This window comes from Cronobacter malonaticus LMG 23826 (assembly GCF_001277215.2).
GTDB lineage: Bacteria > Pseudomonadota > Gammaproteobacteria > Enterobacterales > Enterobacteriaceae > Cronobacter > Cronobacter malonaticus.
On sequence record NZ_CP013940.1, the window covers coordinates 2220893 to 2278563 of the forward strand.

The 57671-nt window shown below is 58.4% G+C and carries 49 protein-coding genes, 2 tRNA genes and 2 pseudogenes (2 of these 53 running past the window's edge); 21 read left to right on the forward strand and 32 right to left on the reverse strand.

Annotated elements, in window-relative coordinates; translation table 11 throughout:
- The 4 genes from cfa to AFK66_RS10535 all read left to right on the forward strand — a co-directional run.
- Positions 1-193 carry the 3' end of a cyclopropane fatty acyl phospholipid synthase gene (cfa, locus tag AFK66_RS10520; protein WP_023898853.1) on the forward strand. 956 nt of this gene lie to the left of the window's left edge, so only the last 193 of its 1149 coding nucleotides appear in the window; the start codon falls outside the window, past its left edge; its stop codon occupies positions 191-193.
- A gap of 194 nt (positions 194-387) precedes the next feature.
- On the forward strand, positions 388-1707 hold the full coding sequence (locus tag AFK66_RS10525; RefSeq protein WP_032972541.1) for a PTS sugar transporter subunit IIC: 1320 nt from the start codon (positions 388-390) through the stop codon (positions 1705-1707).
- Between the two features lie 53 nt (positions 1708-1760).
- Positions 1761-3146: a glycoside hydrolase family 1 protein gene (locus tag AFK66_RS10530; RefSeq protein ID WP_007774550.1), complete on the forward strand. Its 1386-nt coding sequence runs from the start codon at positions 1761-1763 to the stop codon at positions 3144-3146.
- 44 nt (positions 3147-3190) lie between these two features.
- The gene (locus tag AFK66_RS10535; protein ID WP_032983311.1) at positions 3191-4111 is read left to right on the forward strand and encodes a LacI family DNA-binding transcriptional regulator; all 921 of its coding nucleotides are present in this window, start codon (positions 3191-3193) and stop codon (positions 4109-4111) included.
- A gap of 16 nt (positions 4112-4127) precedes the next feature.
- On the opposite strand, the gene AFK66_RS10540 is transcribed toward AFK66_RS10535, so the two are convergent.
- On the reverse strand, positions 4128-4778 hold the full coding sequence (locus AFK66_RS10540) for a riboflavin synthase (RefSeq protein WP_007774549.1): 651 nt from the start codon (positions 4776-4778) through the stop codon (positions 4128-4130).
- 236 nt (positions 4779-5014) lie between these two features.
- Here AFK66_RS10540 and mdtK point away from each other — a divergent pair, with 236 nt between their 5' ends.
- The 3 genes from mdtK (at position 5015) to AFK66_RS10555 (ending at position 6739) form a co-directional block, all read left to right on the forward strand.
- Positions 5015-6388, forward strand: coding sequence for an MdtK family multidrug efflux MATE transporter (gene mdtK / locus AFK66_RS10545; protein ID WP_023898859.1), 1374 nt, complete (start codon positions 5015-5017; stop codon positions 6386-6388).
- Between the two features lie 188 nt (positions 6389-6576).
- Positions 6577-6653 (forward strand) — tRNA-Val (locus tag AFK66_RS10550).
- Between the two features lie 9 nt (positions 6654-6662).
- Positions 6663-6739 (forward strand) — tRNA-Val (locus AFK66_RS10555).
- Positions 6740-7071: 332 nt separating this feature from the next.
- Here the strand turns inward: AFK66_RS10555 and AFK66_RS10560 are convergent.
- The 8 genes and pseudogenes from AFK66_RS10560 to AFK66_RS10595 form a co-directional block, all read right to left on the reverse strand.
- Positions 7072-8289: a T6SS immunity protein Tli4 family protein gene (locus tag AFK66_RS10560; protein ID WP_023898860.1), complete on the reverse strand. Its 1218-nt coding sequence runs from the start codon at positions 8287-8289 to the stop codon at positions 7072-7074.
- A 21-nt stretch (positions 8290-8310) separates the two neighbouring features.
- Positions 8311-8985, reverse strand: coding sequence for a phospholipase D-like domain-containing protein (locus AFK66_RS10565; protein WP_158407256.1), 675 nt, complete (start codon positions 8983-8985; stop codon positions 8311-8313).
- A 147-nt stretch (positions 8986-9132) separates the two neighbouring features.
- Positions 9133-10698 carry a phospholipase gene (locus tag AFK66_RS10570; RefSeq protein WP_007774470.1) on the reverse strand — a complete coding sequence of 522 codons (1566 nt, stop codon included), beginning with the start codon at positions 10696-10698 and terminating at the stop codon, positions 9133-9135.
- A 2-nt stretch (positions 10699-10700) separates the two neighbouring features.
- Positions 10701-12029 (reverse strand): annotated as a pseudogene (locus AFK66_RS10575) (DUF2345 domain-containing protein); the annotation flags it as partial.
- Positions 12028-12378 (reverse strand): annotated as a pseudogene (tssK, locus tag AFK66_RS10580) (type VI secretion system baseplate subunit TssK); the annotation flags it as partial. The pseudogenes AFK66_RS10575 and tssK, both read right to left, overlap by 2 nt.
- A gap of 14 nt (positions 12379-12392) precedes the next feature.
- Positions 12393-13937, reverse strand: coding sequence for a type VI secretion system contractile sheath large subunit (tssC, locus tag AFK66_RS10585; RefSeq protein WP_007774462.1), 1545 nt, complete (start codon positions 13935-13937; stop codon positions 12393-12395).
- Between the two features lie 34 nt (positions 13938-13971).
- Positions 13972-14469, reverse strand: coding sequence for a type VI secretion system contractile sheath small subunit (tssB, locus tag AFK66_RS10590; RefSeq protein ID WP_007774460.1), 498 nt, complete (start codon positions 14467-14469; stop codon positions 13972-13974).
- Between the two features lie 554 nt (positions 14470-15023).
- Positions 15024-15317: a hypothetical protein gene (locus AFK66_RS10595; protein WP_032968807.1), complete on the reverse strand. Its 294-nt coding sequence runs from the start codon at positions 15315-15317 to the stop codon at positions 15024-15026.
- Between the two features lie 87 nt (positions 15318-15404).
- Here AFK66_RS10595 and AFK66_RS10600 point away from each other — a divergent pair, with 87 nt between their 5' ends.
- Positions 15405-15965 carry an AAA family ATPase gene (locus AFK66_RS10600; RefSeq protein ID WP_007774457.1) on the forward strand — a complete coding sequence of 187 codons (561 nt, stop codon included), beginning with the start codon at positions 15405-15407 and terminating at the stop codon, positions 15963-15965.
- Positions 15966-15994: 29 nt separating this feature from the next.
- Here the strand turns inward: AFK66_RS10600 and AFK66_RS10605 are convergent, their stop codons facing one another.
- Positions 15995-16669 (reverse strand): Fic family protein, encoded by a 675-nt coding sequence (locus AFK66_RS10605; RefSeq protein ID WP_007774456.1) that lies wholly within the window; start codon positions 16667-16669, stop codon positions 15995-15997.
- A gap of 299 nt (positions 16670-16968) precedes the next feature.
- Positions 16969-18999, reverse strand: a complete 2031-nt coding sequence (locus tag AFK66_RS10610) for a choline transporter (RefSeq protein ID WP_023898863.1) — start codon at positions 18997-18999, stop codon at positions 16969-16971.
- A 252-nt stretch (positions 19000-19251) separates the two neighbouring features.
- Between AFK66_RS10610 and betI the strand changes: the two genes are divergently transcribed.
- Genes betI through betA form a run of 3 tightly spaced genes read left to right on the forward strand, consistent with a single transcriptional unit; the run spans position 19252 to position 23038 of the window.
- Positions 19252-19860 carry a transcriptional regulator BetI gene (gene betI, locus AFK66_RS10615; protein ID WP_004387948.1) on the forward strand — a complete coding sequence of 203 codons (609 nt, stop codon included), beginning with the start codon at positions 19252-19254 and terminating at the stop codon, positions 19858-19860.
- On the forward strand, positions 19860-21332 hold the full coding sequence (betB, locus tag AFK66_RS10620; protein WP_032983313.1) for a betaine-aldehyde dehydrogenase: 1473 nt from the start codon (positions 19860-19862) through the stop codon (positions 21330-21332). Before betI ends, betB begins: the two co-directional genes overlap by 1 nt.
- Before the next feature lie 26 nt (positions 21333-21358).
- A complete protein-coding gene (gene betA / locus AFK66_RS10625; RefSeq protein WP_023898867.1) occupies positions 21359-23038 on the forward strand; it encodes a choline dehydrogenase in 1680 nt (559 codons plus the stop codon).
- A 76-nt stretch (positions 23039-23114) separates the two neighbouring features.
- Here the strand turns inward: betA and AFK66_RS10630 are convergent, their stop codons facing one another.
- Positions 23115-24002, reverse strand: a complete 888-nt coding sequence (locus tag AFK66_RS10630) for a LysR substrate-binding domain-containing protein (protein ID WP_007783891.1) — start codon at positions 24000-24002, stop codon at positions 23115-23117.
- 134 nt (positions 24003-24136) lie between these two features.
- Here AFK66_RS10630 and AFK66_RS10635 point away from each other — a divergent pair, with 134 nt between their 5' ends.
- Positions 24137-24973, forward strand: a complete 837-nt coding sequence (locus tag AFK66_RS10635) for an MBL fold metallo-hydrolase (RefSeq protein ID WP_007783887.1) — start codon at positions 24137-24139, stop codon at positions 24971-24973.
- A gap of 28 nt (positions 24974-25001) precedes the next feature.
- Here the strand turns inward: AFK66_RS10635 and AFK66_RS10640 are convergent, their stop codons facing one another.
- Positions 25002-25403 carry a GFA family protein gene (locus AFK66_RS10640; RefSeq protein ID WP_197344821.1) on the reverse strand — a complete coding sequence of 134 codons (402 nt, stop codon included), beginning with the start codon at positions 25401-25403 and terminating at the stop codon, positions 25002-25004.
- A 324-nt stretch (positions 25404-25727) separates the two neighbouring features.
- Between AFK66_RS10640 and iraP the strand changes: the two genes are divergently transcribed.
- Positions 25728-26072, forward strand: a complete 345-nt coding sequence (gene iraP / locus AFK66_RS10645) for an anti-adapter protein IraP (RefSeq protein WP_007783882.1) — start codon at positions 25728-25730, stop codon at positions 26070-26072.
- 43 nt (positions 26073-26115) lie between these two features.
- On the opposite strand, the gene AFK66_RS10650 is transcribed toward iraP, so the two are convergent.
- Together AFK66_RS10650 and AFK66_RS10655 are read right to left on the reverse strand one after the other, a co-directional pair.
- On the reverse strand, positions 26116-26334 hold the full coding sequence (locus AFK66_RS10650) for a hypothetical protein (RefSeq protein ID WP_007783879.1): 219 nt from the start codon (positions 26332-26334) through the stop codon (positions 26116-26118).
- A gap of 128 nt (positions 26335-26462) precedes the next feature.
- Positions 26463-27845 carry an MFS transporter gene (locus AFK66_RS10655; RefSeq protein WP_032986236.1) on the reverse strand — a complete coding sequence of 461 codons (1383 nt, stop codon included), beginning with the start codon at positions 27843-27845 and terminating at the stop codon, positions 26463-26465.
- A gap of 125 nt (positions 27846-27970) precedes the next feature.
- Between AFK66_RS10655 and AFK66_RS10660 the strand changes: the two genes are divergently transcribed.
- Positions 27971-28882, forward strand: coding sequence for a LysR family transcriptional regulator (locus tag AFK66_RS10660; protein WP_023898871.1), 912 nt, complete (start codon positions 27971-27973; stop codon positions 28880-28882).
- Positions 28883-28922: 40 nt separating this feature from the next.
- On the opposite strand, the gene fdhF (AFK66_RS10665) is transcribed toward AFK66_RS10660, so the two are convergent.
- From fdhF (AFK66_RS10665) to hycA, 15 genes are all read right to left on the reverse strand, one after another.
- Complete coding sequence (gene fdhF, locus AFK66_RS10665) at positions 28923-31070, reverse strand: formate dehydrogenase subunit alpha (RefSeq protein ID WP_080645147.1); 2148 nt, start codon at positions 31068-31070, stop codon at positions 28923-28925.
- Between the two features lie 157 nt (positions 31071-31227).
- The gene (locus tag AFK66_RS10675; protein ID WP_023898874.1) at positions 31228-32250 is read right to left on the reverse strand and encodes a HoxN/HupN/NixA family nickel/cobalt transporter; all 1023 of its coding nucleotides are present in this window, start codon (positions 32248-32250) and stop codon (positions 31228-31230) included.
- On the reverse strand, positions 32244-34490 hold the full coding sequence (hypF, locus tag AFK66_RS10680; protein ID WP_023898875.1) for a carbamoyltransferase HypF: 2247 nt from the start codon (positions 34488-34490) through the stop codon (positions 32244-32246). Before hypF ends, AFK66_RS10675 begins: the two co-directional genes overlap by 7 nt.
- A gap of 44 nt (positions 34491-34534) precedes the next feature.
- Complete coding sequence (fdhF, locus tag AFK66_RS10685; RefSeq protein ID WP_032983632.1) at positions 34535-36685, reverse strand: formate dehydrogenase subunit alpha; 2151 nt, start codon at positions 36683-36685, stop codon at positions 34535-34537.
- Between the two features lie 34 nt (positions 36686-36719).
- Positions 36720-37265, reverse strand: coding sequence for an electron transport protein HydN (hydN, locus tag AFK66_RS10690; RefSeq protein WP_032968139.1), 546 nt, complete (start codon positions 37263-37265; stop codon positions 36720-36722).
- A gap of 202 nt (positions 37266-37467) precedes the next feature.
- Entirely contained in the window at positions 37468-37689 is a 222-nt protein-coding gene (gene glgS / locus AFK66_RS10695; protein WP_007783841.1) for a cell surface composition regulator GlgS, read from the reverse strand.
- 654 nt (positions 37690-38343) lie between these two features.
- Positions 38344-38817, reverse strand: coding sequence for a hydrogenase maturation peptidase HycI (gene hycI, locus AFK66_RS10700; RefSeq protein ID WP_071603044.1), 474 nt, complete (start codon positions 38815-38817; stop codon positions 38344-38346).
- The gene (locus AFK66_RS10705; RefSeq protein WP_007783836.1) at positions 38810-39217 is read right to left on the reverse strand and encodes a formate hydrogenlyase maturation HycH family protein; all 408 of its coding nucleotides are present in this window, start codon (positions 39215-39217) and stop codon (positions 38810-38812) included. Before AFK66_RS10705 ends, hycI begins: the two co-directional genes overlap by 8 nt.
- On the reverse strand, positions 39214-39981 hold the full coding sequence (locus tag AFK66_RS10710; RefSeq protein WP_029038959.1) for an NADH-quinone oxidoreductase subunit B family protein: 768 nt from the start codon (positions 39979-39981) through the stop codon (positions 39214-39216). Before AFK66_RS10710 ends, AFK66_RS10705 begins: the two co-directional genes overlap by 4 nt.
- Positions 39978-40520, reverse strand: a complete 543-nt coding sequence (locus AFK66_RS10715) for a formate hydrogenlyase complex iron-sulfur subunit (protein ID WP_032968138.1) — start codon at positions 40518-40520, stop codon at positions 39978-39980. The genes AFK66_RS10710 and AFK66_RS10715 overlap by 4 nt, the downstream gene beginning before the upstream one ends.
- A 175-nt stretch (positions 40521-40695) precedes the next feature.
- Complete coding sequence (hycE, locus tag AFK66_RS10720) at positions 40696-42405, reverse strand: formate hydrogenlyase subunit HycE (protein ID WP_007783826.1); 1710 nt, start codon at positions 42403-42405, stop codon at positions 40696-40698.
- Between the two features lie 15 nt (positions 42406-42420).
- The gene (locus AFK66_RS10725; protein ID WP_023898882.1) at positions 42421-43347 is read right to left on the reverse strand and encodes a respiratory chain complex I subunit 1 family protein; all 927 of its coding nucleotides are present in this window, start codon (positions 43345-43347) and stop codon (positions 42421-42423) included.
- A gap of 1 nt (position 43348) precedes the next feature.
- On the reverse strand, positions 43349-45175 hold the full coding sequence (gene hycC / locus AFK66_RS10730; RefSeq protein ID WP_032983106.1) for a formate hydrogenlyase subunit 3: 1827 nt from the start codon (positions 45173-45175) through the stop codon (positions 43349-43351).
- Positions 45175-45780 (reverse strand): 4Fe-4S dicluster domain-containing protein, encoded by a 606-nt coding sequence (locus tag AFK66_RS10735; RefSeq protein ID WP_004385377.1) that lies wholly within the window; start codon positions 45778-45780, stop codon positions 45175-45177. The genes hycC and AFK66_RS10735 overlap by 1 nt, the downstream gene beginning before the upstream one ends.
- A gap of 82 nt (positions 45781-45862) precedes the next feature.
- Positions 45863-46327 (reverse strand): formate hydrogenlyase regulator HycA, encoded by a 465-nt coding sequence (hycA, locus tag AFK66_RS10740; RefSeq protein WP_023898884.1) that lies wholly within the window; start codon positions 46325-46327, stop codon positions 45863-45865.
- 233 nt (positions 46328-46560) lie between these two features.
- Here hycA and hypA point away from each other — a divergent pair, with 233 nt between their 5' ends.
- The 6 genes from hypA (at position 46561) to flhA (ending at position 52355) form a co-directional block, all read left to right on the forward strand.
- The gene (hypA, locus tag AFK66_RS10745; RefSeq protein ID WP_032968135.1) at positions 46561-46911 is read left to right on the forward strand and encodes a hydrogenase maturation nickel metallochaperone HypA; all 351 of its coding nucleotides are present in this window, start codon (positions 46561-46563) and stop codon (positions 46909-46911) included.
- A gap of 3 nt (positions 46912-46914) precedes the next feature.
- Positions 46915-47787 carry a hydrogenase nickel incorporation protein HypB gene (gene hypB / locus AFK66_RS10750; protein WP_023898885.1) on the forward strand — a complete coding sequence of 291 codons (873 nt, stop codon included), beginning with the start codon at positions 46915-46917 and terminating at the stop codon, positions 47785-47787.
- The gene (locus AFK66_RS10755) at positions 47778-48056 is read left to right on the forward strand and encodes a HypC/HybG/HupF family hydrogenase formation chaperone (RefSeq protein ID WP_023898886.1); all 279 of its coding nucleotides are present in this window, start codon (positions 47778-47780) and stop codon (positions 48054-48056) included. The genes hypB and AFK66_RS10755 overlap by 10 nt, the downstream gene beginning before the upstream one ends.
- Positions 48056-49177 carry a hydrogenase formation protein HypD gene (gene hypD, locus AFK66_RS10760; RefSeq protein ID WP_007783772.1) on the forward strand — a complete coding sequence of 374 codons (1122 nt, stop codon included), beginning with the start codon at positions 48056-48058 and terminating at the stop codon, positions 49175-49177. Before AFK66_RS10755 ends, hypD begins: the two co-directional genes overlap by 1 nt.
- On the forward strand, positions 49174-50184 hold the full coding sequence (hypE, locus tag AFK66_RS10765; RefSeq protein ID WP_023898887.1) for a hydrogenase expression/formation protein HypE: 1011 nt from the start codon (positions 49174-49176) through the stop codon (positions 50182-50184). The genes hypD and hypE overlap by 4 nt, the downstream gene beginning before the upstream one ends.
- Before the next feature lie 92 nt (positions 50185-50276).
- Positions 50277-52355 carry a formate hydrogenlyase transcriptional activator FlhA gene (flhA, locus tag AFK66_RS10770; RefSeq protein WP_032986234.1) on the forward strand — a complete coding sequence of 693 codons (2079 nt, stop codon included), beginning with the start codon at positions 50277-50279 and terminating at the stop codon, positions 52353-52355.
- A gap of 1195 nt (positions 52356-53550) precedes the next feature.
- Here the strand turns inward: flhA and AFK66_RS10775 are convergent.
- Both AFK66_RS10775 and AFK66_RS10780 read right to left on the reverse strand, forming a co-directional pair.
- A complete protein-coding gene (locus AFK66_RS10775; RefSeq protein WP_004386883.1) occupies positions 53551-54912 on the reverse strand; it encodes an APC family permease in 1362 nt (453 codons plus the stop codon).
- A gap of 392 nt (positions 54913-55304) precedes the next feature.
- The gene (locus AFK66_RS10780) at positions 55305-56723 is read right to left on the reverse strand and encodes a glutamine synthetase family protein (protein ID WP_007783763.1); all 1419 of its coding nucleotides are present in this window, start codon (positions 56721-56723) and stop codon (positions 55305-55307) included.
- Between the two features lie 211 nt (positions 56724-56934).
- Between AFK66_RS10780 and puuD the strand changes: the two genes are divergently transcribed.
- On the forward strand, positions 56935-57671 hold the 5' portion of the coding sequence (gene puuD / locus AFK66_RS10785; RefSeq protein ID WP_007783761.1) for a gamma-glutamyl-gamma-aminobutyrate hydrolase. 31 nt of this gene lie beyond the right edge of the window; only the first 737 of its 768 coding nucleotides appear in the window; the start codon lies at positions 56935-56937; its stop codon lies beyond the right edge, outside the window.

Consider the following 57671-nt stretch of genomic DNA (forward strand, 5'->3'; position numbering starts at 1 on the left):
AACGTTGATGGCCTGGTATGCGCGTTTCCTGGCCGCCTGGCCGGAGATTGCGGATAACTACTCCGAGCGGTTTAAACGTATGTTTACCTATTATCTCAACGCCTGCGCGGGCGCCTTCCGCGCGCGGGATATCCAGCTGTGGCAGGTACTCTTTAGCCGCGGCGTGGAAAACGGCCTTCGCGTCGCCCGTTAAGCGTTCACCCCGGCGCACGCCGGGGGCTTTTTGCCACTCGCACTTCCCCGCTTTGTGACACTTCTCACGCTTTCGCGACGTTTCCTTTAATAAAAGTGATCCCGGCGACAATCAGGCGACAGACTCATGGAAACCGGTTTCCATTATGTTTCAAACTGAGCGCCATTCCCCCTGCCTGATAAAGGAAACGTGTCATGAGTCTGTACCAGAGTATGGTCCATGTTATTGAAAACAAAATCACGCCGCTGGCGGGCGCGATGGGTTCGCAGCGTCATGTGGTGGCTATCAGGGACGGTTTCCTCGCCGCCCTGCCGTTTATGATTATCGGTTCGTTTCTGCTGGTGTTTATCTTTCCGCCCTTCTCGCCGGATACGCAAATCGGCTTTTGCCGCGCGTGGCTTGATATCTCGCTGAAATATCGCGAGCAACTGATGCTGCCGTTTAACCTCAGCATGGGCGTGATGACGTTTTTTATCTCGGTCGGCATCGGCGCGAGCCTTGGCAAACACTACAAGCTTGACCCTATCATGACCGGCCTGCTGGCGTTTATGGCGTTTCTGCTGGTGGCAGCACCCTATAAAGATGGGCAGATCTCGACGCAGTATTTCTCAGGCCAGGGCATCTTTACCGCGCTTATTACCGCGATTTATGCGAGCGAAATGTACGCTTTCCTGAAGCGCCACAACATTACTATCCGCCTGCCGAAAGAGGTGCCGACCGGCGTCGCGCGCTCCTTTGAAATTTTGATCCCGGTGGTGGTGATTGTCTTTACGCTTCACCCGCTCAACCTGCTGATTGAATCCACTACCGGCATGATCCTGCCGGAAGCGATTATGCATTTGCTCTCGCCGCTGGTGGCCGCGTCTGACTCTCTGCCGGCGATTCTCATCTCCGTTTTAATCTGCCAGATCCTGTGGTTTGCGGGCATTCATGGCGCGTTGATTGTCACCGGCATCATGAACCCGTTCTGGATGGCGAACCTCTCCGCCAACCAGGCCGCGCTGGCGGCCGGCCAGGCGCTGCCGCATATCTATCTGCAAGGGTTCTGGGATCACTACCTGCTGATTGGCGGCGTCGGCTCCACGCTTCCGCTGGCGTTCCTGCTGCTGCGCAGCCGCGCGGTGCATCTGCGTACCATCGGTAAAATGGGCGTCGTGCCGAGCATGTTTAACATCAACGAACCGATTCTGTTTGGCGCGCCGGTCATCATGAACCCGGTCTTTTTCCTGCCGTTTATCCTGGTGCCGATGGTGAATGCCGTTCTTGCCTGGACCGCGACCAAACTGGGCTGGCTGGCGCAGGTGGTCTCGCTAACGCCGTGGACCACGCCTGCGCCCATCGGTGCCTCGTGGGCTGCGAACTGGGCCTTCAGCCCGGTCATCATGTGTCTTATCTGTATGGTGATGTCGGCGCTGATGTACTACCCGTTTGTGAAGGCCTATGAGCGCACGCTGCAAAAGCAGGAAGAGGCACAGGAAAGCACCGAAAGTGACACTGTCACGAGCAATGTCTGATTTTACCGCGCCTGCCCTGTCGGCAGGCGTCTGACTACGTTATGAGGATGGATATGCACTACTCATTTCCTGAAGGATTCTGGTGGGGCAGCGCCAGCTCGGCGCCGCAAACCGAAGGTGAAAGCCTGAGCCACGGCAAAACGCCCACCACCTGGGACCACTGGTTCCGCCTGCAGCCGGAGCGTTTTCACCACGGCGTTGGCCCGGCGCAGACCTCCACGTTTTATCAGCACTGGAAAGAAGATATCGCGCTGCTGAAAGCGCTTAATCACAACACCTTCCGCACCTCTATTTCCTGGGCGCGCCTGATCCCGGATGGCACCGGCGCGGTGAATCAGGAGGCGGTCGCCTTCTACAACCAGGTGATTGATGAACTTCTGCACCAGGGCATTACGCCGTTTATTAACCTGTTCCATTTCGATATGCCGTTAGCGCTGCAGGAACAGGGCGGCTTCGAGAACCGCAAAGTCATCGACGCGTTTGAAGCTTACGCCCGCACCTGTTTTGAACTGTTTGGCGACAGAGTGACGCACTGGTTTACCTTCAACGAGCCGATTGTGCCGGTGGAAGGCGGTTACCTGTATGACTTCCACTATCCGAACGTCGTTGATTTCCGCCGCGCGGCAACGGTCGCCTACCATACAATGCTGGCCCACGCCCGCGCGGTGAAGACCTATCACGAGCGCAACGACGGCGGCGAAATCGGTATTATCCTGAACCTCACCCCTTCTTACCCGCGCTCGCAAAACCCGGCGGACGTGAAAGCGGCGCATATCGCCGATCTGATGTTTAACCGCAGCTTCCTTGACCCGGCGCTGCGCGGCAGCTACCCGGAAGATTTAGTCGCACTGCTGGCGCAGTACGATCAACTGCCAGCGTGCCAGCCTGGCGATAAAGAGCTGCTGGCGGCGGGTGTGGTGGATCTGCTCGGCATCAACTACTATCAGCCGCGTCGTATTCAGTGCCGCGACTCGCAGGTCAACCCGGACAGCCCGTTTATGCCCGAGTGGTTCTTCAGCGCTTATGAAATGCCGGGCCGCAAAATGAACCCCTACCGCGGCTGGGAGATTTATGAGAAAGGCGTCTACGACATCCTCACCCGCCTGCGTGTAGAGTATGGCAACCCGCGCTGCTATATCTCAGAAAACGGCATGGGCGTTGAGAATGAGCAGCGCTTCGAGCGCGACGGGCAGATTCAGGATGATTACCGCATCGAGTTTGTGCGCGATCACCTTAAATGGCTGCATAAGGGCATCAGCGAAGGCAGCCGCTGTCTTGGCTACCACATGTGGACCTTTATTGATAACTGGTCCTGGTGCAACGCTTACAAGAACCGCTACGGCTTTGTATCGCTCGATCTGGAAAGCCAGAAACGCACGATCAAAAAGAGCGGTGAATGGTACCGCCAGGTGGCGGCCAGGAACGGGTTTGATGAGTAACCGAGTGGCGGCCTTCGCGCCGCCACGCTTTGCAGGAAAACACGATGTCCACCATTAATGATGTCGCGCGCCTGGCGCGCGTCTCAAAAGCCACCGTTTCCCGCGTACTCAGCGGCAATCGCGGCGTGAAGGAAGAAAGCCGTCTCGCAGTGCTGCGCGCCGCCGAGATGCTGAACTATCAGCCAAACGCCATAGCGCAGTCACTCTCCAGCCAGATGACCCACTGTATAGGCGTGATTTGCGCCAGCGAACATATTCAGCAGGCCACCTGCTGGTTACAGGCGCTGGAAAAAGAGCTCAGCCGACACGGCAAACATCTGCTGCTGCGTTTTGCGAGTACGCCGCAGGAGGTGACACGCGCCCGCGCCGAGCTGGATTCCGGCCTCTGCGACGCGCTGATGATTGTCGGTGCCCGCTTTCCTCTGCCCCCGCTTGATAACGACGTAATTCTGGTGGACTGTCTGAGCGCCGACACGGCACAGGGTATTCTTTTCGACTGGTTGTTCGCAGCGCAAACGGCGGTGCAGTATTTATGCAGCCACCAGCGGCGCGACATCGCGCTGATTAACTTCCCGGCGGGCGATGCGGCGGCGGAGATTTTACAAGGGTATCGTCAGGCGGCAGAAAATCACCTGATCCCGTTTCATCGCCAGCGCGTCATTGAAGATGAGCCGGTGTTGCGTATCGCCCTGCAAAAGCTCATAAACAGCGGCGTGAAATTTAATGCGCTGCTGGTGACCGATGACAGCCAGGCGCGCGAAGCGGTGGCGATGCTACGTGAATACCGTTTCGCGATGCCGGAGCAGATTCTGGTGTTCAGCCTTGAGAGTTCAGGGCGCGGAATGGGGCTTGAGAGCGTTCCGGCGATCGGGTATTCGCTGGAGAGTATCGCCCGGCAGGCGGTGGCGCTGCTTTCCGGCGGCGCGCCGGGCGAACGGGTACGTGGAACGCTGGTCAGCGCCTGAACGTACCCGCGATAGATTATTCGGCGGGGTGAAGCTGGGCGGTAATGGCTGCTGCGGCTTCGCGAGACGCCAGCACGCGCTCGACCGTATCCACCACGGCCTGGGTCTGCGGATCGATTTCAATATTCACCCGCTGACCCAGTTTTTTGGTGCCAAGCGTGGTGCGCTGGAGCGTTTCCGGGATCAGGAAAACGCAGAAGCGCGTCGCCGTCACTTCTCCCACCGTCAGGCTGATACCGTCGATGCCGATATAGCCTTTGTGCAGGATATACTTCATCAGCGTCGGGTCCTGAATTTTAAACCAGATCTGCCGGTTATTTTCCGACGTCAGAATCTTCGCAACCTCTGCCGTGGTCATAATATGCCCGGACATTAAATGCCCGCCAATTTCATCGCTGAATTTCGCGGCGCGTTCAATGTTCACCACATCGCCCGGCTGTAAATCCCCGAGATTGGTGATCCGCAGCGTTTCTTTCATTAAATCGAAGCTGACGCGATTGCCGTTAATTTCCGTTACCGTCAGGCAGCAGCCGTTGTGCGCCACCGATGCGCCCGTCTCTAGCCCCGGCAGAAGCTCATCTGGCAGCTCCACCACATGGGTGCGGAAATTCGGTTTTTCATCGATAGCCACGACTTTCGCGGTGCCCTGAACAATACCGGTAAACATATTTTGCCACTCCTGGATTCGCTAACATGGCGGCGCTCAGCCGCGAGATTCATAACCAGAACAATAACAGGTGGAATATGCCCTTGCCAGCCTGAGCGGCTTTAAGCGCATTATTTCACTGGCTTAATAGTGAACTCTCGCTACAATAGTCTGACTAATTCCCCTGCATTTTCTTCTTGCTGCCCGTTGCGGCGGCTTTTTTGTCTCTCAAATAACAACAATATACAGGTGTTCACGTGCAGAAGTATTTTGTCGAAGCGCGTCAGTTATTAGCTCTGGCAATCCCGGTGATTTTCGCGCAAATCGCCCAGACCTCAATGGGGGTTGTCGATACCATCATGGCCGGCGGCTACAGCGCCACCGATATGGCGGCGGTCGCCATCGGGACCTCGATCTGGTTGCCTGCTATCCTCTTTGGTCACGGCCTGCTGCTGGCGCTCACGCCAGTCATCGCTCAGCTTAACGGCTCAGGCCGCCGCGACCGCATCGCGCATCAGGTACAGCAAGGCTTTGTACTGGCCGGGCTTGTGTCGGTGCTTATCATGATTGTGTTGTGGAACGCCGGTCATATCATCCGCGCGATGCATAACATCGATCCTGTACTCGCCGATACCGCGGTGAATTATCTGCGTGCGCTGCTGTGGGGCGTGCCGGGTTATCTCTTCTTCCAGGTCATGCGTAACCAGTGCGAAGGGCTGGCCAAAACCACGCCGGGCATGGCGATGGGCTTTATCGGCCTGCTGGTGAATATTCCGGTGAACTATATCTTCATCTACGGTCATTTCGGCATGCCGGAACTGGGCGGCGTCGGCTGCGGCGTGGCGACTGCCTCGGTGTACTGGGTGATGTTTTTCTGTATGCGTCTGTGGGTGAAACGCGCGCGCTCGATGCGTGATATTCGCCTGCTGCCGGGCAGCAGGCGCTTTGACTGGCCGGTTATCCGTCGTCTGGCGCAGATTGGTATGCCGGTGGCGCTGGCGCTGTTTTTCGAGGTCACGCTGTTTGCGGTCGTGGCGCTGTTAGTGTCGCCGCTCGGGATTGTCGATGTGGCAGGCCATCAGATTGCACTCAACTTTAGCTCGCTGATGTTCGTGCTGCCGATGTCGATGAGCGCCGCAGTGACCATTCGCGTTGGTTTCCGTCTCGGGCAGGGATCGACGCTCGAAGCGCAGACCTCTGCTCGCACCGGCATCGTGGTGGGCATCTGCCTTGCAGTGGGGACAGCGCTCTTTACCGTTGTGTTCCGCGAGCCTATCGCCCTGCTCTATAACGACAACCCGGAAGTGGTTACCCTCGCCTCGCACCTGATGCTGCTGGCGGCAATTTATCAGATTTCCGATTCGATTCAGGTGATCGGCAGCGGCGTGCTGCGCGGCTATAAAGATACGCGCTCGATATTCTTTATCACCTTTATCGCTTATTGGGTTCTCGGCCTGCCGAGCGGCTACATTCTGGGGCTGACCGACTGGGTGGTGGAACCGATGGGCCCGGCGGGTTTCTGGTTCGGCTTTATCCTCGGCCTGACCTCGGCCGCCATCATGATGATGTGGCGCATGCGTTACCTGCAACGCCTGCCGTCGGAAACCATCCTGGCGCGTGCCGCGCGCTAATCCAGACGCCGCCTGAGGGCGGCGTTTTTTTATCCGCCTGATGCCTACCCGCCCGCCACGCCGATCACTTTGTCAGCATTCTGCGCAAATACGCGGCAATCGCGTGAAATATGAAAGAAAATTGACGTTTGCCCCTTGCCAGGTGACGGGGCTGCCGTTAATATTCGTCCCCGCTGTCACACAGCAATGCGTTCATAGCTCAGTTGGTTAGAGCACCACCTTGACATGGTGGGGGTCGTTGGTTCGAGTCCAATTGAACGCACCATCCTAATGTGCGTCCGTAGCTCAGTTGGTTAGAGCACCACCTTGACATGGTGGGGGTCGGTGGTTCGAGTCCACTCGGACGCACCATTCAGTAGTCTTCAGGTTTCCTCTTTCTGTTCTTCTTAAATCTTCTGATGCAATGCATGTCAGTCAGTCTTTCCGACAGTGTCTTATCATTATTATGTATTCTGCGGATGCGGTGAAGTTGCGTGGTCATCATTCTGGTGAAGGTCATCATTGCGCGGCCTGAGCTTGAATTATCTCATTCAGCGGTTACAGCCGCTCGCTGAACACGCGCTGGCAGGCAATTTTGCCCTGCCAGGTAAACGATAACAGTGTGTTCGCTCCCACACCAGCATGCGCGAGTCGCGAAAGGTGGTAAGCGTGAGAGAGAAATAATCATACCGGGCACAGGCGAGTTATCGCCGTCTGACAGTGCTGATAATATGCTCTGCCATCTGTTCAATCTCCTGCGCATTCATGGGGGGATTATTTTTGGCCTGTCGACTGTCCTGCATCACATATAGCAATAGATCTGGCTGCACATTTCTGGCTTTGTGATCCCCGCGGACATAAGCAACATAACCATAATTAATATAATTAATGTGGTTAATTACATGTCCTTCAGAATCATAGACTGGGACATCTTTGTATATCGCCTTAACAAAGGTTCCAAGTCCGGTACGGCCATCCATTTTAATGGTTCGCCATTTCGGCTTGATCAACTCTTTTGACACCGCAGACCACTGATATTGCCAGTTCCATAGCCACGAAACATAATCTTTATCATTCAGGTCATCCTCTTTACCCGCTTTGGGTTTCATCCCAAGATCCTGAAAAAATATCGTCACATCCGGATGAGCTTTTAGACGATACATGACAGCCATATTACGGGGCTCGTGCCCGGAATCGCCTGCAATAAATCCGTAAGGTAAGCAAAAGCCTTTTTCTGATGGAATCTCAAAGAGATCGCGTGATCTGAAGCGTTTCAGAAGTGAAATCACTTCTGGTTCAGAATTACGCAACTGCGCTTCAGCCGTCTGCGACTTATTACCTGTATCTTTAGAGTTTACGCTCCAGAAATGATAAAGGCGATCCTGACTATTTATATAAATTGTATATCCGCTATAATCATAATTTACAAAAGCGTTAATGTAATCCTTTATAATGTATTGGTGTTTCCTTTTAAACTCAGCATTCACAGTGATTGGCTTATCAATGAGATCGAGTTCTTCTTTATTTTTTTGTGTTTCTATATTAAAGTTAAAACTGTCTATCCTTTTTTTCTTATATAAATTAAAGTCTATATCGCCACTGCTTTTGCTCGATATACCCAATCTATATTTTCCATAATAAAAAGATGAAAACTGTGCCTGAGCAGTATCTATTTTTGAAATATCATACTCCCTTCCAAATGTTATTCCATTAGCTGCATATCGACTAACAATAAAAAAACCATTAGTTTCTACCTTGGGTTTTGGAGCAAGAAACCCCTTTAAAGGATATAATGCAACGTCCGCACCATTCGGTAATGAAAATGTATAATATCCAACGCACTCATTCCTCCAGATTGAATTTGGCATTGTATTTGAATAACCAATGGTCGTATAAAAAAAAAGTAAAATCATTTTTTTCATTTAAATCAACCCATCTGAATTTTATTCTTCGTTTTTGGCAATTAGGGTTTGTTCTTTACCATTGCGTTCATTCTCGGCAATAAGTTTCATATTACATTGTATTAGATTGTTTTCACCCTCTGTCCAATGCACAGGAAATTGATGAATAAATCCTTTAGTATTAACCAAGCCAGAATTTTTATAGCCTCTCCAAAACATTATCGAAAACGGCATTTTTTCTTCTTTAGCTATATTATTAACTGTTACTATAGGCCAAATCGATGCCCTTTTAACTGAGCTTTGAACTGTAGTTTCTGAACCATTATCTTCGTGGTAACTTTCATTATCTAAATCGTTCTCTTGACACGTGTTTCTGGGTATGAAATCAAATATATCTTCATAAATTTTTGCATTATACTTTGCAATCATCTGTATCTTTTTCCAGCTATTGGGGGAAGCTGGCTTATTCATTACTTCTGCACATTCACCTGACGCGCTCCCAAGCCACTTACGCCACGCCTTTTGCCGCAGTTGTCGGGCAAAGTTACGATACGGCACAGAATTACCACTTCCGTCAAGGTCGGTATAACCGTGTTCTGTATCTGATATTAGCACTGCAAGTTCAGAATCCCTGTCGCCATCCAGACTAAGGTCATTAATATTCGCGCTTCCTATCAGAACATATCTATCGTCCACAATGGTCAGTTTGCTGTGCACATATATCTGCTCCGTCACTACCATTCCGTTTATTTGCGCATGGTCACGCAGATTTAACAATGTAACATATTGATTACACGCATCCATTGGAATATCGGTATAATAATTTTCACTTAGCCGCTCGAGTTCTTTTATTTTTTTGGCCCATTATTTACGGGGTGCCGCCTGTAATTCAAGTTGCTGTCTGACCCACAGGCTACGTCGAACAAGATTTAAAAGGCTGCGAGAACCGAATACCAGTGACTGGCGTGTCAGATGTATCTGTGCAACTATTGACGGATCATCAAGCCTACCTTCGGGATGAACCGGCAATACAATGTAAACATGAAATGGCTGTACCATGTGGCTCAATATTGCACGCTTTATGCGTTCACCAAGCCATTCGGCCACCGGATTTTTGGGCATATCTTCATCCGGAAAGAGGCGGGTAGCCCATGCACTTATTGACGGATTAATATTCCTGGCTACCGGACTCAGAGGGGTATTTTGTTCAATTGACGAGTTACCGAATGCCGATACAAAAAATTGATTTTCAATATAAATATAATGTTCTGCTTTACTGATGAGCAGAAGAAGGCTGCGTAAGATATCATCTTGTTTGAGTTTCGGCTCAGCCATAACTCCAGGGTTATTTTTATATTCGTCGCGCCGCATATTCAGCGAAGCACTGCGCAATACCTGTACCTGACAGGATCCTTTTTTTTCTGACGATATATTTGGTATTTCGAGTTCTGGAATAGCAGTTTGTAACGGATTAACCGGGCAGCGATGAGAGTAACTGTTCCAGCGTAATACAAAATTCTTGACTAAATCATTCACGGCCGGGCCTTCTATTTGCACCTGATAATCCTGCCAGGGCATGCGGGGTTGAATTTTCGGATCCAGATAGACACTATCCTTCGAACTTCCCTGGGACTGCCATAGTTGATGCTTCAATACAGTATCAATAATATGCTGAACGCTGTGCGACTGCCGTTTTTCCAGGCGCTGCAGCTCATCCGGCTGGTGCATATGTGAGTATTTATCTACTGTTATAATATATTCATCCAAAGGATTGTAGCCCGTACTGTGAAGCATGGGTGGAATACAGGAATTATACATGTTCATCCCCTGCCGCCCTTCCGCATCGGCCAGCAAACCATAATGTCCATCATAACGTCCGTACGCAAGATCAATGCCTCCGACAAAAGCTATTCTGTTATCAATGATTACACACTTCTGGTGATGAGAAAAGAATGGACCTGATTTTGAGCCTGCACACTGGATATAAAAAGCCTGCTTTCCCAGGAATGTATTCATTGCAGCAAACACTCTTTCCGTTGCAGCCGAATAGGTTTCTAGCAGCGCCGAGTTTTTCCACGGCATAATATAAACTTTTAAGTCGTGATTTTTTTTAACAGCCTCTAACAGTGCATCAACCAGCCGTATTCCCTGTGCCAATTGGGCATCCCAGTTAACCTGCCATCCTGTAATGTAAATACTTTTTTTTGCCTGCTTGAAAATTTCAATCAAAGCAAAAAAGTATTCTTTTCCGCCAAGAAATGCTTGTATAGCATTGCCCTCAGTATATTCAGCGAAGTTCTCTGATTGACATTCGGCACCACTGGTATAATGCACCCAATGACTGTGAGTGGCTGTTGCAAGATAGCTTTCTTGACCTTTATCATCAAAATAGATACTGCACTGATTCATTCCATTGTCTAACTTGAGCATCGTCAGTTCCTCATCCTGAGAGATTCCAGCATTGTTCCGCTTAATTGCTGCTCTGCTTTTATACACTGTGTAAGTTTTTCACCTAGTCGTGTATTGCCTGCAATAGAGTTAAAGAGGGGATGAAATCCCATTGCATCCAGAGCACAGAGATCTTTTATATTCTCCTGACTAACGTCAGGAATTATATTAAAATAAAGTTGATGAGCCCGATGCCCGATAACTAACCATAACTGGCCGTAATATTGTTTTGCCAGTTGCGCCAGTTGATTCTGCTCATATTCTGAGTGTAGTACTTTGCCCTCTGCATCTGTTTTCCCCTTCATCAGCACCTCATCTGTCGTAACAGCCTGAATATAAGACTCCGCCAAAACCACCTGCCATTTGCAGCCAGACTGAGCAAGACCATTGATTCCCGGAGCATCTGCAATACGAAGAACTGGCTTAATTTCTTCTACTGGATTCTGCGAACCAAACAAATCAACAAGTGGCATAACTGGCAAATTTAAAGGCATATTTGATGCACCTGCCAGCATCGTCCTCTCCACCTTCCTCAGATATACCTGCAGTGTCCCGTACTCTATTTTCCCGGCTTCCAGCTTCAGGTAACTTCCGCCGCCGATTAAGGTGATGCGCTTTTTGCCTGCAAAGGAGATATCACTCACCGACGTCAGGGTGAGTTTCTTCTCTGCCGCCAGCTGCATGCCGCCGTTCTGCGCCTGCACTTCCACCGGGCCTTCGCCCGATTTCAGGCTCAGCGGCCCGCTGCGGGCGAACAGCCCCAGCTTCTCACCCGCCAGCGCTGTCATGTTGCCCATCACGCCCACGCTGATGTCGCCGCCGGCATTCACCGCCACGTTTTTTGTGGCCGTAAGCTGCATATGCTCGCCGCTGGTGAACGCCATCCCTTCCGGGGCGGACACGTGTATCATTTCGTTCAGCGGTTTCAGCCGCTCGCTGAACATCGCGCTCTGGCTGGCGATGTCCGCCTGCAGCGCGTTCGCCGCCTCTGCCGCAGCGGAGAGCTGCGCTATCTGCTGCAGGCACAGGTCGATTTCCTTCAGCGCCGTCTCCCGGTCCAGTACCTCGCCTGCCGCCTTCTGCTGGCCGTCAGCGCTGATAAACAGCCCCTTTGCCACGCGAATAACACCATATTCGTCGGTGCGCAGTTCAAAGCCCGCCCCGCGCGGTTTGTCCTGCCCGTCCACCAGCCGGCCTTCACCGAGCTGCGTTTTGCCGTATTCGGTGGTCAGGTAAATGTGCTCTTCACCCCGTTTATCTTCCATAAGCAGTTCGTTCTGCGCGGGCGTGCGCAGGATATTGCGGCTGCGGTTTCTGGACATTAATAATGCCCGGCTGCATCAGCGGCAGCGCAAGTAGCAAGGTAACGCTATCCTGACCTGCCAGCTCACCCGGGTTAAGTTCGCGCGGTGGCGGCGGGATATCGCTGTTAAGCGTATCTACCAGCGTGCCATCCGGTAGCCATAAGCGCAGCGCCCGTACCTGAATCCGTCCGGATGACAGCAGTTCATCATCCAGTTCAACGCTCTCGACGCCCCACGGAAAAGGCGTTGAGAACGCCGACACACCGGCATTCGTGAACGCTTCCCATGCAGACTGTTGCTGGAACTGCTGAGGGGACAGCAGCGCCCCCTCGTTCCACAATGGTCGATATATCTTCATTCCATCTCCGACCGTCACGCTTTCGCTTTCGGCATCTGCGACACCAGTGACAGGCTGACGTCCATACCCTCCACCTGGAAATGCGGTACGGCATACAGCCTGACGCGGAAGAAGCCCGGGTTGTCCTCGATATCTTCCACCACCACTTTCGCGTCACGCAGCGGGTGCGACGCCTGCAGCTCGTCGCCCGGATCGGTCATCTCCGTCACCAACCCGCGCACCCAGTTATTCAGTTCCAGCTCCAACAGGCGGCGGTCTTTGGTGGTGCCGATGTTCTCGCGCTGAATAAGCTTCAGGTAATGCGCGATGCGCGACAGCAGGAAGATGTACGGCAGGCGCGCGTTGATGCGGCTGTTGGCGGTGGCGTCCGGCGTGTCATACAGCGCCGGTTTCTGCGCGGAGTTCGCGGAGAAGAAGCAGGCGTAATCGCGGTTTTTGTAGTAGGAGAGCGGGATAAAACCGAGGTTCGCGAACTCGAATTCGCGGGTTTCCGGGATCATCACTTCCGACGGGATTTTCACCTGATTGCCGGTGCCCAGATCGTAAAGATGGATCGGCAGGTCCTGCACCGCCCCGCCCGCCTGCGGGCCGCGGATCTGCACGCACCAGCCGTTTTTAATGAAGCTGCGTACCATATTGGCAGCGAAGGCGAATGAAGCGTTGGTCCACAGATATTTTTCGTGATCCGGGCCTTTCACCTCTTCCACATAGTTAAAGCTGCGCACCGGCACGGTGTCCGGACCGTACGGCAGGCGGCCCAGCACGCGCGGCATGGTGAGACCGATATAGCGGGCATCGTCGGTGTCGCGGAAGGATTTCCACTTGATGTATTCCGCGCGGTCAAAGTAGTTGCCGATATCCTTGATGGCCGCCACCTCTTCCATTGAATCTTTCAGGAAGAATTTCGGGCCGACGGCGCCGATAAACGGCATGTGCGCCGCGGCGGAGACTTTAGAGATGTTGCGCAGCAGCGCCATATCCTGCGCGCTGGCGTCAAACTCATACGAGGAAATCACCGCGCCCACCGGCTCGCCGCCGGGCGTGTCATATTCCGCCGTGTAGGTGTGCCAGTAGAGGCCGCTCTGGACAATTTCCGGCGCGTCCTCGAAGTCCTGACGCAGATCCTCTTTGGAGATATCGAGAATTTCAGTGCGCACGTTCTGGCGGTAATCGGTGCGATCCACCAGATGCTTCAGGCCACGCCACAGGGATTCCACTTTCTGGAAGTCGCTGTGGTGCATCACAGCATCCAGTTGCCGGCTGATTTGCCAGTCCAGCTCGGCGATATGATGGTCGAGCAGGGTTTTGTCGAGCTTTTCAACCTTCTGGCCGGACTGTTTCAAGCGCTCAAGGAAAACCTGAACCGCCGCGGTCACGCGCTCATCGGCGGAGGCATCGGCCAGGCTCTGGCTGTCCTGCCAGGTATCGATATCGCCAAGCGCGGCGACCGGGTGAAGGTTAATTTTTTCAAACAGCGAGGCGTAGACGCCGCCGGTGGTTTCCAGCACCTGCGTGTCGCCAGCAGAAGAAGAAGGGGTGTTCTGAACAGACATCAGCATTTCTCTCAGTGATCCGTAATAAACCCGGTGCGCCTCAGGCGTTTTTCGGGGCCAGCGAAGCCAGTTCCGCGCGCAGGCCATCGCTCAGCGCCGGATCTTTTAAGATGGTTTCCAGCTCCTTGCGGAAGGTGGCGTTATCAAGGAGATTGGATTTCAGGTCGCGCAGTAAATTACGCATCGCGAGCATGGCTTTCAGCTGGGGAATTTGCCGCGCCACATGCTCCGGCTCGAAATCTTTCATCTGACGGAATGTCAGGCGCACGTTTTCCTCGCGCCCGTCGCCTGCCAGCGTATTTTCCACGGCGAGATTCACCGCCGGTGAAAATTCAGCAAGCACGCTGTCAAAATTATTTTTATTAACATCGATTTTATTACGTTCAGAAAGCGGGCGGTGCTCCTGACCGTTACTGAAATCACCGGTAACCAGTAATTTCAGCGGCAGCTCGACTTTTTTCTGCGCACCACCGGTATGCAGATTTAACTTCAGGTTAATACGGGCTTTAGGAATTTCTTCCTGAAATGAACCAGACATGACGTGTTCCTTCATTAAGGCAATTTGACGTTGACGGAAAGAACAGGGAGCGTCAGCGACAATCCCTGCCGCATTCTCTGCCGCATCCTTTACGACAGATAAAATCAATGACTTTAAATATGTTACGCCAGGAGAAAGGTTTAACAAGAGGCTCAATTCTTATATCTGTTACACTGCATTTCAGAATTAAATAAAATTCACAGACCCCATCCTATATAACGTTAAAACCAATCAGATAAGTGTATTTATACACAAAAAGAGTGACGCACAGATGTAAATTACATCCGGTTCTGGACGATAAACAAACGGTAAAAATATTCAGTACGGAACAAAGACAAATTCACCTCATAAATAAACGCCGCCTTGATAATAAAAACCATCACCAAAATAGATTTCAGAGATTAATTCCTATGCCTATGCAATTCATATGCAAAATACATTCAACATCCGAATAATACTTGAAGCGCTAATTCGTTGGTGGCGATTTATAAACTGGAACTATATACCGCCGCTACGCAATTTCAGCGCGGATTAAACGTAGCGGCGTCCCACCCTCACCACTCATATTCACTGACAAACGCCTTCTTTTTCACTTTATCATAGAGGCATATCAGGCTAACCTTGTGCTTCATCTTCGGCATTTTGCTTTTCATTAGTAACCCTGCCATATCCGTTTCATCCGGGAATAAAACCGGTTTCGACGTTTGCACATCCTTTCCCCCGGCAGCACTTACGCACGCCTTATTCATCTCTGAAAACAGCGCCTGCCAGCTTTCATCGCTTGAGGCAAACACAGGGATACTGCACGTAACACACCCCAATAACACCATCGATGGGATCAGTTTCATCATTGTGCTCCAGATAAGCATTGCGCCATGCGTACACAAGAGAGCATAGCGCGTGAATAGTCGTCTGACAGAAAAGAGAAAAACATCATGACCTCAACAGCACGTAAAATCGTTATTACAGGCGGCCCTGGCGGCGGCAAAAGTACCCTGCTGCATATCCTTGCCCGCGCAGGATGGAACACATCGCCTGAAACCGGCAGAGCAATCATTCAGGAACAGATGCGCACCGGTGGCGTTGCTCTCCCCTGGGAGGATAAAGCAGCGTTCGCGGCGCTGATGTTCAGCAGAGAAAAGCATGCGTGGCATGCGGCCGACGCGATCGATAACGTGGTTTTCTTCGACAGAGGCATTCCCGATATCGTGGGTTATCTGACACTGTGCGAATTGTCGGTGCCGGAAGCGCTGCACCAGGCTGCGATGCGGCTGCGCTACGCCAGCACCGTTTTTATCGCGCCGCCGTGGGAAGCTATCTTCACGCAGGATGCCGAGCGCAGGCAGACTTTCGACGAGGCGGTACGCACCTTTGAAGTTATGAAGCGCGTTTATACCCGCTATGGCTATCAACTGGCGGAACTTCCTTTCACCACGCCGCAGGCGCGAGCCGACTGGATTCTGGCGCAAACGGCGCTTATACGGCCCCGCCAGTGATGCTGACGGAGCGTATTTTTATTGCGCGGTTACAACCCACTCAGGCGATCTTCATCCGATTTGGTGAGCGGCCGCCAGGTGCGGTTTCTGATGGACGTAATAGCATACGCGGCGCGTGCCGTTCTGCCGTTACCATCGGGGAACGGGTGCCAGCCGGTTATCCAGGCGAAGAGACATTGCGGATAGTGCGGCGAACCGGCAGAGACAGAACTCATCCCAAGCTGGTGGCTGAATAACTCTCGTCCGGCAAACGAAGACGGCACCGGCGTGTCATTCGGCACAATACCGCGGGGCGTGGCACTGGTGCCAGGTGCGACCCGGCGGTGCAGCTCTTCGACATCGGAAATCGACGAGATCGAAAATCCAAAGTTCAGGTAATGTGAGAGATAGCTTTTAATCAGCGGCGCGGTGCCCGCCGTTGAAGTGGATGCCCCGGCAATCCACTGCGCGGCTTCTTCCAGCGCCTCATCTTCCGTTATCTGCATCGGCGTTCCAGGATGCGCTGGGCTGAGCCGCGCGAAATGCCCTGCCAGCCGGGCCAGTTTTTTGCACTCAATCGTCAGTAACACGCCCAGCATCTCTTTGTCCTCGACACTCAGCGCGCGGACCGTATGCGTGATGAGATTATTGGCGGGCACAGTGCCAATGGCGCGAACAAGCTCGTTGTAACCCTCGGCTTTGGCGTAGTCGCTGGGTTTCAGCATCAGATATCCCTCATCTGTTTTATTTATCAGCAGCCCATCCCGCTGACAAACAGGATAAAAAGAGTTTCAGTATTGCCTCTATCGCGGTTTTCTGCCCGGACGAGCGCCGCATAGTATTTTAACGATGCGGCATTTTAGCGGTTTCAGAAAATCCTTATGATGGGTGACGTTGTTTTACCGGCCCGCGCGGATAACGTTATGGCACCTGCGTGCCGGAAGGCGAAAAGCCCGCCTCCCATAACGCTTTCGCCTCTCCCGCGTCAGTATCAAAAAAGGCCACTCGCGTGGCCTCACTCCTTTTACACCTCCGGGAACACCAGATTATTGCCCGGCGCTTCGCGATGAAGATGAATAAAGTTCAGGTGACGCTCGTACTGGTCGAGGATATCGATAATCACCTGCTCTTTGTTGTAATCCATCAGATCATTGCCCTGGCTGCCCTCCAGCAGGAAGGTTTCCAGGCGGAAATAGTGCGATTTCCCGCGGCGGGCGCGGTAGGTAAAGCCCGGCACCGAATATTGCTGCGGCCACACCTGATAAATAAAATCCTGCTCCTCGCCAAGATGCACGCGCAGATCCAGATACCCCAGCGGCGTCTCGTCTTCCGGCGCCACTTTTCTCAGCGTCACGCGGCCACCGCGCAGTTCCAGCTCTTTCGCCACATCTTCCATCGCCGGAAAAATCACGGTTTCCATCATCTGCTGGGTATAGCGCGTTCCCGGATAATTCATCAGGCGTGACAGGCGTTTTTTCCAGCTCAGGCGGTCGTTGCCCGACGGAATATACGGCGCCGTATCGCGGCTGGCGCTGGCGCGACGGTGGTCTTCCACCTTCAGCGATTTATACAGCCCGGCCATGATGAAGAAAATGACGAAGCTGAACGGCAGCCCCATGATAACCGTCGTGTTCTGCAGCGCCGAGATGCCGTTGGTCATCAGCATCCCCATCGTCAGCACCCCGATGGCGACCGACCAGAAAATACGCAGCCAGTTCGAGGCGTCGCTGTTAATGTCTTTCAGCTTCGACGTGAAGTTCGCGAGCACCAGCGAGCCGGAATCGGCGGACGTCACATAAAACAGCATGCCGGTGATGGTCGCAACCGACGCGCTCAGTTTAAACGCCGGATACTCCGCCAGCAGGCTGTAGAAGCCGCGTTCGGCGTGAGCGATAACTTCCTGCGCAAAGCCTGCGTCGCCGTGAATGATCTCATACAGCGCCGCGTTGCCGAACACCGAGAGCCACAGCAGCGTAAAGGTAAACGGAATAATCAGCGTGCCGAGCACGAACTGGCGAATGGTGCGTCCGCGCGAAATACGCGCCAGGAATAGCCCGACAAACGGCGACCACGCCACCCACCAGGCCCAGAAAAAGAGCGTCCAGCTGTTCATCCACTGGCGCGGCATATCAAAGGCGAAGGTATTGAGCGTCATCCCCATAAAACGGTTGATGTAATCGCCAATATTGAGCACCAGCGCGTTCAGCAGAAAATCCGTTTTGCCCATGAAGAGCACAAACAGGATAAGCCCCAGCGCCAGGATAACGTTCAGCTCCGAAAGAAAACGAATACCTTTATCGACGCCCGACGTCACCGAAATGGTGGCGATAATCACCGACAGCACAATCAACGCCATCTGCGCCGTCAGCCCTTCCGGGATATCGAACAGCACTTTCAGGCCGTAGTTAAGCTGCACCACCCCGATGCCAAGCGTCGTCGCGATGCCGAAAATGGTGCCGATCACCGCCGCGATATCGACGGTGTGGCCGATAGGTCCGTTAATGCGCTTGCCGAAAATCGGGTACAGCGCGGAGCGGATAGTCAGCGGCAGGTTATAGCGATAACTAAAGTAGCCGAGCGCAATGCCCATCAGCGCGTACATTGACCAGCCCGTCAGACCATAGTGAAACAGCGTCCAGACCATCGCCTGGCGCGCGGCTTCGATGGTTTCCCCTGCCCCTGTCGGCGGCTGCATATACTGCGTGACCGGCTCGGCCACCGAGAAAAACATCAGGTCGATACCGATGCCTGCGGCAAACAGCATCGCCGACCAGCTCAGCAGGCTGAATTCGGGTTTTGACTGTTCAGGCCCGAGTTTAATATCGCCATAGCGCGAGCAGGCCATGAAAATAACGAAAACGATGTAGAGCGTGGCGGCCAGCATGTAATACCAGCCAAACGTCGCCGAGACCCAGTTAACCGCCGTCTGGATCCATGCCGCAGACAGCTCACTGAAGAAGATAGTGACCAGTGAAAAAGTCAGAATCAGCGCGGCTGAGGTGTAAAACACCACGGGGTTGATTCTGTTTTTTTCACTGGCAGGTGGATTAGTCATCGGTTACCTCTGGTTAATATCCTGTCAAAAATGAAAGTGTTAGCGTGTTTCTTATTCTTCGCCCCGCAAGGCGCGTCTCTTCTCCTTTCCAATAGTTCATAGCGGTGATTAATCGCCTTTTAGCGTAGCGTACCGCTCCGCTTTTGCGACAAATCAATCACAGTATCTTAACAATTTCTTTTTTTATATTGAACGTCCAATCAAAAAAAGTTCTAATAGATATTAACAACGTGGTGAAGCGGAGTCCGGGTTATGCCCAAAGTAGGAATGCAGCCGATACGGCGCAGGCAATTAATCGATGCAACGTTAAGCACCATCAATGACGTTGGAATCAACGACGCCACCATTGCGCAGATTGCGCGCCGGGCAGGCGTGTCAGCGGGCATTATCAGCCACTACTTTAAGGACAAAAACGGCCTGCTCGAAGCGACGATGCGCGACATCACTCGCCAGCTTCGCGATGCCGTCGCCGCCCGTCTCAGACCGCTCGCCCAGGCCAGCACCGAGGCGCGCCTGCTGGCAATTGTTGAAGGCAACTTCGATGACACCCAGGTGCACAGCGCGGCGATGAAAGCGTGGCTCGATTTCTGGGCCAGCAGCATGCATCAGCCGCAGCTCGGGCGGCTTGAGCGCGTCAGCAGCCGCCGCCTGTTTTCAACGCTCGCCGCGGAGTTTCGCCGCGAGCTGCCGCGCGAACAGGCGCGGCTGGCGGCGCATGGGCTGGCGTCGCTCATTGATGGCCTGTGGCTGCGCGCAGCACTCAGCGGCCAGCCGTTCAATCTGGAGACCGCCCGCACGCTTACCACCCAATTCATCCGCCAGCAACTGGCTGGCGCAGCACCCCATGAGAAGGAGGAATGATGTCCCGATTCGCAGAACAGCCGCTTTATATTGACGGCAAATATGTACCCTCCGCCGCGGGTAACACCTTCCGGACCATTAACCCGGCAAACGGCGACGTGCTCGCCGAGGTGCATGAAGCAGGCAAGGCCGATGTCGACAGCGCTGTGGAAGCGGCCCGCAAAGGCCAGAAAATCTGGGCGACCATGACCGCGATGGAGCGCTCGCGCATCCTGCGTCGTGCGGTCGATATCCTGCGCGAGCGCAATGACGAACTGGCCGCGCTGGAAACGCTCGACACCGGTAAACCGCTGAGCGAAACCCAGGCGGTCGATATCGTCACCGGCGCCGACGTGCTGGAGTACTACGCCGGGCTTATCCCCTCGCTCGAAGGGCAGCAGATCCCGCTGCGCGAAACCTCTTTCGTCTATACCCGCCGCGAGCCGCTTGGCGTGGTGGCGGGCATCGGCGCGTGGAATTACCCGATCCAGATTGCGCTGTGGAAATCCGCCCCGGCGCTCGCCGCCGGCAACGCCATGATTTTCAAGCCGAGCGAAGTGACGCCGCTTACCGCGCTTAAGCTTGCGGAAATTTACACCGAAGCGGGCGTGCCGGACGGCGTCTTTAACGTGCTTAACGGCAGCGGCGCGGTCACCGGGCAACTGCTGACCGAACATCCGGGCATCGATAAAGTCTCGTTCACCGGCGGCGTCGCCAGCGGCAAAAAAGTGATGGCGAACGCGGCGGGCTCGACGCTGAAAGACGTGACGATGGAGCTGGGCGGTAAATCGCCGCTCATCATTTTTGACGATGCGGATCTCGATCTCGCCGCCGATATCGCCATGATGGCCAACTTCTACAGTTCAGGCCAGGTCTGCACCAACGGCACGCGCGTGTTTATCCCGGCGAAATGGCAGGCGGCGTTTGAAGAGAAAATCGCCGCGCGCGTGGCGCGTATCAAAGCGGGCGACGTGAACGATCCCGCCACCAACTTCGGCCCGCTGGTGAGCTTCGCGCACCGCGATAACGTCATGCGCTACATCGACAACGGGATTCGTGAAGGCGCGCGCGTGCTGTGCGGCGGTAAACGTATGACCGGTGCCGGGTTCGATAACGGCGCGTGGGTTGAGCCGACCGTCTTTACCGACTGCCGCGATGACATGACCATCGTGCGCGAAGAGATCTTCGGGCCGGTGATGTCGATTCTGACTTACGAGCGCGAAGACGAAGTGATTCGCCGCGCCAACGCCACCGATTACGGCCTCGCCGCAGGCGTCGTCACGCAGGATCTCAACCGCGCGCACCGCGTGATTCATCAGATTGAAGCCGGGATTTGCTGGATCAACACCTGGGGCGAATCCGCAGCCGAGATGCCGGTCGGCGGCTACAAACACTCCGGCGTTGGCCGTGAGAACGGGCTGATGACCCTGCAAAACTACACGCAGGTGAAATCCGTGCAGGTCGAAATGACCCGCTTTCAGTCCGTATTTTGATCCCCTTTTAACCTGAGGAACGACTAATGGAATTTGATTACATCATTATCGGAGCCGGATCCGCAGGGAATGTTTTGGCAACAAGACTGACCGAAGACAGCGATGTCACTGTATTACTGCTGGAGGCGGGTGGTCCTGACTATCGTTTTGATTTCCGCACGCAGATGCCGGCGGCGCTGGCGTACCCGTTACAGGGCAAACGCTATAACTGGGCCTATGAAACCGAGCCTGAGCCGTATATGAACAACCGCCGCATGGAGTGCGGGCGCGGCAAGGGCCTCGGCGGCTCGTCGCTGATTAACGGTATGTGTTATATCCGCGGCAACGCGATGGATCTCGACAACTGGGCGCAGCAGCCTGGCCTTGAGCGCTGGACCTATCTCGACTGCCTGCCCTACTACCGTAAGTCGGAGACGCGCGATATCGGCGCGAACGACTACCACGGCGGCGACGGCCCGGTCAGCATCACCACCTGCAAACCGGGTAACAATCCGCTGTTCGCGGCGATGATTGAAGCAGGCGTGCAGGCGGGCTATCCGCGTACCGACGATCTGAACGGCTATCAGCAGGAAGGCTTCGGCCCGATGGATCGCTTCGTCACGCCGAAGGGACGCCGCTCCAGCACCGCGCGCGGCTATCTGGATACCGCGAAGCAGCGTCCGAACCTGAAAATCATCACCCATGCCACAACCGACCGCATTCTTTTTGAGAACAAACGCGCGGTGGGCGTGGAGTATCTTCACGGTGCCAGCAACACGCCGCAGGAAGTTCATGCGCGCCGCGAAGTGCTGCTCTGCGCGGGTGCTATCGCCTCGCCGCAGATCCTCCAGCGCTCCGGCGTCGGCAATGCGGAACTGCTGAAACAGTTTGATATTCCGGTGGTGCATGATCTACCGGGCGTCGGCGAAAATCTGCAGGACCACCTGGAGATGTATCTGCAGTACGAATGTAAAGAGCCGGTCTCGCTCTACCCGGCACTGAAATGGTGGAATCAGCCGAAAATCGGCGCGGAGTGGCTATTTAATGGCACTGGTATCGGTGCCAGCAACCACTTTGAAGGCGGCGGGTTTATCCGCAGCCGTGAAGAGTTCGCCTGGCCAAACATTCAGTACCACTTCCTGCCGGTGGCGATAAACTACAACGGCTCGAACGCCGTCGAAGCGCACGGTTTCCAGTGTCACGTCGGTTCTATGCGCTCGCCGAGCCGCGGCCACGTACGCATTAAATCGCGCGATCCGCGCCAGCATCCGGCGATCCTGTTTAACTACATGTCGCACGAGCAGGACTGGCAGGAGTTTCGCGACGCCATTCGCATCACGCGCCAGATAATCAACCAGCCCGCGCTGGATAAATTCCGCGGCCGGGAAATCAGCCCGGGCATCGACTGCCAGACTGACGAACAGCTTGATGAATTTGTCCGCAACCACGCCGAGACCGCCTATCACCCGTGCGGCACCTGCAAAATGGGCAGCGATGAGATGGCCGTTGTGGATGGCGAAGGCCGCGTGCACGGACTGGAAGGCCTGCGTGTGGTGGATGCGTCCATCATGCCGCTGATTATCACCGGCAACCTGAACGCCACCACCATCATGATCGGCGAAAAAATCGCGGATAACATCCGTGGCCGCACGCCGCTGCCGCGCAGCACCGCCCGCTATTTTGTGGCGGGCGACCGCCCGGTGCGCGGCGAACCGCTGCGTTCGTAACCCTTCCCTTGCCGGTAAGCTCGCCGCTTACCGGCTTTTCGCCCTCCAGCGTCTTTCCACCCATTCCCGTATCACGTCACGGATGCGTTTCCTGCTCTGCCATCACGTCCAGTAGCCACTGTTCGAACGCCGCCAGCGCCGGATCGTTCATACCCGATTCCGCCGGTTTTATCAGACAGAACGTTTTGCTGAGGCTCACCGCTTCCGGCCACGGTGCCACCAGCGCGCCGCGCGCCAGTTCATCTTCCACATACCTGCGCGGCACCAGCGCCACGCCCTGTCCCGCCAGCGCGGCGGCGATCGCCATCTCGTGTAAGTCGTAACGCACGCCCTGCGCCGGGTTTTCCAGCGCGGTACTGGTTTCATTCGCCCACTCCTGCCACGCCTGCGGGTTCTGCCGCCGGTGAATGCGCGGCAGCGTATTGAGGTTCCCGGTGGTCAGCAGCGCCGGGTGACACACCGGCAGTAGCCGTTCTTCAAACAGCCGCGTGACGCGCATTCCGGCCCAGGCCGGATGGTCAAAATGCAGCGCGGCGTCAAAGCCGCTGCCGCTCAGAATAAACGGCTCAGTCCGGGCGGCGATGTTAAGCGTGATGTCCGGGTGACGCTCACGGAACCCGCCGAGGCGCGGGATCAGCCAGCGGCTGGTGAAGGTCGGCAGCGCCGCCAGCTCCAGATGCTGTCCGCCCTCCGGGATGCCGCGGATGTACTGCGCGTCCATATCGAGCCGCGCCAGCGTTTCCCGCACGCGCACGGCGTAGCGCGCGCCCGTCGGGTTAAGCCTGACGCGACTCCCCGTGCGGTCAAACAGCTTGCAGTCGAGCAGTGCTTCCAGCCGCGCAATCTGGCGGCTGATGGCGCTTTCGGTGAGCGCGAGTTCTTCGGCGGCTCTCGCGAAATTACCGTGACGAGCGGCCGCCTCGAACGCCTGCAGCGACGCGCTGCCGGGGATTTTTCTGCGCATGAATACGCGCTCCTTATGCGCCAGTCCGTGACGAAAAGTCATCAAAGCGTGACATAGTATCGCTTCAGAAGGCGATGTGCAGCCGTTAGCATGATGAAAAATCAACAGATTGCGCGTATTTACCGGAGGTTCACATGGAAGGTCATACATTTTCGTCACGACAGGTTGGCGATTATCAGGTTACGGCGCTTTTCGACGGCGCGATGGCCGTGGGGTTTGAGTTGCTTGGGGGCATCGATGCGGCTGCCGCCGGCGAAATACAGAGCAGCCACGGCGTTACGCCGCCCGCTACGATAGACATCAGCGGTTATCTTATCCGTGGGCACGGCCGCGTCATGCTGGTTGACGCCGGAACCGGCGGCAAGAATAACGCCGGGGGAGGATTATCGGCTGCCCTGCGCGCCTCCGGCGTCGTGCCTGAGGATATCGACACCGTGTTCCTGACGCACGGCCACCCGGATCATCTTGGCGGCCTGCTGCGTGAAGACGGCGAGCCAGCTTATCCGCACGCCACACTTTGCCTGCACCCTGCGGAGTCGGCCTTCTGGCACGACGAGGCGCGCTTACTGACGGCAAACGAGCGCACGCAGCGCAATATCCTGCTGGCGCGCCGCACGCTTGAGCGTTACGCGCCGCGCCTGCGTTTTACGGATGACGCTGATATCGCGCCGGGCGTGCGCCCTGTCCCGCTGCCGGGTCATACGCCGGGCCATACCGGTTTGCGGATCGATTCACGCGCAGAGAGTCTGCTTATCTGGGGCGATATCGTGCACTACCCGTTTATCCAGACGGCGCATCCCTCGGTCACTATCGCGTTTGATAACGATCCGGCGCAGGCTGAAATCACGCGCCAGGCGCTGCTGGCGCAGGCCGCCCGCGAAAGGTTGCTGATTGCAGGAATGCATTTAGGCCGCCAGGGTTTCGCGTATGTGCAGCAGACAGGCGACGGTTATCGCCTGATACCGGCCTGACGGCACCGCTGTTTTCAGGCGCAGGCCGTCACTTTTCAACAGGCGTGTAGCGTAAATAACCAGCCACGCCACCACCACCGTCGTTCGGGTGATGGATGCCTTCCGTGACGGTGATTTCTGGAAAATCAAAGGGCGAAACGCCTTCGAGGCACGCCACATTCACGCCATATTGATCCGGGTTTGAACGCCGCTGGTGAAAAGTATAAATGCCGCACACCGAACAGAAATAGTGCGCGGCCTGGCGGGTATTAAAACGATACTCTGTCAGTTTTTCCTTACCTTCCAGCACCGTAATACCATTGAGCGGTGCCGACACCGTAATGGCGCCGCGCATACGGCAATAAGAGCAGTTGCAGCGGCGGGCGGTATTCAGCCCGTCCGTGAGTTCCACAGTAAATTTCACCGTACCGCAGTGACACTGGCCATTCATTTTTTTCACGCTGTATATCTCCTTGCCAAAAACAGATATTTTCAGAGGCGCGGCCCGTACGACGTAACGCGCTATTTATTGTGCGATTACGCCCGCGCTTTTACGTGTGAATATGCAGACAGACGAGCCTGTTATCGTATATATAATAGGTACCCTTTCTCTTTTAATGACATCTTTTAACGACTTTCTCTGAACCACACCTGCGCGCAAGGCACAGGCCGTTGCGTTCAGCATTCTTGCGGCGCGCTGCGCTGATTTAAGACTACACAACATTGCCCGTGCCCGTCCCGCTGATATGCTGGACAGGCAAAAGGAGGAAGTGCCATGAATAATGTGATTTACAGCATGATTGCTAAAATCTCGAAAATGGATGCAGAAGCGAAAATTCTGACGGCTCAGGTAGAAGCGCAGGCATTGCTGTTAAGCGCCATGCTAATGACCATCGGGAAAAACGGTGGGATGGAAGAGATGATTGAAGGCGTGAAAAAAGCCATCAATGCGGCGCTGGATGCAGAAGATAACGCGTTTAAATCGGATACTGAAATATTACTCAACCAGTTTAACGAGCTGTTATCGATTGCCTGTGTGCTGGATAAAGAGAAGCCGGAACTGGATATTGAGGCCTTGCGTAAACTCTCATCCTCTCTCACCAGCGATAAGCAATTCTGACCGCGAATAACCGCTACGGGGGCCAGGCCCCCGTAGCGAAGAATTAATAGAACTGCCGGATCGCGTTTTCGGTTTCCTGATCGCTCACTAGCCCGGAAAACCGTGCTACCAGATATGTCTCCCCGTCGAGCTTATAACTCTCAATCGGCAGCTCAAGCGTGGCGCCCTTTTCTCCGCTGATCCGCATGACCTGCAGCTCATCCTCCACAGCCACATGCTCAACCTGTCCGCCTGGCAAAATTGTCACGACATTTTTTGGCATTTATCAGCCCTCTGGTTTGATTAAAAATCGACCTTAACACAGGCTGCGCGGGCGCGCCTGATTTTATAACCCGCCTACTGGCAGGGGAATCGGGTGAGCGGTGCAACCAGAGACGCCCCGCGCAGCCCCTACCGCTTTCGTAACCTGCTGAGACTAAAGGCCAGCGCCAGCAGCGAAGCGGCGGCGGCGATCCACAGCGCGAAACGCACGCCTGCGGCCTCTGCGACGCCACTGGCAGGCGCTGCCCCGACGGTCAGGATAACCCCCACCAGCGCCGCGCCCAGGCACTGGCCGAAGGTGCGCATAATCGCCAGCACGCCGGAGGCGTAGCCGCTGTGTTCGCGCGGCGCGCCCGCCAGCATCTCGCGGTTATTCGGGCTCTGAAAGCAGCCGAACCCGATGCCGCACAGCAATCCGCGCAGGCTGATATCCCAGGCGGCGGCGTGCGCTGGCAGTAGCGCCAGCGCCACCAGCCCCACCACAAAGAGGGCAAGACCCGCGGTGGCGATAACCGACGGCGCATAGCGGTCGGCAAGCCGTCCTGCATGAGGCGCCACCAGAATGATCCCGACGGGCCAGGCGGTGAAGAGCAGCGCGGCGTGCAGTGCGCTGTAACCGTACACGCTCTGGAACAGAAACGGCAGCGCCACGAAGGTCATCCCCTGGCTCACAAACGACGCCAGCGAGGTCAGCGCCGCGAGCGAAAACCGCGCGTTCGCAAAAAGCTGCGGCGGCAACAGCGGTGCTGGCGCGCGTTTTAAACGCCAGGCGAACAGCAGGCCCGCCACCAGCGCCAGCGCGCCGAAGCCTGTCAGCGCCTTAAGCGACAGCGCGTCTGACGCCATCACCGCCGCGCCCAGCATCAGCGCCGAGAGCAGCGCGCCCGGCACGTCAAACGGCCCGCGCGCGGGCTGCTTCTCATCCGGTAAGGTGCACAGCGCGAGACACAGCGCCAGCGCGCCCGGCGCGATATTAATCGCAAACAGCCAGGGCCAACCGAGCGTGGCGAGCAGCGCGCCGCCCAGCACCGGCGCGATGGCCGTGCTGGTGGCGATAAGCAGCGCGTTCATGCCGAGAATGCGCCCGAGCAGCCGGTTCGGGAAAATGGTGCGCAAAATAGCGGGCGCGATGCTGAGCGTCGCCGCCCCTCCCACGCCCTGTAACAGACGCATCCCGACCAGCCACGGGAGCGACGGCGCGAGCGCGCAGCCAAGTGAGGCGAGCGTAAACAGCCCGACACCCGCGGCAAACAGCGTGCGAAAACCAATTCGCCCGGCCAGCGCGGCGAAGATCGCGAGCGTCATCGCTGCCGAGAGCAGATAGCCGTTCGCCACCCAGACGGTCTGCGCCGCGGTAGCATTCAGCGCATGCGCCATCTCCGGCAGCGCGATATTCACCATCGCGCCGTCAAAAACGGCCATCGTGGTGCTGGTCATCACCGCGATCATCGCCAGCGCGCGCTCGCGCCCCGGCAGCCCTTCATCGCCGGGCAGGTCAGTAAATAACGTCATGGTCACTCCGAAAATGTGTGCTTGCGTTCACTCTACTTTCCGGCGATACATAGCGGAAGACGCAACGATTGCACTATAAACCTGCATGAAACGCCATCTGTCATGATGACGCCCGGAGCCTGACGATGAATGACCCGGATTTAAATCTGCTGTTCGCGCTGGATGTCTTGCTCGCCGAGAAAAGCGTGGCGGCGGCAGCGCGTCGCCTGAACTTAAGCGCGTCGGCGATGAGCCGCACGCTGAGCCGTCTGCGCGAGGCCACCGGCGATCCGCTGCTGGTACGCGCCGGACGCCAGATGGTGCTCACGCCCTATGCTGAGTCCCTTCGCGAGCGCACCCAGGGCGCGGTGTTCGCCGCGCGCGCCGTGCTGCGTCCCGCGCCGCAGGAATTTGATATCGTCAGCCACCAGCAGACCTTTACCCTGCGCGCCAACGACGGCTTTGTGGAGGCGTTCGGCCCGGCGCTGATTGCCGCGGCCGCCCGGTGCGCGCCCGGCGTGCGCCTGCGTTTTGCGCCAAAGCCTGTAAAAAGCGACCGGCCGCTGCGTGAAGGCGAAGCGGATCTGGAAATAGGCGTGCCGGGTGAAATGGGGCCGGAGATCAAACAGCAGCGGCTGTTCCGCGACCGCTTCGTAGGCGTGGTGAGAAGTGGCCATCCGCTCGCCGGGCGTGACGTGACGCCTGAAGATTACACCGCGTGGAGCCATGTGGCGGCCTCGCGGCGCGGCGTGTTTACCGGGCCGGTCGATGACGCGCTCGCACAACTGGGGCTTTCACGCAATATCGCCGCCGTGGTGCCGGGGTTTCCGGCGGCGCTGGCCGTCGCGCGCGGCACCGATCTGGTGGCACTGGTGCCCGCCTCGTTTCTGATTAATCTGCCGGGCGATACCGGGCTTACGTGGTTTGAATTGCCTGTGGCGACCCGGCCGATTACCGTGTCGCAGATGTGGCATCCGCGTCTCGATGCCGATCCGGCGCACCGCTGGCTGCGCCAGTTTGTCCTGGCCGAATGCCGCGCGCGGATGCCGGAAGGCTGAACGCGGCGTAAAAAAATCCCCCTTGCGGGGGATTCGTTATTTAACCCTGCGCCGACTCCCGCAGCCGGGTTTTCAGGGCGTTGTACTCGTCAATCACATACTGCTCGGCGGCATGCTGATCCGCTATCGGCTCGACCCGCACGGCGCAATATTTATACTCCGGCGTTTTTGTGATCGGGCTTAGGTTCTCCGCCACCAGCTCGTTACAGGCGCCGATCCACCACTGGTACGTCATGTAGACCGCCCCTCTGTTTGGCCTGTCGCTCACCTGCGCGCGGGTGATCACTTTGCCCTTGCGCGACACCACCCACACCAGCGCTTCATCTTCGATGCCGAGGCGTTTTGCGTCGGCGCTGTTGATTTGCGCGTAGCCAGGTTCATCCGCCAGCGCCGCCAGCGCGGCGCAGTTGCCGGTCATCGAGCGGCAGGAGTAGTGCCCCACTTCGCGTACCGTGGAGAGCACCAGTGGATACTCCTCGTTCACCCGGTCGAGCGGCGGCGCCCAGTCGCAGGTGAAGAACTGCCCGAGCCCGTTCGGCGTGGAGAATTCCTTCTCAAACAGGTAATCGGTGCCCTGATCGGCCTCTGATTCATCACGGCACGGCCACTGGATGTAGCCAAGCTCACCCATTTTCTCGTAGGTGGCACCATAAAAATCCGGGCACAGCGCGCGCAGCTCATCCCAGATCTGTTTGGTGTTGTCGTAATGCATCGGATAGCCCATCCGGGTGGCGATCTCGCTGATGATCTGCCAGTCGGTTTTCAGATCCCACTTCGGCTCTACCGCTTTAAAGAAACGCTGAAAGCCGCGATCCGCCGCCGTGTAGACCCCTTCATGCTCGCCCCAGGAGGTGGAAGGCAAAATCACGTCCGCCGCCGCCGCGGTTTTGGTCATGAAGATGTCCTGCACAATCACCAGTTCCAGCGTCTCAAACGCCTGGCGCACCGCCGAGAGCTCGGCATCGGTTTGCAGCGGATCTTCGCCCATGATGTACGCGGCGCGCACTTCGCCATGCGCCGCGCGGTGCGGCAATTCGCTGATGCGATAACCGGTATGCGCAGGCAGCGACGGCACGCCCCAGGCTTTGGCGAACTTCTCGCGGTGTTCCGGGAATTTCACATACTGATAGCCTGGATAGGTATCCGGCAGCGCGCCCATGTCGCACGCGCCCTGTACGTTATTCTGCCCGCGCACCGGGTTGACGCCCGCGCTCGGCTTGCCAAGGTTACCCGTCAGCAGCGCGAGGCTGGTCAGCGAACGCACCGTTTCGACGCCCTGGTAAAACTGCGTCACGCCCATGCCCCAGAGGATCGCCGCACGTTCCGCGCGGGCGTACATCCGCGCCGCTTCGCGGATCTCCTCAGCGCTGACGCCGGTGATGGCTTCCACCGACTCCGGCGTATAGCCTTCAACGATTTTGCAGTACTCTTCAAAACCTTCGGTACGCGACGACACAAAGGCGTGATCCCAGAGATCTTCTTCGATAATCACGTGCCCCATCGCGTTCAGCAGCGCGATGTTGGAGCCGTTTTTCAGCGCCAGATGCATATCCGCAATCCGCGCGGTTTCGATTTTCCGCGGGTCGCAGACGATAATTTTCGCCCCGTTTTTCTTCGCTTTGATCACGCGATTAGCGACGATCGGATGCGAATCCGCCGGGTTGTACCCAAATACAAAGACTAAATCGGTATTTTCAATGCCAGTGATGGAGTTGCTCATGGCGCCGTTACCGACCGACTGGTGCAGACCTGCAACCGAGGGGCCGTGTCAGACGCGCGCGCAGCAATCGACGTTATTCGTGCCGATCGCCGCGCGGGCAAATTTTTGCATCACATAGTTGGTTTCGTTGCCGGTACCGCGTGAGGAGCCGGTCGTCATGATGGCATCCGGCCCATATTTGGCTTTGATGTCGCCAAGGCGCTGCGCCACATAATCCAGCGCTTCCTCCCAGGACACCGCTTCCAGCCGGCCGCCGCGGCTGCGGCGGATCATTGGCGTTTTCAGGCGCGGGGTGAGGATCTGGGTATCATTAATAAAATCCCAGCCGTAATAGCCTTTCAGGCATAAATCGCCCTGATTGGTTTTCCCCATTGCCGCTTCCGCCTTAACGACCTTGCCGTTATCGACGATCAGGTTGATTTTGCAACCCGACGCGCAATAGGGGCAAACCGTAACGACTTTTTTCATCGGTCATGCTCCAGAGTTAACTGCGTAAAGAGTGGAGCGGATAATGCAGAAAGCGTGCCAGCTACCAGAATGCAGGCCGCACGCGGGATGAAGAGGAAAATCACTGTCGAGGGCGCGCCTTTCGTCAAAAGTGACGTGACGAAAGGCGCGTGGCGGGTTAGCGCGCAGGCAGCGCGTCGTAGCCTTTCAGGCGGTAGTTCAGAATCGACAGCGCCCAGCAGGCGATAAACAAACCGACCACTATAAACCCGGCGTTGCCGAGATTATCGTTCACGCCGGCCACCCAATCCCAGAGACCGCCGGAAAGACCGAATTTATCCATCAGCAGCCCCAGCGCCTCCAGCCCGCCGATAAACAGCGCCACCACCACCGACGTGCCGGTAATGGTCATGTTGTAGTAGAGCTTGCGCTGCGGCTTGCTGAAAGCCCAGCCATACGCGCCCACCATCACCAGGTTGTCGAGCGTGTCGATAAGCGCCATTCCGCTGGTAAAGAGCGCCGGGAAGACCAGAATCGACCAGACCGACATGCCGTTTGACGCGCCCGCCGCCGAAATGCCCAGCACGCCGATCTCGGTGGCGGTGTCAAAGCCGAGCCCAAAGAGAAAACCGACCAGATACATATGCCAGCTTTTGCTCACCAGCCGGAAGGTGGCGCGAAACAGCCAGCTCATCGGCCCGCCTGCGGTCACGCTATCTGCGGGCATATTCAGCGGCTCGCCGCGTTTTAAGCGGCTAAAGCTGCGCCAGATACCACGCAGGATAACCAGATTCACCAGCGCCATCGCCAGCAGAAACACCGCCGAGACGGTGGTGCCAATCACGCCGCCCACCTCATGAAACCAGGCCATATCTTCTTTTACCGCTGCGGCGGTCGCGGCAATGGCGACGGACGCCAGCACCACGATGCTGGAGTGACCGAGCGAAAACCACGCCCCGACGCCACACGGGCGTTTACCCTGCTGCATCATTTTACGCGTGACGTTATCGATGGCGGCGATATGGTCGGCGTCCACCGCGTGGCGCAGGCCGTAACCCCAGGCGAGCAGGCTCGCGGCCATCAGCGCGGTAGTGTCGCGAAACGCACAAAACGCCCAGATCCAGGCGGCCAGGTTGGCAAGGCCGAGCGCGGCTACCAGGGCCAGCGCGCGGGGTGGAAGATTACGCAATTGAGTCAGCATGACGTCGTTCCTGTAAGTGATGAAAACGTGGCGGCGGCAATCGCCGCCTGGCCGAACGCCACCGCGCCGTCGCCCGCGGGCAACGTCTGCGGCAGCAGCAGCCGAAAATCGTGAAGGTAAAACGCGAGCCGTTCGCGCAGAAGCTGGTTATGCAGTACCCCGCCGCCACAGGCGATGGTGTGGATGCCGCGCGCGCTGGCGTGACGCCGCGCCATGGTTGCGAGGCCGCAGGCGAGCGCGTCGTGAAACGCCCAGGCGCGGGCACCCGATGGCGCGTCAAATGCCAGCAGACTGGCCCAGAAGGCGGGCATGTCGAAAGCATTGCCGTTAAGTGACAATGTCACAGAATGCGCTACCGGGCCGTGACGCAGCGCCAGCGCTTCCAGGCGGCAGGCCGCCTCGCCTTCATAGCTTTGCGCGTCCGGCACCACGCCGAGCATTGCCGCCACGGCGTCAAACAAACGCCCGGTCGATGACGCGAGCGGCGCATTAATGCCGCGCGCCATCGCGCGCGTAAGCGGCATCCAGGGTTTAGCGAGAAGCCCGGCGGCCTGCGGGAGCGTTTGCCACTGCGGCACAAACGCCTGCCACTGTGCGAGCCAGTTACGCCACGGCTGACGCGCCGCGAGGTCACCGCCCGGCAGCGCCACCGCAGGCAGGCCGCCGAGCCGTTCGCAGCGGTCATAATCCACCAGCAAACACTCGCCGCCCCACAGCGCGCCGCCCTCGCCCATGCCAATGCCGTCCAGCGCCAGCGCAATGACAGCGCCGCCGTCGCGCGGCCAGCGGTGCTCGGCAAGGCAGGCGGCGATATGCGCATGGTGATGCAGAACGCGCTTCACCGGCAGCCCCATCGCCTCACCGATCGCGGTGCTGCGATACCCCGGATGAGCGTCCACCACCACCTGCTGCGGGTGAAAATCGTAAATGTCGCGAAACAGCGCCAGCGCCGTGCGCCACTGCGCTTCGGTCTGCGCGTCGCTGAGATCGCCCAGATGCTGGCTCAGCACCGCCTCGCCGCCGCGCGCGAGACAAAAGGTGTTTTTGAGATCGGCCCCGAGGCAGAGCGTGGCGGGGATATCGGCAAAGCCCGGCGGCAGCGGGATGGCGTCCGGCACAAAGCCGCGCGCCCGGCGCAGCATCTCGCCGCCGGGTCGCATCACCGAATCATCCATCCGTTGCAGGATGTCGCGGTTATGCAGCAAAAAGCCGTCGGCAACCTCCCCGAGCTGCGAGAGCGCCTGCGCACTGGTGAGCGCGGGCGGCTCGCCGCTGCGGTTGCCGGACGTCATCACCAGTGGCCGCTCGACGCCCTGCATCAGCAGGTGCTGGAGCGGGTTCGCAGGCAGCATCACGCCAGTTTCATTAAGCCCCGGCGCGATGGCCTCGCACAGCGGCGGCAGGTGCGCGTTATTCACCAGCACAATCGGGGCGGCGGGCGTGGTCAGTTGCGCGCGGGCGTCTTCCGGCAGCCCTTCGGCGTGCGCCAGCATCACCGCAAGCGGTTTTGCCGGGCGATGCTTACGCTCGCGCAGGTGCGCCACGGCGTCAGCGTTTTGCGCGTCGCAGGCGAGATGAAACCCGCCGATGCCTTTAATGGCGACAATCTGGCCTGCTTTAAGCGCGGCGATGGCGGCCTGCAGCGCCGCCTCTTTTGTTGCCGTCTGTTCACCGTTCACCCAGCTTAATTGTGGGCCGCACGTCGGGCAGGCTACGGGCTGCGCGTGAAAGCGCCGGTCGGCCGGATCGCGGTATTGCGCGTCGCACGGCGCGCAGAGCGGAAAACCTGCCATCGCGGTGTTGGGGCGGTCATAAGGCATCGCGCGAATAATGGTAAAGCGCGGGCCGCAGTGGGTGCAGTTGATAAACGGGTAGCGCCAGCGCGGGTCTGCGGGATCGTTAAGTTCGCGCAGGCATTGCGGGCAGGTGGCGGCGTCCGGGGTGATTTGCGTACGCATCGCCCCGCCACCGCTCTCGCGAATGGAAAACGCGTCAGGCCGCCGCGGCCAGCGATACGGCGCGGCGCTGACGCTGTCGATACGGGCGAGCGGCGGGCAGTGCTGCCACAGCGCGGCGATAAACGCTCCTTCGCCGCCGGTCAGGCGCACTTCCACCCCCGCGCCGTCATTGCAGACGTCGCCGGTAAGCGCTAACCGCTGCGCCAGTTGCCAGACGAAGGGGCGAAAGCCCACCCCCTGCACCCGGCCCTGAATGCGTAAAATCGTACCGTTAAAGGTCATCGTCTCGTCGAAAACGCGCGGGCGCGAGGCCCGCGCAGGCTGAGCTATACCGCGGCGGCGTCGCGCAGGCGCGCCTTCATGCTGGTATAAGTGGTCTGGACATAGGCTTCGGCCTCGCGCTGATCGGCGATAGCCTCGACATTCACCGCGCAATATTTGGTTTCCGGCGTTTTGGAGACCGGGTCGAGATTATCCTGGGTGAGCTCGTTGCACGCGCCGATCCACCACTGGTAGGTCATGTAGACCGCGCCGGGGTTGATGCGCTCGCTGACGTCAGCACGGCTGATCACCCGCCCGCGACGGGAGTTCACCCACACCAGCTGGCCGTCCCGCACGCCGAGGCGTTCCGCGTCCTGCGGGTGCATCTGCACGCGGCCCGGCTCGTCGGCGAGCGTTTGCAGCGCCGCGCAGTTGCCGGTCATCGAGCGGCAGGAGTAGTGCCCCACTTCGCGCACGGTACAGAGCACCAGCGGGTAGTCGGCGTCCGGCTGTTCCGCCGGGGCGCGCCACGTGGCGGCGAAAAGCTGGCCTTTGCCGGTCGGCGTATCGAAGTGATTCCCGGCGTAAAGATACGGCGTGCCGGGGTGATCCAGCGTCGGGCATGGCCACTGCACGTGTCCCATGTCGCCCATTTTCTGATACGTCACGCCGTAGAAGAGCGGGCAGAGTTCGCGCATTTCGTCCCAGATCTGCTGGTTGTTGTCGTAATGCATCGGGTAGTCCATCGCGGTGGCGATAAGGCTGATGATCTCCCAGTCGCGTTTGACGTTGTATTTAGGTTCTACCGCCGCCTCGAAGCGCTGGAAACCGCGGTCGGCGCAGGTAAAGACGCCGCCATGTTCGCCCCAGGAGGTGGCGGGCAGCAGAACGTCCGCCACTTCGGCGGTTTTGGTCATAAAGATGTCCTGCACCACCACAAAATCGAGCGCGTCGAAGCCCTGACGGACCAGGCCGAGATCGGCTTCGGTCTGGAGCGGATCTTCGCCCATGATGTAGTAGGCTTTGACTTTGCCTTCGAGCGCCAGGTGCGGCACCTCGGTGATGCGCACGCCGATTTTGTCGTCCATCACGGCCGGATCGATGCCCCAGGCGCGCGCGAATTTTTCGCGCACCGCCGCGTCTTCGACATCCTGATAGCCGGGGAACTGGTTTGGCAGCACGCCCATATCGCACGCGCCCTGCACGTTGTTCTGGCCGCGCACCGGGCCGACGCCGACATGCTCGCGCCCGAGATTACCGGTGAGCAGCGCCAGGCTTGAGAGCCCTTTGACGACATCCACCGCCTGGCCGAACTGCGTGACGCCCATGCCCCACATAATGGTGGCGGATGGCGCGGCGGCGAAGGTGCGCATCGCCTGGCGGATCTGCTGCGCGCTGACGCCGGTGAGATGCTCAACGGCTTCCGGCGCGTAATCTTTTACCGTCTCGCGGTAGGCGTCCAGCCCTTCGGTGTAGCGCGCCACATACTCTTTGTCATACAGCGCTTCTTCGAGCAGCACGTAACCAAAGGCGTTGACCAGCGCCATGTTGCAGCCGTTATTGATTTGCAGATGCTGATCGGCGATGCGCGCGGTTTCGATTTTGCGTGGATCGCAGACAATCACCTTCGCGCCATTTTCTTTGGCTTTCAGCACGCGACGCGCCACGATTGGGTGCGAATCGGCGCAGTTGTAGCCAAACACCAGCAGACATTTGGAGTGTTCAATATCGCCGATGGAGTTGCTCATCGCGCCGTTGCCCAGCGTCTGCTGAAGCCCCGCCACCGACGGTCCGTGACAGACGCGCGCGCAGCAGTCGACATTATTGGTGTTGAGCACTGCACGGGCGAATTTCTGCATCACGTAGTTGGTTTCGTTGCCGGTGCCGCGGGAGGAGCCGGTGGTCATGATGGCGCGCGGGCCGTACTGCTTTTTGATGGCCGAGAGACGCTCTGCGGTGTAGCGAATGGCTTCATCCCAGGAGACCACCTGCAACGCGCCGCCTTTCTGGTAGCGGATCATCGGCTGGGTGAGGCGCGGCGTCAGAAGCTGGGTATCGTTTAAGAAATCCCAGCCGTAATAACCTTTCAGGCAGAGCTGGTTCTGGTTGGTGACGCCTTCGGCGGCCTCGGCGCGAACGATTTTATTGTTATCCACGACGAGCTTGAGTTTGCAGCCCGCACCGCAGTACGGACAGACGCTGGTGATTTTTTTCATCAGTAACAGACCTGTTAAAAGTGAAATCGGCGGCTTAAAAAGCCAGGGATGAGAGGCCATCGAGCGCGGCGCGGCGGCGGCGTTCGGCGCTGAGCGCTTCCAGGCGGTTGCGATCGATGCAGACGATGGCGTTAGTCGGGCACGCTTCAATGCAGGCCGGGCCTTCGGCGTGGTGATGGCAGAGATCGCATTTGTTGGCTTCGGCTTTCTCGGCCAGCACGTTGAGCCCAGCGCCGCTGTTACGCACGACCGGGCGCACCACGACTTCCATCGCGCCGTACGGGCACGCCACCACGCAGGTTTTGCAGCCGATGCAGCGCTGCTGGTGGACGTGGACAAAATCATTGTCGCGGGTGATCGCACCATTCGGGCAGACGCTGGCGCACGGCGCGTCTTCACACTGGCGGCACATGGTGGCGGTAGAGACATTCACGCCCTTGACGACATGAATACGCGGCAGAAAGGTTTGCGGGGTGAGCGCGGCGCAGTCCTGGTTTTCCTGGTGCGATACCACGCACGCCACCTCACAAGTGCGGCATCCTATACATTTACTTGAATCAGCAATGATGAAGCGGTTCATCATGATCTCCGGCTGTGGGTTGAACCCACTCGCTAATACACGATCCGTGCCAGATTTTAATTAACTGATTTAAAATGATTTTATTTTTGAGAGGTATTTTACGGGAGGTGTCATCGACATTTATGACGATGAAACTGACGGATTTAAGGCAACAAAAAAGCGGGTTTCATAACCCGCTTCATCGGTCATACATTTTACAACGTTACGCGCACAGATCTGTTTCATTGCGGGCGGCGCTGATGGTCAGTTGCAGCCCTTGTTTACGGTAGTGGTTGTAACGTTCACGAAACCAGGCGGACTGCGCCTCGCTCATATTGCCGGTGACGGCGTCGATATCGATACGGCGTCCTTCTCCATTCATACGGGCAAAACTGCTCGCCAGAAAATCAAAGTTCTTGAACGAATAAATATCTTGTCTGTTCATCAGTTTCTCCCTCCAGTTCATCAACTGTATACGATGCTGAACCGCGCTTTTTTTATTCAGAGGATTCCTGGTGGGCGGCAGGCGCTTTCGGAACGTTCTGGTAAGCGGGAGGCGTTGATTTATAAGGGTTGAGATGATGAGTGAGCGAGATGAGTCCAGGGGAATTAAAGATGGGGGCGCGATGCCTACCCACCCTACAAAAAACATTCTCACCGTAGGGCGGGTAAGCGAATGCGCACCCGCCATCCAAAGGCACTCACCTTCACCGTAGGGCGGGTAAGCGCAGCGCACCCGCCATCCCAAAGGCACTCACCTTCGCCGTAGGGCGGGTAAGCATCGCGCACCCGCCATCCAGTTTTTGATATATCAGGTCGATGAATTCGTTCCGTTCGCCACAACGTCATCTTTATATGGACGCTTCCCTCACGCGAACGTGCAAAGGGGGCTCGCCGCCGCCCCCTTTGCAATCCCGGCTCCCGGCGGAAATCGGCCCTCAGGGGCCGATTTTTTTTAGCCGGAGCAAAACCATCTACCTTACCAACTAATTAACACTCGGGGCGGAAAAAACGGTGGGTGCGCGAGGCTTACCCACCCTACAAAAAAACATTCTCACCTTAGGGCGGGTAAGCATCGCGCACCCGCCATCCCGCCTGACTACACGCCCTCCTCCACCGCCAGTGCCGTAAACCCGCCGTTGCCGGTCCACTGCGCAAGGCGGTCATATACGGTGTCGACCGCGCGTTTCACCGGGTCGGTCATCGGGTAATAAAACCCGACAATGTCGGGCTGGATGCCGAGGAAAATCACCTCGCCCACATCCTCGCGCAGCTGATCCACCAGATAATTCAGCGGCATATTGTGGGTCGTCATCATAAACATCTCTGAAATATCGTCCGGGTCGATGATGCGGATCTCGCCAGGGTTCAACCCCATCTCGGTGGCATCCACCAGCAACAGACGCTCCGGGCGCAGCTCGCGAATGGCACCAATGTCGTTTTCCGGCGCGCTGCCGCCATCCACCAGCACCCACTCGCCCTGCGGCTCGGCGCGGAATTTTTCTGCGAGCAGCGGCCCTGCGCCGTCGTCGCCCATCATGCTGTTCCCGACACACAATAAAACGTCAGTCACGATCCCTCCTCACCATCACATAGACCGCCGGTTCGCGCTGGATGGCCTGCAACAGCCCGAGCAATTCACGGCTCCACGCCTGCTGCTGCGCGTTCTGGCGCGGCAACGCCTCGTCAAACGCCCGCGCCAGCAGCGAGACATGGTTCTGGTCGATAACGATCTCTCCGTAGCGCGGCACGCCCTGCATTTTGCGCTGCGCCTCGCCGGGCGCGAGGGTGGCGATCCACGCCTCGTATTCCTCAAACGGGCAGATCAGCGACGCCTTGAGGCAGTCGATCACCCCCAGATGATGGCCTATCGCCAGGCTGTAGTAGATAACCTGCTGCGCCTGCGGCGGGGTCGCATCGTTTTCATCAACGAACTTGCGCGACAGGCGGCTAAACACCACGGTTTCGCTCATCCGATACGCTCCTGCGCCACCACCGCCTCAAGCTGCGCGACGATTTCGCTAAGACGCGGATCGTTCTCCTGAGACAGCCACCCCGCCACGCTCTGCTCGCCTGCCGTCAGATGGCGCAGATAGTCATCGGCAATCTGACGGCCGTAACGATACCCCGCCAGGCGGCGCGCGGCGCGGTCAACGCGCACGCGCAGCGGCTGAACCATCTCCGGGTGCAGAATAGCGGCGGCCTGATTGTCCTCGTCGCCAGGCGCGCGGGCGTGGATTTTCTGCTCCAGCAGGCCGAGCGCCATCGCAAAGCCGTAGAGCGTCGCGGCGGGCGTCGGCGGGCAGCCGGGAATATAGACATCCACCGGGACGATTTTGTCGGTGCCGCCCCACACGCAGTAGAGATCGTGGAAAATACCGCCGCTGTTGCCGCACGCGCCGTAGGAGATACAGATTTTCGGATCGGGCGCGGATTCCCAGGCGCGCAGCGCTGGCGAGCGCATCGCGCGCGTCACCGCGCCGGTAAACAGCAGAATGTCGGCGTGGCGCGGCGACGGCACCACTTTGATGCCGAAGCGTTCGGCGTCAAAGAGCGGCGAGAGCGTGGCGAAAATTTCGATTTCGCAGCCGTTGCAGCCGCCGCAGTCGACGCGGTAGACATACGCCGAGCGCTTGATGTTTTTCAGAAGCGAGGTTTTCATGCGCGCGATGGATTCCTCCACCGTCACGGGCACCGGAATGTTGTTGTCATCGCGTGGGCCGAGCAGGTTCATCACACCGCCTCCTTCATTTCGCGGGTCAGGTCGATAAGCTCCGAGGGCGCAAGACCCTGCTGGCGTTTGCAGTCCGGACAGGTTTCAAAGCTCGCGCGATGGCGCTCGGCGCGTTCATCGCCGTTGTGCGCGAGCAGCGCTATCGCGTAATCCACCTCTTTTTGCACCGCGAACGGCTGCTGGCAGACGCGGCAGCGGCAGAGCGCGAAGCTCGCCTGCTGGAGAAAATCCTCTTTGCGCCAGACCGCCAGCTCATATTCAGGGGTCAGGCGAATGGCCGCCGTCGGGCAGACCTCTTCGCAGCGGCCGCAGAAGATGCAGCGGCCGAGATTGAACTGCCAGTTGAGGCGGTCGTGTTGAAGGTCGGTTTCGACCGTTAAAGCATTGGACGGGCAAGCGTTGATGCAGGCCGCGCAGCCGATACACTGCTGCGGATTATGCTGCGGCTTGCCGCGGAAATTTTTATCGACCGGCATCGGTTGCAGCGGATAAGGCTGCGTCGCCACGCCGGTTTTTAAGGCTTTTTTGATAAAGGTAAACATGTTGTCTCCTGTCGCCTGCGCGACGGTTTTACCTGGCGGGTGCGCTGCCACTTACCCGCCCTACTGTCATTTTGCGACCGTATTACCCGGCGGGTGCGCTGCGCTTATCCGCACGGATGAACAGGTGAGCCGTCCCCGTAGGGTGGGTAAGCGACAGCGCACCCACCGTGGCCGCCTATTTCAGCGGCGAGTTCTTGCGCTCAATGCTGTAGCGCTCCAGCTCTTTGTACGGCACCACCTGGCTTTTCTTCTTGCGCACGTCCACCACCGTCATACGGTCGGTGCAGGAGTAGCACGGGTCGAGGCTGCCGATAATCAGCGGCGCGTCCGACACCGTATTGCCGCGCAGCATATAACGCAGCGTCGGCCAGTTGGCGTAAGTCGCGGCGCGGCAGCGCCAGCGGTAGAGCTTCTGGTTGTCGCCGGTCATACTCCAGTGAATATCATCGCCGCGCGGCGCTTCGGAAAACCCCAGCGCGAAACGGTTCGGAATATAGGTAAACCCTTCCACCAGCAGCGGCCCGCCGGGCAGGTTATCCAGCCCGAAGTCAATCATATTGAGCGCAGTAAACACCTCGTTGATGCGCACTTTCAGGCGGGAAATGACGTCGCACCCCTGCTCGCTGTGTACTTCCATCGGCAGCAGGCCGTAACCGACAAACGGATGATCGGCGCGAGTGTCGCGGGCGTGTCCGCTTGCGCGCACCATCGGCCCGACATTACTGAAATCACGCGCGATCTGCGGGTCGAGACGACCAATGCCCGCCGTGCGCTGTTCGATATTCGGCGTGCTGAGCAGAATGCTCACCAGATCCTGCACCTCGCGGCGCATCTGCTGAGCCAGCTGACGGGTCTGCGTCATGTCGTCTTTCAGCAGATCGCGGCGAATGCCGCCAATCAGGTTCATACCGTAGGTTTTACGCGCGCCGGTCAGGATCTCCGCCATCTTCATGGACGTTTCGCGCACGCGGAAAAACTGCATAAAGCCGGAATCGAACCCGACAAAGTGGCACGCCAGGCCGAGGTTCAGCAGGTGGCTGTGCAGCCGCTCAACTTCCAGCAGAATGGCGCGGATCGCCTGCGCGCGTTCCGGCACCTGAATGCCCATCGCGTTTTCCACCGAGGTGGTGTAGGCCGTACTGTGGGCGAACCCGCAGATGCCGCAGACGCGGTCGGAGAGAAACGTCACTTCGTTATAGCCCATGCGGGTTTCGGCGAGTTTTTCCATGCCGCGGTGGACGTAAAAGAGCCGGTAGTCAGCGTCGATGATGTTTTCGCCATCCACGAACAGCCGGAAGTGGCCCGGCTCGTCGGAGGTGACATGCAGCGGGCCGATGGGCACCACGTTATTTTTGGCATCGCCCAGTTCGTTGATAAATTCGTAGGTCTCTTTATCGCTGGTCGGCGCCGGGCGCTGGCGGTAATCCATGCTGTCTTTGCGCAGCGGATAGAGGCCGTCCGGCCAGTCATCCGGCAGCACCAGACGACGCTCATCCGGCAGGCCGACCGGGATCAGGCCATACATATCGCGCACTTCGCGCTCGCCCCAGACGGCGGCAGGCACGCGCGGCGTCACGGACGGAAACTCCGGTTTATTCGCGTCCACCTCGACGCGCACCGTTATCCAGCACTTCACGCCCTGCTCCATCGAGAGCACGTAGTAGACCGCGTAGCTGCCGCAAAGCTTGCGCTCATCGTTGCCGAACAGCACCGACAGCCAGCCGCCTTGCTGGTAGTAAAGAAATTCCACCACTTCCGGCAGATAATTGATTTTCACCGTGACCGTCAGCTGGTCTTTGGTTTGCCAGGCTTCATCGAGCACCACGCCGGGAAACGCCTCATGCAGCGCGCGAAGGTAGTGTTGCCCTGTTTTTTCTTCAGACATTGTTCAGTTCTCTAATCACGCCGCCAGCAAGGAGACGAAAGCTAAAAAGGCCAGGCCGAAACCGGTCCAGGTGACGCGCGAAACGGCGTTAAAGCGCAGGCGCGCCATGCTGTTTTCAAAGAGCGCGATGATAAGCACGCCCACCAGCAGTTTGACGACGGCCAGCGCCAGGGCTATCGCCATGCCGCTCAGGCTGAAGGTCAGCATCTGGCCCCAGGGCACAAACACGCCGACGAACATCTGTAACACCACCAGTTGCTTGAGGCTGACGCCCCATTTCAGCAGCGCAAAGCCCGCGCCGCTGTATTCCGACAGCGGGCCTTCCTGTAACTCCTGCTCCGCTTCGGCGAGATCGAACGGCAGCTTGCCCATTTCGATAAACGTCGCGAAGGCGCAGGCGGCAAGCGCCAGCACCAGCGTCAGGCTGTGCGCAACGGGCCACTCATAGACGCGTGCGGCTATCTGGCTGATGTGCGTTGAACCCGCCACCGTCGCCGCGACCCACAGGCCGAGCAGCAGAATCGGCTCCACCAGCACGCCCAGCATCGCCTCGCGGCTTGCGCCAATCCCGGTGAACGGGCTGCCGGTATCCAGCCCGGCAATGGCGAAAAAGAAGCGCGCGATGGCGAAGAGATAAATCAGCGTGATCAGATCCCCCGCGCCCGGGAGCGGTGAGCGAACGGTCACGACCGGCAGCGCGGCGGCGATGGTGAACATCACCGCCAGCATGGCGTACGGCGTGAACCGGAACACCCAGCCGGACGCCGCAGGCGCGACGCTCTGGCGACCCAGCAATTTGATGAGATCGCGATACTCCTGAAGCACGCCGGGCCCGCGACGATTATGCAGACGCGCGCGCGCCACGCGGGTGACGCCCGCGAGCAAGGGCGCGCAGGCAAAGAGCGCCAGCGCCTGTAAAAGAGGGAAAATCAGGTTTTGCATCTCACACTCCCCGTGAAATCACGACGACCAGCAGCACGGCCAGTTCGACCGCCGCCAGACGACGGCACAGCAGCGGCAGGCTGGCGCTCTGCCAGCCCGGCAGCAGGCGCGCCGGATTAAGGATATGGCGCAGCTGAATCAGCGGCGCGAAGGCGGCCTTAACGGGCCGGGCGAAACCATGCGCGGTAATGACCATCTCCGGCTCGTGGTCGTAGCCGCAGACCCAGGCGCTGCCGCGCGTGCGCGACGGCAGGCGATCGCCTTTAAAGAGCGTCGTCAGCAGGAACGGCAGCAGCAGCGAGCCTGTCAGCAGCAGCGTAATCACCGGCTGCGAGACGGTGGTGCTTTGGGTGACGAGCGGCAGCGGGACGGCGCGGCCCAGCAGCGGCAACAGCCACGGCGCGGCGACGCCGCCTGCCACACAGCACATCGCCAACCCCATCACACAAAGGCGCATCAGCCAGGGCGCATCGGTCGCCTGCGCGGCGGCCTGCGTGCGCGGCGCGCCGAGGAACGTCACACCGTAGACTTTCGCCATACACATCACCGCCAGCGCGCCGGTAATCGCCAGCCCCACCGCCAGCAGCGGCCCGAGCAGACGCGCGATAAACAGCGGCTGCGCGCCGAGGTTAAAGAACGCCTGATAAATCACCCATTCGCCCGCGAAGCCGTTCAGCGGCGGCAGCGCAGCCATCGCCATCAGGCCCACCAGCATGGAGATCGAAATAAGCGGCATGGTTTTGCCGATACCGCCAAGCTTTTCGATATCGCGCAGGCCGGTGCGGTGAAAGACCGCGCCCGCGCCAAGAAACAGCGTGGTTTTAAACAGGCTGTGGTTGAACAGATGATAGAGCCCGCCCACCAGGCCGAGCGCCACCAGCGCTGGCTCGCCAAGCGAAATACCCGCAAGCCCGGCGCCGAGCCCCAGCAGGATAATGCCGATGTTTTCAAGCGTATGGTACGCCAGCAACCGGTGGATGTTGTGCTCAAGCAGCGCGTAAAGCCCGCCGATAAACGCGGTCATCATGCCGAGCAGCAGCACCAGTACGCCGCACCAGAGCGGCAGCGCGGCGTTCATCAGCGAAAAGATCAGGATGCCGTACAGCCCCACTTTCAGCACCACGGCGGAAAACAGCGCGGCGGCGGGCGCGGTGGCCTGCGCATGCCCCTGCACCACGCCGCCGTGCAGCGGGATAACGCCTGCGAGCAGCCCAAAGCCTGCCAGCCCCGAGAGCCAGATGGTCGCGCTAAACGGCTGCCCGGCTGTGAGCGAACTTAACGCCAGCATGTCCAGCGTGCCGTACTGCCGCCACAGCAGCCAGCAGGCGAGCGCCAGCAGCAGCGTGCCGAGACGCCCCAGCGCAAACCAGAGCTTGCCGCCCGCGCTGTCGCCGGTCAGGAATACCGCGGCGAGCGCCATGATTTCCGCCATCACCACCAGCGCGGCGAGGCTCTGTGCCGTGACCGCGAGCATGGCCGCACCGAGCAGCAGGTTAATCAGCGCCCCGCTGGCGCGCGCCTGCCCGTCGCGCGGATGGATAAGCGTAAACAGGCAGATAAAAAATCCCGGCAGGCCGATTGTCGCAAGCCAGATGGCGTTAAAAGCGGTGAGATGCACATCAAGCTCGCCGATGTGCGTCGTAAGCGGCCCGTCACTCAAATGGAGCAACAACCAGCCGCCCGCCGCCAGCGCGAACAGGCAACCGAGCGCACCGCCAAGCCCGCTAAACAGCGCGCTGAGCGGCTTGTGCCAGGCGCTCAGCAGCGCGAGCGCAAGCCCCGCGCCAAAGGCCGCCAGCGCGCCCTGATATAAGAAAATCGCGTTCATTATTCTCCTCCGCGCGGTTGCAGCAGCAGCGATAAATCGCCGAGGTCGGCGTTAATGGTCAGCTCGCGTTTGCGGCGGCTGGCGCGGGCGATGTCGTGGTTATCGACAAGCTTCAGCGCACCGGTCGGGCAGGTACGTATGCAGGCCGGGCCGTCCGCGTCGAACTGGCAGAGATCGCACTTCACCGCCACGGCGCGCACGCCTGGCGTCCAGTCGAGAAACGCGCCGACGCGCGCAGGCGCAGGCGGTGCGGGCGGGGCTTTCGGGCTGTTGACGTTGGCCGGGATATGCAGCGGGCGGCTGCCGGAGAATTCAATCGCGCCGAACGGACAGGCGATGCCGCAGAGTTTGCAGCTCACGCACAGGCTTTCGTTGAGCTGAATCGCCCCCGCCTCGCGGGTAATGGCGTTCACCGGACAGACCTGCGCGCAGGGCGCGTCTTCGCAGTGGTGGCACAGCTGCGGGGCGGAATCTTTTTGGTTACGCATAACCGTCAGGCGCGGCCTGGATTGCAGTCCATGCAGGCGGTGCGTCTCTGAACAGGCGGCCTCGCAGGTGTGGCAGCCGATGCAGAGCGTGGAGTCGGCAATGATAAAACGGTTCACCAGGTGTTCCTCAGGTGATGGACATTTTTGACGAAAAGTGACGACGACGGACGATTTCGACAGTCGGCGACACCTCGCCCGGTTAATGTGACGACGTGTTGCCTGCCGCCAGGATCTCGCTGATGCGCAGCGGCGCGTCGTGCTGCACGGCGTCATAGAGCCCGTCGACCAGCGCGCCGATTTTGTCGAGGTAGTGCGCCAGCACGCGCTCGCGGTCGCGGATATCCACCGCGCCATCCAGCAGGCCTTTTGCGTCGAGCTGCGCGGTGGCGAGCAGCGTCTCTTCGCTGCCGTCGCGGCGGGCTATCAGGTAGTTAATGGTGCGGCAGTGAAAGCCTTCGGCCTGCTCCACGCGGATGGCGAAGTGCTCAAAAAGAAAGAAGCACAGCCCGTTTTGCGGCTCGCAGCCGAGCGAGTGATGCAGCTTCTGGCGCGACAGCGTAATGGCCTGGACCAGCGTATTGCAGTAGGTGTGCCAGTGCGCCTGTAACGCGCGGTGTCGGTCGGCGATAAATTCCGCCTTCTGGCTAAGTTCGGACAGGATCATAGTGGTTAGCTCATTTAACAGAGATAACCGTCTTTAGCAGGAACCATGCCATTTTTTAATTAACTGTTTTTAAATGGTTTATTCTGAAACGTCATATCACGCCGCCTGTCATGACATGTCATTTCGACAGCCTCGACACCCGCAGCGACAGCCTCCCGCAACCTTTCTCCCGCGCTGGCATCGTTATTGCATTGCCTGTGGCATTCGCAAGCGCAAAACGTACCGGAGGCGTTATGCACGAACTCACCCTCTGCCAGCGGGCAGCAGAAATCATTGAACAGCAGGCGCAGCAGCTTGGCGCACGAAAAGTTACCGGCGTATGGCTGGAAATCGGCGCGTTCTCCTGCGTTGAGCGCAGCGCGCTGGAGTTTTGCTTTGAGCTGGCGTGCCGCGACACCCGCGCCGAAGGCTGCGCGCTGCATTTAAGCCAGCAGGAGGCGCAGTGCTGGTGCCCGCAGTGCCAGCGCAACGTTCAGTTGCTCACGACGCTGGTACGCCGATGCCCGCATTGCCACAGCGCGGATTTGCGCATCGATGCCAATGACAGCGTGCAAATCAAGCGTCTCGAAATAGAACAGGAGTAGAAGATGTGTACGACCTGCGGTTGCCAGCACGGCAACCTTTATATAGAAGGCGATGAGCACAACCCGCATTCGCCGTTTCGCGCCGCCCCTTTTGCCGCCGCCCCGCGCGCGGTAGCGCCCATCTCAACAATAAACCTGAACACGTTTACGCCTGACGAGACACCGGATGGCTCACTCAACTACGGCCACGGCGAGGCGGGCACCCATGCGCCCGGCTTAAGCCAGCGCAAAATGGTGGAGATTGAAATCAACGTGCTCGATAAAAACAACCAGATTGCGCAGCGCAACCGCCAGCGGCTGGCCGCGCGCGGCCAGCTGGCGCTGAACCTGGTCTCCAGCCCCGGCTCCGGCAAAACGACGCTGCTCACCGAGACCCTCAAACGCCTGCGCGACACTACGCCCTGCGCCGTTATCGAAGGCGATCAGCAGACGGTAAACGACGCCGAGCGCATTCGCGCTACCGGCACCCCGGCGATTCAGGTCAATACCGGCAAAGGCTGTCATCTCGACGCGCAGATGGTAGAGGACGCGATGGCGCGCCTGCCGCTTGCCGATAACGGCGTGCTGTTTATTGAAAACGTCGGCAACCTGGTCTGCCCGGCGGGGTTTGATCTCGGCGAGCGTCACAAAGTGGCGGTGCTCTCGGTAACCGAGGGCGAAGATAAGCCGCTCAAGTACCCGCATATGTTCGCCGCCGCCTCGCTGATGCTGCTCAATAAAATCGATCTGCTGCCGTACCTGAACTTCGACGTTGAAAAATGCATGGCGTACGCGCGCGAGGTCAACCCGAACATCACTATCCTGCTGGTTTCCGCCACGCGCGGCGACGGCATGAGCGCGTGGCTCGCCTGGCTGGAGGAACAGCGATGTGCATAGGCATTCCGGGGCAAATCTGTGAACTGCTCGCAGGCAACCTCGCGCGCGTCGAGGTGTGCGGCGTACGGCGCGACGTCGATTTAACGCTGGTGGGCACGCATGACGAGAACGGCCAGCCGCGCCTCGGCCAGTGGGTGCTGGTGCATGTCGGTTTCGCCATGAGCCTGATTAACGAGCGCGAGGCGCGCGAGACGCTGGAGGCGCTGCAAACGATGTTTGAAGTAGAGCCGGATGTCGGCGCGCTGCTGTATGGCGAGGAGAACCGCTGATGCGTTATGTCGATGAGTACCGCAACCCGGAACGGGTGCTGCGCCTGATTGACCGGCTGTGCGAGCGCGCGCCGCGCTTAAGCCACACGGCGCAGAAACCGCTGCGCATTATGGAGGTGTGCGGCGGGCACACCCACGCCATTTTTAAATTCGGCCTCGACCGCCTGCTGCCCGAAAATATCGAGTTTATCCACGGCCCCGGCTGCCCGGTCTGCGTGTTGCCGATGGGACGCATCGACAACGCCACCGAAATCGCCCGCCGCCCCGGCGTTATCTTTTGCACCTTCGGCGACGCCATGCGTGTGCCCGGCAAAAACGGCTCGCTGCTCCAGGCCAAAGCTGAAGGCGCGGACGTGCGTATCGTCTATTCGCCGATGGACGCGCTGAAAATCGCCGAACAGCAGCCAGAACGCGAGGTGGTATTTTTCGGCTTAGGCTTTGAAACCACCATGCCCGCCACCGCGCTGACGCTGATGCAGGCGAAAGCGCGCGGCGTGCGTAATTTTTACTTTTTCTGTCAGCACATTACGCTCATCCCGACGCTGCAAAGCCTGCTGGAGCAGCCGGATAACCAGATTGACGCGTTTCTGGCACCGGGGCACGTCAGCATGGTGATCGGCACGCATCCGTATGATTTCATTGCCGGGCGTTTCGCACGCCCGCTGGTGGTGGCCGGTTTCGAGCCCCTGGATCTGCTACAGGGCGTGCTGATGTTGGTCGAGCAGCGCATCGCCGGAGAAAGCCGCGTGGAAAATCAGTACCGCCGCGTGGTGCCGGACGCGGGCAACCCGGCGGCGCAGCAGGCGATGGACACGGTGTTTTGTGTCGAGGGCGACAGCGAATGGCGCGGGCTCGGCGTCATCAACCACTCCGGCGTGCGGCTTCGCCCGGCGTTTCAAGCCTTTGACGCCGAGGCGCATTTCGCGCCCGCGCCGCAGCAGGTCAATGATTCCCCCAACGCCCGCTGCGGCGACGTGCTGACCGGCCGCTGCAAACCCGCCCAGTGCCCGCTCTTTGGCAGACGCTGTAACCCGCAAAACGCCTTCGGCGCGCTGATGGTCTCCTCGGAAGGAGCCTGCGCCGCCTGGTATCAGTATCGTTCAGAGGAGTGCGACGCATGAACACCATTACCCTCGCCCACGGCAGCGGCGGCCAGGCGATGCAGCAGTTGATCGACCGCCTGTTTATGCAGGCGTTTGCAAATCCGTGGCTGGCGGAGCAGGAAGATCAGGCGCGCCTGCCGCTTGCCGAACTAACGGCCAGGGGCGATCGGCTGGCGTTTTCCACCGACAGCTATGTTATCGACCCGCTGTTTTTCCCCGGCGGCGACATTGGCAAGCTCGCGATTTGCGGCACGGCCAATGACGTCGCGGTAAGCGGCGCCGTCCCGCGCTGGCTCTCCTGCGGGTTTATTCTTGAAGAGGGCCTGGAGATGGCGACGCTTGAAAAAGTCGCTCACAGCATGGCCGCGACGGCGCGCGCGGCGGGCATCCAGATCGTCACCGGCGACACCAAAGTGGTGCCGCGCGGCGCGGCGGATAAGCTTTTTATCAACACCGCCGGGCTCGGGGCTATTCCTGCCGATATTCACTGGGGCGCGCGGCAGCTTTCGCCCGGCGACGTGCTGCTGGTCTCCGGCACGCTTGGCGATCACGGCGCGACGATTCTCAACCTGCGTGAACAACTGGGGCTTGAAGGGGAGCTTGCAAGCGACTGCGCCCTGCTCTCGCCGCTGATTCAGCAATTACGTGCCGTGCCTGGCGTAAAAGCCCTGCGTGACGCTACCCGCGGCGGCGTTAACGCCGTGGCGCATGAGTTTGCGGCAAGCGCAGGGTGTGGCATCGAATTACAGGAGCGCGCGCTGCCGCTGAAACCCGCCGTGCGCGGCGTTTGCGAGCTGCTCGGGCTGGACGCGCTGAATTTCGCCAACGAAGGCAAACTGGTGATAGGCGTAGCGCGCGAGGCGGCGCAACACGTGCTGGACGTGCTGCGCGCGCATCCGCTGGGGCAGGATGCGGCCATCATTGGCGAGGTGGTGGCGCAAAAAGGCGTGCGGCTCGCCGGGATTTACGGTGTGAAGCGCACACTTGATCTGCCGCATAGCGAACCTTTACCCCGGATCTGCTAAACCCTGTTTTTGCGCAAGAACCTGATAAACAGGCTGTGCCTACAATATTGATTTACGTTTCCGCATCTTGCGAACGCATTCTGGATGAGCCAATGTCATACACACCCATGAGCGATCTCGGCCAGCAAGGGCTGTTCGACATCACTCGCACTCTGATGCGCCAGCCCGATCTCTGCGCGCTGGCGGAGGCGCTGAAATCGCTGCTTAACGCCTCCGGCATGGCGGATCGGGTTAACATTCTGCTGTATCACCCGAAACATCAGCGTACCTGTTTTTACAGCGTCGACAGCGTCGGCAATGCCGTGACGTATGAAGACGAAACGGTGCTCTCCCATGGCCCGGTGCGTCGGCTGCTGTCGCGCCCCGAAGTGCTGCACTGCCGGTATGACGAATTCGCCGAGACCTGGCCGCGGCTTGCCGCACTCCCGCTCTACCCGGCCTTTGGCTACTACTGCCTGGCCCCGCTCGCCGCCGAAGGCCATATTTTCGGCGGCTGCGAGTTTATTCGCGACACGCCCGAATGTTTTAGCGAAAAAGAGTTTTCACGGCTGCAAACACTCACGCAAATCGTGAGCGTCGCGGCGGAGCAAATCCAGACGCGGCTTGGCAACAGCCAGGATTACGCGCTGCTGTGCCGCGAGCGCGATGATTTTCGCATTCTGGTCGCCATCACTAACGCGGTGCTCTCCAAACTGCATCTCGACGAGCTGGTGACCGAGATTTCTCACGAGATCCACCGCTATTTCAGTATCGATTCCATCAGTATCGTTCTGCCGGCGGCGCGCAAAGGCAAACTGACGATTTACTCCACGCACTATGTTGATGAAGCCGCGCCGCTGCACGATCAGAGCGAGGTGCAGGAGAAAGGAACGCTCTCGGCGCGCGTGTTCAGTTCGCGGGAAATGCTGCTGGTGAATCTGCACCAGCGCGACGATCTCGCGCCTTACGAACAGATGCTGTTTGAGATGTGGGATAACCAGATCCAGACCATTTGCCTGCTGCCGCTGATGTTTGGCGAGAAGATGCTGGGCGTGCTGAAGCTCGCGCAGTGCGAGGAGCATATTTTCACCGCCGCTAATTTAAAACTGCTGCGCCAGATTGCCGAGCGCATCGCGATTGCGGTGGATAACGCGCTGGCGTACCAGGAGATCCACCGCCTTAAAGAGCGGCTGGTGGATGAGAACCTGGCGCTGACCGAGCAGATTAACAATGTTCCGGCGGATTTCGGCGAAATCATCGGGCGCTCGGATGCGATGATGGCCGTGATGAAGCAGGTGGAAATGGTCGCCAAGAGCGATAGCACGGTGCTAATTCTTGGCGAAACCGGCACCGGTAAAGAGCTTATCGCTCGCGCGATCCATAACCTGAGCGACCGCAACGGGCGGCGTATGGTGAAGATGAACTGCGCGGCGATGCCCGCAGGGCTTCTGGAAAGCGATCTCTTCGGCCACGAGCGCGGCGCGTTTACCGGTGCCAGCGCCCAGCGCATCGGGCGTTTTGAGCTTGCCGATAAAAGCAGCCTGTTTCTGGATGAAGTGGGCGATATGCCGCTGGATCTGCAGCCGAAACTTCTGCGCGTGTTGCAGGAGCAGGAGTTTGAGCGGCTCGGCAGCAACAAAGTTATCCAGACCGACGTGCGGCTGATTGCCGCGACCAACCGCGATTTACGGCAGATGGTGGCGGACCGCGAGTTCAGAAGCGATCTCTATTACCGCCTGAACGTGTTCCCGATCCATCTGCCGCCGCTGCGCGAGCGCCCGGAGGATATTCCGCTGCTGGTGAAGGCGTTCACTTTTAAAATCGCGCGCCGTCTGGGGCGCAGCATCGACAGTATTCCCGCCGAAACGCTGCACACGTTAAGCCAGATGGAATGGCAGGGTAACGTGCGCGAGCTGGAGAACGTGATTGAGCGCGCGGTGCTGTTAACGCGCGGCAATGTGTTGCAGCTCTCGTTGCCGGAGCTGACGCTGCGACCGGCGAAAAAAACCGTCGCGCCGCCGCCCGTCGAGATGCGCGACGGCGAAGACGAGGTGGCGCGGATAACCCGGGTATTAAAAGAAACCAACGGCGTGATCGCCGGGCCGAAAGGCGCCGCCGCGCGCCTTGGCGTGAAGCGCACGACGCTGCTTTCCAGGATGAAGCGGCTGGGGATCGATAAGGAAGCGCTGTAAGCGTTTGGGGTTTTGGCTGGTAATTTTTGGCGGGTGCGCTGCGCTTACCCGCCCTACGGTAACGTCGGGGCTTCTCTTGTAGGGCGGGTAAGCGTAGCGCACCCGCCGTTTTTTTACCCGGCCACAAAAAGATCGGTAAGGTGATGGTTTTGCTCCGGCTAAAAAAAAATCGGCCCCTCAGGGCCGATTTTCCGCCGGGAGCCGGGATTGCAAAGGGGGCGGCGGCGAGCCCCCTTTGCACGTTCGCGTGAAACGAGCATCCATATAAAGGCGGCATTATAGCGAACGGAACGTGTTCACCGCCCTGGTATATATCACCTGAATACATGCTCGATGGCGGGTGCGCGTTGCTTACCCGCCCTGGGGTAATGGTGGTTTTCGTTTACTGGCGGGTGCGCTGCGCTTACCCGCCCTACAAGATATTGGGTATTACGTTTAACGTAGGGTGGGTAAGCGAAGCGCACCCGCCGTTTTTTTACCCGGCCACAAAACGATCGGTAAAGTGTTGGTTTTATTCCGGCTCAAAAAAATCGGCCCCTCAGGGCCGATTTTCCGCCGGGAGCCGGGATTGCAAAGGGGGCGGCGGCGAGCCCCCTTTGCACGTTCGCGTGAAACGAGCATCCATATAAAGGCGGCATTATAGCGAACGGAACGTGTTCACCGCCCTGGTATATATCACCTGAATACATGCTCGATGGCGGGTGCGCGTTGCTTACCCGCCCTGGGGTAATGGTGGTTTTCGTTTACTGGCGGGTGCGCTGCGCTTACCCGCCCTACAAGATATTGGGTATTACGTTTAACGTAGGGTGGGTAAGCGAAGCGCACCCGCCGTTTTTTTACCCGGCCACAAAACGATCGGTAAAGTGTTGGTTTTATTCCGGCTCAAAAAAATCGGCCCATCAGGGCCGATTTTCCGCCGGGAGCCGGGATTGCAAAGGGGGCGGCGGCGAGCCCCCTTTGCACGTTCGCGTGAGGGAAGCCTTCATACGAGGGTGACATCAGGGCGAACGGAACGTGTTCACCGCCCTGGTATATATCACCTGAATACATGCCTGATGGCGGGTGCGCGTTGCTTACCCGCCCTAAGATGACGGTGGTTTTCGTTTACTGGCGGGTGCGCTGCGCTTACCCGCCCTACGCTAACGGCGGCTTTCGTTTGCTGGCGGGTGCGCTGCGCTTACCCGCCCTACCCGGCTTATTCACCCTTAAACATCGGCGGCGGACGGCGGAAACGGCGCGTCAGCCACGTCAGATACATCAGCCCCAGCGCGGCCCAGATAAGCCCCATCGTCAGCGAACTCTTCTCCAGGTTCAGCCACAGCACCGCCACCGTCAGCGCGCCCACCAGCGGCAGGATCAGATAATTAATCCGGTCTTTCCAGCCTTTGTTTCGCCCTTCCCGCAGGAAAAAGTGATTCACTACCGAGAGGTTCACGAACGTAAACGCCACCAGCGCGCCAAAGTTAATCAGCGCCGTCGCGGTCACCAGGTCAAAAGAAAGCGCGCTCAGCGCCACGACGCCCACCAGAATCACATTCAACGCGGGCGTGCGCCATTTCGGGTGCACATAGCCGAAGACCTTTTCCGGGAAGACGTTATCGCGGCCCATCACATACAGCAGGCGCGACACGCTGGCGTGCGACGCAAGCCCGGACGCCAGCGTGTTCACAAACGTACAGCACAGGAAAACCGACTGGAACAGCTTGCCGCCCACGTAAAGCGCGATTTCCGGCAGCGCCGCGTCCGGCTCCTTAAAACGCCCCATCGTCGGGAAAAAGAGCTGAATAAAAAACGAGGCCGCAATGAATATCACGCCGCCGTATAGTGCCGTCAGGAAAATCGCGCGCGGAATGGTCTTGCCTGCATCCGGCGTCTCTTCCGACAGCGTCGTCACGGCGTCGAAACCGAGAAACGAAAAACAGACGATGGTCGCTCCGGTGATAATCGGCAACAGCTGCGCGTTTTCACTGACAAACGGCTGTACCGACCAGATGGTGCCCGTCCCCTCGCCTTTATGCAGACCGTGGATCACCAGAAAAATAAACACCACGATGATGGCCACCTGCACCGTCACAAACAGCGTGTTGAAGTTCGCCACCAGATTGACGCTTTTCAGGTTCGCGAGCGTCATGATGCCCACATAGAGCACCACCCAGATCCACTGCGGCACGTCGGGGAACATTGCCGAGAGATAGAGCTTCGCCAGCAGCACGTTGATCATCGGCAGGAACAGATAATCGAGCAGCGACGACCAGCCCACCAGGAACCCCACGTGCGGGTTAATCGCTTGCTGGGCGTAGGTATAGGCGGAGCCTGCCGTCGGGAAGCGCTTGACCAGTTTGCCGTAGCTGATGGCGGTAAACAGCACGCCCGCCAGCGCCAGCAAATAAGAGGCCGGGACGTGACCGTTACTGATGCCGGAGACGATACCGAAAGTGTCGAACACGGTCATTGGGGTCAGATAGGCCAGGCCCATCATCACCACCTGCCAGAGTTTAAGTGATTTGCGCAGCTGCGGACGCGCCGCGGCAACGTTGAGATCGTAGTTAATCGCCATCGCGCGTTCCCCCTTTCGTCTCTGTGATTCGTCGCGAAACAGAGGCCGGAGGGAGTCGTCGTGACGCGCGCTGAAAACGCGGATGAAGCAAAGCTCCGGGCGCGGGCCCGTAGTTACTGCGGCTCAGGCGGGTGCCCGCGCGCAGCGGACAGAGATAAAGTGGCACCATCTCAATATCCTCGTAACGTATCCTGAACGTCGTCTGTAAGCCGCTGTCGCGCGCTATTCCTTCACGCGACACCGGAAAAGCCGGCGCGACAGGCCCGGCGAGCTTTCGCCGCGGCCTTCTGTGGCGCGGCATGGTGCGTACTGAATCCGCTTTGGGTATTAACAACCTGTTACCTGGATAACGCCCGCCTGCCATAAAAGCGGGGAAAGTTTCAGGCCAGCCGTCAGGCGTTTTTCAGCATCCACTCAATTTCCGTTTCGGTGATGAGCCGCTCAAACTGGATAAGCTCGTCGTTCTTGCAGGCATGGAACACCTCGCAAAACCGCGCGCCCAGCCGCTCGCGCATCGCCGGATGAACCTGGAACTCATACAGGGCGTCGCTCTGGCGGATAGGAAACGGCGTTCCTTCCTGCTCCAGACCGTTGCCTTCCACCGCCTCTGGCAGCGGCAAGTCGTTTTCCAGGCCGTGCACTATACCTGCAAGTACCGCAGACATCACGAGATAAGGGTTCGCATCCGCGCCCGCCACGCGATATTCCACGCGATGGCTGTCGCGATCGCCGCAGGGAATGCGCAGCGCGACGGTGCGGTTGTTATGGCCCCAGGAGGCCTGAGTCGGGACATACATCCCCGGCTGGAAACGGCGGTAGGAGTTAACGTTTGGTGCCAGCAACGCCATCGAGGCGGGCATCATATCGATCATTCCGGCGAGCGCCTGCTTAAGCAGGTCGGAATCTTCGCCGTCGGGAAGCGCCAGCACGTTCTGCCTGTTGTCATCGACAATGCTGATGTGAATGTGCATCCCGCTGCCGGCGTGTTCTTCATAGGGTTTGGCCATAAAGGTGGCCTGCATGCCATGTTTTTCAGCCACCAGGCGCACGAGACGCTTGAGCGCCAGCGCGTGATCGCAGGCCTGTAAGACGTTATCGGTATGGTGCAGGTTGATTTCAAACTGGCCTGGCGAGGCTTCCGCCACCGCGCCATCGGCGGGGATCTGCTGCATGCGCGCCAGCTCGTCGATATCGCTTAATACATCGGCGAAGCGATCAAGATTGTCCACCGAATAGACCTGGCTTTGGGTGTTGCGATCCTGGGTGCCGGGCGCGCACGGCGGCTGGAGATAGCCTTCGGCGTCGCGCTGGCGATCAATGAGATAGAACTCCAGCTCTACCGCTACCACGGGGTGCAGACCGCGCTGGCGCAACTGCTGCCAGAGGCGGTTAAGCACGTTGCGCGGCTCAACGTCAAAGGGAGTACCATCTTCGTCCTGCATGGTCAGCAGAAGCTGGCCGAGATACTCCGGGTCGGTGGCGGACGGCACCAGGCTTCCCAGGACCGGCACGCAGCGGCGGTCCGGCTCGCCGAGATCCTGCCCCAGTCCCGCCTCTTCCACCACGTTGCCCAGAATATCCATCGCAAAAACCGAGGCCGGGAAATAACAGCCTTTCTCGACTTTTAAAAGACCCGCCACAGGGATGCGTTTGCCGCGAAAACAGCCGTTGAGATCCGTCAGCATTACATCGACATATTCCGTTAACGGATAACGCTCAAGATAGGCATTCACTTCGCGGGCAAACGCACTGGTTCGCCTCTCTTCACTGTGATGCACAAAATTTTCTACTTCCACGATATTGGTTTCCATTATTCACCGCCGTTGTTGCAGATGCCGGTCCCGCAATCAGACCGTTCGATATAATTTCCATTTTTAGAATCTAGATGCAACAGAAATGTTTTTCAAATGTTAAATCGCGTTTGAATTTTGGTTACAGCGCTGCTAGATTGAGAAAATATTGAACAGAATGCGGTGCAAACGTGGCGTTTGTGCAGAATTTAGACCAGCGCGAGAGGACAGTATGGGCATTATATTTAACAGGCCGTTAATCGGCGTCGTGATGTGCAGAAACAGTATCAAGGGGCACCCAAGCCAGACGTTACAAGAGAAGTATATTAACGCCGTGCTGAACGCTGGCGGCTTGCCGGTGCCCCTGCCTCATATCGTCGCTGAGTCTGTTCTTCTCGATCAGCTACTCGCTGAACTTGACGGCATTATGCTGCCGGGCAGCCCCAGCAACGTTCAGCCGCACCTGTATGGTGAAAACGGCGATGAGCCTGCCGCCGATCCCGGGCGGGACACTCTGAGCATCGCGCTGATAGAGCGCGCGCTGGAAAGGCGCATTCCCCTTTTCGCCATCTGTCGAGGGCTTCAGGAACTGGTTGTCGCTACCGGGGGGACGCTGTATCGTCGGCTGTTTGACGAGCCGGAACTGCTGGAACACCGCGAAGATCCTGAACTGCCGCTGGACCAGCAGTACGCGCCCTCTCACGAGGTGCAGGTAGTGCTGGGAGGGCTTCTTGGCAAACTGATACCGGGCTGCAACACGTTTTGGGTAAATTCGCTGCATGGCCAGGGCGCCCGTACGCTGGGCGCGCGGCTACGCGTGGAAGCGCGCTCGCCGGATGGCCTTGTGGAAGCCGCAAGCGTTATCGATCACCCGTTTGCACTGGGGGTGCAGTGGCACCCGGAATGGAACAGCAGCGAATACGCACTCTCGCGGCTGTTGTTTGAAGGTTTTATTACCGCCTGTCGGGG

Bases quoted from the DNA above. Each gene is read 5' to 3' on its own strand.
- AFK66_RS10610 (WP_023898863.1), bottom strand. From the start codon at position 18,999: ATGACTAATCCACCTGCCAGTGAAAAAAACAGAATCAACCCCGTGGTG.
- AFK66_RS10640 (WP_197344821.1), bottom strand. From the start codon at position 25,403: ATGAATGGCCAGTGTCACTGCGGTACGGTGAAATTTACTGTGGAACTC.
- AFK66_RS10600 (WP_007774457.1), top strand. From the start codon at position 15,405: ATGACCTCAACAGCACGTAAAATCGTTATTACAGGCGGCCCTGGCGGC.
- AFK66_RS10560 (WP_023898860.1), bottom strand. From the start codon at position 8,289: ATGAAAAAAATGATTTTACTTTTTTTTTATACGACCATTGGTTATTCA.
- hycA (WP_023898884.1), bottom strand. From the start codon at position 46,327: ATGATCCTGTCCGAACTTAGCCAGAAGGCGGAATTTATCGCCGACCGA.
- hypD (WP_007783772.1), top strand. From the start codon at position 48,056: ATGCGTTATGTCGATGAGTACCGCAACCCGGAACGGGTGCTGCGCCTG.
- betB (WP_032983313.1), top strand. From the start codon at position 19,860: ATGTCCCGATTCGCAGAACAGCCGCTTTATATTGACGGCAAATATGTA.
- hypA (WP_032968135.1), top strand. From the start codon at position 46,561: ATGCACGAACTCACCCTCTGCCAGCGGGCAGCAGAAATCATTGAACAG.
- flhA (WP_032986234.1), top strand. From the start codon at position 50,277: ATGTCATACACACCCATGAGCGATCTCGGCCAGCAAGGGCTGTTCGAC.
- hycC (WP_032983106.1), bottom strand. From the start codon at position 45,175: ATGAACGCGATTTTCTTATATCAGGGCGCGCTGGCGGCCTTTGGCGCG.
- hypF (WP_023898875.1), bottom strand. From the start codon at position 34,490: ATGACCTTTAACGGTACGATTTTACGCATTCAGGGCCGGGTGCAGGGG.
- AFK66_RS10630 (WP_007783891.1), bottom strand. From the start codon at position 24,002: ATGCGCAGAAAAATCCCCGGCAGCGCGTCGCTGCAGGCGTTCGAGGCG.
- betI (WP_004387948.1), top strand. From the start codon at position 19,252: ATGCCCAAAGTAGGAATGCAGCCGATACGGCGCAGGCAATTAATCGAT.
- AFK66_RS10775 (WP_004386883.1), bottom strand. From the start codon at position 54,912: ATGGCGATTAACTACGATCTCAACGTTGCCGCGGCGCGTCCGCAGCTG.
- AFK66_RS10605 (WP_007774456.1), bottom strand. From the start codon at position 16,669: ATGCTGAAACCCAGCGACTACGCCAAAGCCGAGGGTTACAACGAGCTT.
- AFK66_RS10540 (WP_007774549.1), bottom strand. From the start codon at position 4,778: ATGTTTACCGGTATTGTTCAGGGCACCGCGAAAGTCGTGGCTATCGAT.
- iraP (WP_007783882.1), top strand. From the start codon at position 25,728: ATGAATAATGTGATTTACAGCATGATTGCTAAAATCTCGAAAATGGAT.
- hydN (WP_032968139.1), bottom strand. From the start codon at position 37,265: ATGAACCGCTTCATCATTGCTGATTCAAGTAAATGTATAGGATGCCGC.
- AFK66_RS10715 (WP_032968138.1), bottom strand. From the start codon at position 40,520: ATGTTTACCTTTATCAAAAAAGCCTTAAAAACCGGCGTGGCGACGCAG.
- AFK66_RS10705 (WP_007783836.1), bottom strand. From the start codon at position 39,217: ATGAGCGAAACCGTGGTGTTTAGCCGCCTGTCGCGCAAGTTCGTTGAT.
- AFK66_RS10525 (WP_032972541.1), top strand. From the start codon at position 388: ATGAGTCTGTACCAGAGTATGGTCCATGTTATTGAAAACAAAATCACG.
- AFK66_RS10780 (WP_007783763.1), bottom strand. From the start codon at position 56,723: ATGGAAACCAATATCGTGGAAGTAGAAAATTTTGTGCATCACAGTGAA.
- AFK66_RS10635 (WP_007783887.1), top strand. From the start codon at position 24,137: ATGGAAGGTCATACATTTTCGTCACGACAGGTTGGCGATTATCAGGTT.
- tssB (WP_007774460.1), bottom strand. From the start codon at position 14,469: ATGTCTGGTTCATTTCAGGAAGAAATTCCTAAAGCCCGTATTAACCTG.
- hycE (WP_007783826.1), bottom strand. From the start codon at position 42,405: ATGTCTGAAGAAAAAACAGGGCAACACTACCTTCGCGCGCTGCATGAG.
- betA (WP_023898867.1), top strand. From the start codon at position 21,359: ATGGAATTTGATTACATCATTATCGGAGCCGGATCCGCAGGGAATGTT.
- AFK66_RS10650 (WP_007783879.1), bottom strand. From the start codon at position 26,334: ATGCCAAAAAATGTCGTGACAATTTTGCCAGGCGGACAGGTTGAGCAT.
- glgS (WP_007783841.1), bottom strand. From the start codon at position 37,689: ATGAACAGACAAGATATTTATTCGTTCAAGAACTTTGATTTTCTGGCG.
- tssC (WP_007774462.1), bottom strand. From the start codon at position 13,937: ATGCTGATGTCTGTTCAGAACACCCCTTCTTCTTCTGCTGGCGACACG.
- AFK66_RS10535 (WP_032983311.1), top strand. From the start codon at position 3,191: ATGTCCACCATTAATGATGTCGCGCGCCTGGCGCGCGTCTCAAAAGCC.
- AFK66_RS10655 (WP_032986236.1), bottom strand. From the start codon at position 27,845: ATGACGTTATTTACTGACCTGCCCGGCGATGAAGGGCTGCCGGGGCGC.
- AFK66_RS10660 (WP_023898871.1), top strand. From the start codon at position 27,971: ATGAATGACCCGGATTTAAATCTGCTGTTCGCGCTGGATGTCTTGCTC.
- fdhF (WP_032983632.1), bottom strand. From the start codon at position 36,685: ATGAAAAAAATCACCAGCGTCTGTCCGTACTGCGGTGCGGGCTGCAAA.
- AFK66_RS10570 (WP_007774470.1), bottom strand. From the start codon at position 10,698: ATGCTCAAGTTAGACAATGGAATGAATCAGTGCAGTATCTATTTTGAT.
- AFK66_RS10530 (WP_007774550.1), top strand. From the start codon at position 1,761: ATGCACTACTCATTTCCTGAAGGATTCTGGTGGGGCAGCGCCAGCTCG.
- AFK66_RS10675 (WP_023898874.1), bottom strand. From the start codon at position 32,250: ATGCTGACTCAATTGCGTAATCTTCCACCCCGCGCGCTGGCCCTGGTA.
- hypB (WP_023898885.1), top strand. From the start codon at position 46,915: ATGTGTACGACCTGCGGTTGCCAGCACGGCAACCTTTATATAGAAGGC.
- AFK66_RS10755 (WP_023898886.1), top strand. From the start codon at position 47,778: ATGTGCATAGGCATTCCGGGGCAAATCTGTGAACTGCTCGCAGGCAAC.
- AFK66_RS10725 (WP_023898882.1), bottom strand. From the start codon at position 43,347: ATGCAAAACCTGATTTTCCCTCTTTTACAGGCGCTGGCGCTCTTTGCC.
- AFK66_RS10595 (WP_032968807.1), bottom strand. From the start codon at position 15,317: ATGAAACTGATCCCATCGATGGTGTTATTGGGGTGTGTTACGTGCAGT.
- hypE (WP_023898887.1), top strand. From the start codon at position 49,174: ATGAACACCATTACCCTCGCCCACGGCAGCGGCGGCCAGGCGATGCAG.